Genomic DNA, 56,918 nt, shown 5'->3' with positions numbered 1-56,918 from the left:
TTGCGCCGCCAGCGCGTGCGCCAGCCCCAGCACCGCGGCCAGCGTCAGCGCCAGCGCCGAGAAGCGCAGGGTGTTGGCCAACGCCGCCAGCGTATCGCCCTCGCCCAGCACCGCCCACGCCTCGACCCCGGCCGACAGCGCACGCCCGGCCACGGCCAACAGCGGCGCCGCGGCGAACAGCGCCAGCAAGGCCAGCGCCCCCGCCAGCAGTGCCCGTTCCGGCAGGGTCGCCACCGGACGCGGCGGCAGCGGCTCGACCTTGACCGGCGTGGCCAGACGCCGCTCCAGCCAGGCGTAGCCGAACGCCACCGCGCCGCTCAGGCACAGCAGCAACAGCGCCAGCGCGCCGGCGTCGGCCAGGTTCAGCTCGTACGCCACCAGCGAGTAGATCTCCACCTCCACCGTGGCGTAACGCTGCCCGCCCAAGAGCAGCGCCAGCCCGAAACCGGAGAAGCAATACAGAAACACCAGGCACAACGCCGACGCCAGCCACGGCCGCGCCACCGGCCACTCCACGCGCCAGAACGCACGCCAAGCGGTGCAGCCGAGCGTGCGCGCCGCCGCCAGGCGCGAGGCCGGCACCGTGGCCAGCGCCTCGCTGGCGGCGCGGATCACCAGCGGCAGGTTGTAGAACAGGTTGCCGTACAGCAGCAGCCACGGTGTGTCCTGCAGGTTGAGGCCGGTGACGCCATGCGGGCCGAACAGCGCCAGCACGCCGAGCGCAGCCACCAGCGTCGGCATCACGAACGGCAGCAGCAACAGGCGCAGGATCAGCGCTCGCCCGGGAAAGGCGAAACGCGCCAGCACCCAGGCCAGCGGCAGGCCGATGGCGAGCGCCAGCACACAGGTGACGACGGCCTGCGTCAGCGACCAGAGCAGGCGCCAGAGCAGGTAGTCGTCCTGGAAAAGGTTGGCCGAAAAGCCGCTGCCGCCCTCGTACAGCAGCCGCGCCAACGGCGCCAGCGCCATCAGGGAGAGAAACGCCAGCGGCAGCAAGGCCAGGGCCTGGCGGGAAAACACGGCACGCATCGCGGCCCTCGACAAAGACCAACGGCAGACAGGCTGCCGTGTTGGAAACACCTAACGTAAGGCCCGGGAGCTTGTGAAGAAATCGTCCCACAGGGATTCTCTGCGGTCATCGCCCCCCCAGGCCGGTTCAACCCGAGGAAAATCGACTGACTCAGCCATGCAAGTGGTACGGCGAGCATCACAGGGTTGGGATAGGGGTACGCGGCAGAGTTATTCCAAGCTCTCAGTAGCCGGACTTCAACACCACGCGGGTCCAGCGGCTCACCCAGCCGGCGCTCTTGGCGGCGATGGCCCGGCTGTCCGGGGTATCGTGCGCCGTCGGCTGTTGCGCCAGCGCGAACACCGGGTTCAGCTTGACGCCGGGCAGCACCGGGTACATCCACATCTGCGTCGGCAGGTCGGCCTGCACCGCGCCGGAGCGCAGGAAGTCGACGAACTGCTGGGCCGCCTGCTTCTGCCCGCCGCCCTTGACCAGCGCCACGCCCTCCACCTGCTGGAACACGCCGCCCTTGAGCAGCAGGTTGCCGGTCGGCGCTTCGGCCAACTTCTCCTTGCTGTAGAACACCTCGGCCGCCGGGCTGGTGGCGTAGCTCACCACGATCGGGCGGCTGCCGCCGTTCTTGCTGAAATCGGTGTAATAGGCTTCGCTCCAGCCCTTGGCCACCTTGACGCCGTTGTCGCGCAGCTTGCCCCACCAGGCGAAGGCCGGCTCCTCGCCCAGGCCCTTGACGGTGGCGAGCAGGAAGGCCAGTCCTGGACTCGACGTCGCCGGGTTTTCCACCACCACCAGGTTCTTGTAGGCCGGGCGCGTCAGCTCGTCGAGCGAGGTGGGCAGCGCCAGCTTCTGCCCGGCGAACCAGGCCTTGTCGTAATTGAGCGTGACGTAGCCGTAGTCGACGCTCACCATCCCCGGCAGCGTCTGCTTCACGGCGGCGCCGGCCGGGCTCGCGGTCGGCTCCAGCACACCGGCCTGCTGCGCCTTGCCGAGCAGCGTGTTGTCGATGCCGTAGACTACGTCGGCGATCGGATTGGCGCGGGTCAGGATCAGCTTGTTGACCATCTCGCCGGCGTCGCCGGCCTTGATCACCACCACCTTGACGCCGGACTGCTGCTCGAACCCCGCCAGCAGTTCCTTGGACAGCGCGAACGAGCTGTGCGTCAGCACGCGCAGTTCGGCCGCCTGGGCGCCCAGCGCGCTCGTACACAACGCCAGCCACAGCACTTTCTTGAACATAGGAACACTCTCCTTGCCGATCGCGGGGCCTCCGCCTCCGTCTTGCCAGGGCAAAACGGGGCAAACACGGCCCCGGCCTCGGGCCGCCGCCACGGCCGGCGCCGATGCCTGACGGCACCGTCACGCTCCCTCCGCTGGCACGACCCAGATCAGGTTGCGGGGTCTCTCTCAGCCGCGACGAATCGCGGCACCCCCGGTGACGAAAAACGGCAGTATAGCGCCAAGCCGTGCGGCACGGCAGGCCGGGAAGACGGGCAGGCGACGGGCAAAAAAATGGCCTGAAGGACGAATCCTCCAGGCGAGGCTTACACACGTAAAAGAGGCTAACGAAACGAGAGACTGACTCGCGCGGCCCACGCACAACAAGACCGCAGGAGAACTCTTTGCAAACGCCATGCCAGCCCTGGAGCCGGCTTGTGCCGCTGCCGGATTTGCGCAATGCACCACAAGAAGACCGTGGCGCACCACAACATCACGGGGGTGGGCCACCCGGGCGCCGGTGGCCTGCGTTATGATTGCGCCATGGATAGCCTGCCCAACACCAAGAAGCCCGTCGTCGCGGCGGCCGAGAAACCGGCGCTGCCGGCGCCCGAGAGCGAAGCCTACCTCGCCAGCCAGGCCATGCCGCTGGGCGAGACCGTGCTGATGCTGTCGCGCGATGGCGTGGCGATCTACGGCATACTGCACCGCAGCCGCGCCATGACCGGCCAGTCCGACTACTTCCGGCTGCAGTTCCGCGGCTACGCCGCCGCCGCCGGCACCCAGTGGCAGCCGTTCGGCGGCGACGACGCGCAATTCCACACCGTCTACAACAGCGCCTGGGTGCGGGCCGACCACCCCAGCCGCACCGCCACCTTCGGCCCCAAGGGCGGCGTCATGGCGAGCGAGACCTTCCGTCACGCCGGGCTCGACACCTTCCTGCTGGCCCAGGTCATCGGCTGGATCAAGGGCATCTATCCCGATTACGCCGTCAGCCCCGGGCTGGTCACCCTGCCCGCCACCTGCAGCGAGGACGAGCGCCTGCAGCGCAACGCCTTCTTCGCGCGCCAGGGTTTCGAGTTCGAATGGCAGGACAGCAACCAGAAGAACGCCCTGTTCTTCAAGGACAAGGTCAACAAGCTGCTCGGGGTATGGGACAAGGAACACATCACCGAATACAGCGGCGAAGCCATGTTGCAAAACATGGCGCAGCTGGAAGAGACGCGCGCCCACCTGGAACAGCGCGTGAGCGCCCTGGAGTCGCGCCAGACGACGCTGCAGCAGGCGCTGCAGAAGGAGCGCAGCACCGCCCAGATCATGACCGGCGTCGTCATCCTGATCCTGATCATCGGCATGTGGGCGGTGCTGTAAGCGGGGATCGCCCGCGCCATGGCTGAACCCGTTTCATCCATGCCATGAGCAGCCATCGTTTGTCCGCCGGCGCCCGCTCTGGCCTAATACGGCCATTCGCCCTCCGGGCGCCAAGGAGCACGCCATGATTCACGGCAAAACCCTGCAACAGTGGTACCGCGACCATCCCCTGCTGGAAAAGCTGGTCGCGCTGGAGGAATGCAGCTGGTTCAACCCGGCCGTAACCTCGTTCGACGACGCCCTGCCCCACGTCGGCCTCGGCGTGGATGACGTGGCCGAGGCCAGCGCCCGGCTGCAGCGCTTCGCCGCCTACTTCCGCGCCGCCTTCCCGGAAACCCGCGACGCCGGCGGCATCCTGGAATCCCCGCTGCAGGCCATCCCCGTCATGCAGCAGGCGTTGTGCCAACGCTACGGCATCGACCCCGTCGGCACCCTGCTGATCAAGCTCGACAGCCACCTGCCGATCTCCGGTTCGATCAAGGCGCGCGGCGGCATCCACGAGGTGCTCAAGTACGCCGAGGACCTGGCCGTCGGCGCCGGCCTGCTGCACCTTGAAGACGACTACGCCCGGCTCGATAGCGACGCCTTCCGCGCCTTCTTCGGCCAGTACGCCATCGCCGTCGGCTCGACCGGCAATCTCGGGCTGTCGATCGGCCTGATCGGCGCCCGGCTCGGCTTTCGCACCACGGTGCACATGTCGGCCGACGCGCGCGAATGGAAAAAACGCCGCCTGCGCGAGCACGGCGTCACCGTGGTGGAATATCCCTCCGACTACAGCGCGGCGGTGGCCGAGGGGCGCCGCCGGGCGGCGGCCGACCCGCGCTGCCATTTCGTCGACGACGAGAACTCGCCGCAGCTGTTCCTCGGCTACGCGGTCGCCGCCGAGCGGCTGAAGCGCCAGTTCGACCAGGCCGGCATCGTCGTCGACGCCGAGCACCCGCTGTTCGTCTACCTGCCCTGCGGCGTCGGCGGCGGCCCGGGCGGCGTGGCGTTCGGCCTGAAGCTGGCGTTCCAGGACCACGTGCACTGCATCTTCGCCGAGCCGACCCACGCGCCGTGCATGCTGCTGGGCGTGCTCACCGGGCGGCACGACGAGGTCGCGGTGCAGGACTTCGGCATCGACAACGTCACCGCCGCCGACGGCCTGGCGGTGGGGCGTCCCTCCGGCTTCGTCGGGCGGGCGATGGAACGGATGCTGGACGGCTACTACACCGTCAGCGACGACGAGCTCTACCGCCTGCTCGCCCTGCTGCAACAACAGGAAGGCATCGCGCTGGAGCCGTCGGCGCTGGCCGGTATGCCGGGCCTGGCGCGCGTGCTGACGGAAAACCAGGGCTACCGCGAGCGCATGGGGCTCACCCCGCAGCGCCTGGCGGCGGCGCATCACCTGGTGTGGGCCACCGGCGGCAGCATGGTGCCGGCGGAAGAAATGGCCGACTACCTGCAGCGCGGCCGGGAAGCCTGATCCCGCACCTCGCACGGACAATACGCCCTTGACGCTCCCCGGACACCCCACCCGCCTCGACAGCGGCCAGCTCGCGGCTCTACATACCTTCGAGTGCGCCGCACGCCACCTGAGCTTCACCCTGGCGGCGGCCGAGCTATGCCTGACGCCCAGCGCCGTCAGTCACCGCATCCTCAAGCTGGAACAGCAACTCGGCTTTCGTCTGTTCCAGCGCCGGCCCCGGCAACTGCAGCTGAGCGACGAGGGGCGGCGCCTGTTCGCGCTGCTCAACGACTCGCTGCAGCGCGTCGGCCAGGAGATCGACGACATCCGCCGCCACGAGCTGTCCGGCACGCTGACGCTATTCGCCCGCCCGTCGCTCGCGCAGTGCTGGCTGGTGCCGCGGCTGGCGGACTTCGGCCAACGTTACCCCGCCATCCGACTCGACTTGCGCACCGGCAACGAGGAGGTGGATTTCCGCACCCAGCCGGTCGACCTGGCGCTGTACTACGGCACCTTGCCGCCAGCCGGGCAACGCGTGCTGCCGTTGATGGACGAAACCCTGACGCCGGTCTGCTCGCCCGACTACGCCCGCCGCCGGCAGCTGTTCGAGCGGCCGGAGCAGCTGGCGCACTGCACCCTGTTGCACGACGCCCGCGCTTGGCCGCAGGCCGGCCACGACGCCGAATGGCAGACCTGGGCGGCGCAGCATGGCATCCACGGCCTCGACGACGCACCGGCGATGATCTTCGACCGCTCCGACCTGGCCGTGACGGCGGCGCAGCATCACGCCGGCGTGGCCATGGGGCGGCGGCGCCTGGTCGAGCAGGCGCTGCGCCAAGGCAGCCTGGTCGCCCCCTTCCCCGCGCTCTCCAGCCGCGCCGCGCAGCATTACTACCTGGTCTTGCCCGAGCGCTCGCCGCCGTCGCCACGCCTCGGGGTGTTCATCCAGTGGCTGATGGCGCAGGCCGGCCATGCCCAGCCCACAGCGCCGCTCGGCTGATGCCGACCCAGCCTTGCGGCTGAAAAGCAGAAACCCCGAGGATCGCTCCTCGGGGTTTCGTCTGCTGGCGCCAGCGGCGCTCGCCGCCCGGCTTACTCCGGCAGGGCCACGGTGTTGTCGGTGCTGAACTGGTAGTCGCGGAACACGTGCTCGGCGCTGAGGATCTGGTAGGTCCCATCCTCGTTGCGGCGCGTGGTGTCCTTGAGGCGGTAGGTGTAGTGGCCGCAGGTCCAGCAATCGAAGTTGCGCATGTGGGTGCACAGGCAGGTCTTGTCCCACACCTTGACGCGGCGCGCATCCGGGTGCGCCGCCACCTCGCGGTTGTAGGCGTCGATGTAGGCGCAGCTGCCCTTGGCGTCGAGCAGGTAGCCGTAGGCCTCGCAGTTCGGACGGATGCCGTCGCCGATGGCCGGGCAGTGCTTGATCATGCGCATCGGGTAGCCGGTCGGGGAAATCTGGTTGACCTCGATGTCGTCCTCGTTGGCCTTGAAGTACTCCTGCTGCACTTTCTCCGGCAGGCCGCACTCGTGGGTCACGGTGAAGCGGGTCGCCACCTGCACCGCCGCGGCCCCCATTTCCAGGAAGCCCACGGCGTCGGAACCGGTGAAGATGCCGCCGGCCGGAATCAGCGGGATATCCAGCTGCTCGGCTTTCAGCCAGTCGCGGATTTCGGCGACGATGGTCGCCAGATCGTACTCGGCCCAGTCCATGCCGAAGCCCAGGTGGCCGCCGGCCAGCGGGCCTTCCACCACCACGTAGTCGGGCAGGCGGTTGAGACGGGCATTCTTCTTCAGGAACAGCTGCAAGGCGCGCAGCGGCGACACGATGATGCCGAGCTTGGCGTCGCGGAAGCGCGGGTGGTCCTCGATCAGCGCGAACGAGCCCAGGTGCAGGCCGGCCGCCAGCGTGATGCCGTCGATGCCGGCATCCAGCGCCGCCCGCATGCGCACGCGCAAGGTGTCCTTGGGCGCGTTCATCGTCAGCTTTTCCATGCAGTTGATGAAGATCAGGCCCTCGCCGCGCTTGGCGTCCATGGTGCTGCCGACGTGCATCTTGGTGGCTTCGGCCAACAGGCCGAGATCGAACTGCACCACCGACTTGTCGGTGTTGGCGACGTTGAACTTGTACTGCTGCAACTTGTTCTTAACGTACTTGGTGTTGAAGCGGCGATCGGCAACCGTCGGCACCATGGCGTCCGAGATATGGCCGATGCCGCCGAGGCGGGCCGCCTCGAGGGACAGAGCAGAGGTCGAGATATCCACCCCCATGCCACCGACCATGATGGGCACCAGTTCATGCTTGCCCAATCTCAGGCGAAAGTCATCCACGCGCTTCATTAGTTGCCTCTCCGTATTTCGTAACCCCACATTATCACCCAGGCGGGGCCCGAAAGCCAAAAAAGCCGCTACATCAAGCGTTCGAATCACCCAAAATGGCTAGAGACGAGGGGAAAAACGGCAGCGCCGCCCGCCCGGGCCAAGACCCGCGCCAGGAGCCATACGCGGCGGCAACACATGATGTTGGACGGTATAATACCAAGATCAATTGTCACCCACGTTGCGATTTCATGTCTTCACTGGATCCACACCACCGCCGGGCGATCACCCTGCTCTCCTGCGCCGCCTTTGCCAGCTCCGCCTCGGCGCGTCTTTGCGACCCGATGCTGCCGAACCTGGCCAAGGCCTTCCTTGCCACACCGGCCGACGCCGCCCAGGTGGTGTCGTCGTTCTCCGTGGCCTACGGCCTGATGCAGTTGTTCTTCGGCCCGCTGGGCGACCGCTTCGGCAAGTACCGCATGATCGCCTGGACCACGCTGGCCAGCCTCGTCGGCAGCCTGGGCGCGGCGCTGTCCTACTCGCTGGGCTGGCTGGTGCTGGCGCGCCTGCTCACCGGCGTCACCGCCGCCGGCATCATCCCGCTCTCCATGGCCTGGATCGGCGACACCGTGCCCTACGAGCAGCGCCAGGCCACGCTGGCGCGCTTTCTCGGCGGCCAGATCATGGGCGTGATCGGCGGCCAGTTCATCGGCGGCCTGTTCACCGACACCCTGGGCTGGCGCTGGGCCTTCGCCGCGCTGGCGCTGGTCTACCTCTTGGTGGGATGGCGCGTGCTGGCCGAGTCGCGCGCCAACCCGCTGGCGCGCCCCACCCCGGCGCCGGCCGGGCGCACGCTCGGCGTCCTCGCCCAGGGCCGCACCGTGATCGGCGTCGGCTGGGCGCGCGTCATCCTGCTCACGGTGTTTCTGGAAGGGATCGTGGTGTTCGGCGCGCTGGCCTTCGTGCCGTCCTACCTGCATCAGCGCTTCGGCCTGTCGCTGACCATGGCCGGGGCCCTGATGGCGTTTTTCGGGATCGGCGGCCTGTCCTACATCCTGTTCGCCCGGCATTTCGTGCGCCGCTTCGGCGAAGTGGGGCTGGCCGCCGGCGGCGGCGTGCTGATCGGCGGCGCCTGGCTGCTGCTGGCGCTGGGCGATGCCTGGGCCTGGGCCATTCCGGCCAGCTACCTGGTGGGGCTGGGCTACTACATGATGCACAACACGCTGCAGACCAACGCCACGCAGATGGCGCCGCAGGTGCGCGGCACCGCGGTGTCGCTGTTCGCCTCGGCCTTCTTCCTCGGCCAGTCGCTGGGGGTGGTGCTGGCCGCAGCCCTGCTGGCGCGCTCCGGCGCCACCATGGTGTTCATCGCCGCCGCCGCCATCACGCCGGTGCTAGGCACCGTCTTCGCCCGCCGCATCCGGCAGCAGCATCGCCGGCTGCAGACGGCTCAGGCCTCGTAACGCCGGCGGCCGGCCGGCACGTCGGTTCGGCCGTCAGCGCGCGGCCAGCGCCCGCTCGATGAAATTGCGCGGCACCCGCGGGCGCGGCACCCGGCCGTAGAACCAGCGCCGCACGTCCTCGTCCAGCGCGATGCCGTGCATGTAGTTGTACAACGCCTTGTTCAAGGCCTCGCCCATGGCGTCGTGATCGACCCCGGTCGGGTCGATGAAGCCGACGTCGTTCTTGGCGAAACTCACCGGCGGCAAAGGCTGCAGCGTCACGCCGTACTCTTCGGGATTTTGCCCGACCGGCGAATGCACCGTGCAGGCGAAGCGGTGGAAGAAACCGGACTGGATGCAGCCGTTGTCGAACAGCTGGCGCACGTATTCCAGCGCGTCCACCGTGTCCTGCACCGTCTGGGTCGGGAAGCCGTACATCAGGTAGGCGTGCACCAGGATGCCGGCCTCGGTGAAGCCCTGCGTCACCCGCGCCACCTGCTCCACCGACACGCCCTTCTTCATCAGCTTGAGCAGCCGGTCCGACGCCACTTCCAACCCACCCGAGATGGCGATGCAGCCGGATTCGGCCAACAGCTGGCACAGTTCCGGGGTGAAGGATTTCTCGAAGCGGATATTGCCCCACCACGAAATCGACACGTTGCGCCGCAGCAGTTCTTCGGCCAGCGCGCGCAGCATCTTGGGCGGCGCGGCCTCGTCGACGAAGTGGAAGCCGGTCTGACCGGTCTCGGCGATGATCGCCTCAATGCGGTCCACCAGCGTTGCGGCCGAGGCGGTTTCGTAGCGCGAGATGTAGTCCAGCGTGACGTCGCAGAAGCTGCACTTCTTCCAGTAGCAGCCGTGCGCCACCGTCAGCTTGTTCCAGCGCCCGTCGCTCCACAGCCGGTGCATCGGGTTGAGCATGTCCAAGAGCGACAGGTAGCGCTCGATCGGCAGGCCGTCCCAGGTCGGCGTGCCGACCTCCTCGAACGGGATGTCGGCTTCCATCAGGTTGACGTAACGTACCTGGCCCTCCTCCCGCACGAAGGTGCGCACCAGGCGCGAGGTGGAACGCTGGCCCTGCAGGTGCTCCAGCAGCGCCAGGATCGGCTTTTCGCCGTCGTCCAGCGTGACGAAGTCGAAGTAATCGAACACGCGCGGCTCTTTCAGCTCGCGCAGCTCGGTGTTGACGAAACCGCCGCCCAGCGCGGTCTTGATGTTCGGCCAACGTGCCTTGATGGTCTGCGCGATACGGAACGCCGCATACACCGAGCCCGGGAACGGCACCGACAGCAGCACCAGCTCGGGCTGGTGGCGCTCGATGGCGTCGAGCGTGAGCGCCTGCAAGGTGTCATCCACCAGCGAGGGCTTGGCGGCCAGCGCCTTGGCCAGCGGCTCGAAGGTCGGTTGGCTCATCGCCAGCGACTCCGCGTAGCGCACGAACTCGAAACGCGCGTCGACCGCCTCGCGCAGCACGTCGGAGATATCGTTCAGGTAGAGCGTGGCGAGATGGCGCGCGCGGTCCTGCTGCCCCAAGGCGCCGAAGGCCCAGGCCAGCGGATCGCCGCCGTAGGGATCGTCCGGATCGACGTACGCCTCCAGCGAGGCGAAGCGCGCCCCTTCCGGCAGGAAATGGCGGCTGCAGATGCGGTGGCTCACGGTGGAGTCGCGCCCCTGCAGGAAGGCCATGGTGGGCGTGATGGTGGCGAGATAGCGCTCGAACTGCTCGACGAAACCGTGCACCTGGGCACTGCGCTTCTTCGGCGGGATGGCGTCGATGCGTTCGCGGATCGCCTGCAGCCCTTCCGCGGAAAACAGCCGCAACACCAGCGCCAACGCCAGGTCCTCCTGCACCGCGGGCACCCCGCGCGAACGCAGGAAGCCGGTGATGTAGGCGGTGGACGGATACGGGGTATTGAGCTGCGTCATCGGCGGGATGAGCGACAGCACGCGCAGGGACGAACTGACCACGAAGAAACCTCAGGCGGATGGACCCGCCATTCTGCCAGAATCGGCCGACGCTGGCTGGGCGAGGCAGAGGGTGGCCGGGCCGTATAGAATGACAGCATCCCCATCCATTCGAGATCGAACCGACGTCATGACTCCCGAACCGCTGTTCCGCTTCCTGCACCTCGCCAGCGTCGCCCTATGGGTCGGCGGCATGTTCTTCGCCTACGTCTGCCTGCGCCCGAGCGCGGCCGAGCTGCTCGACCCGCCGCACCGGCTGCGGCTGTGGCAGCGCGTGTTAGCGCGCTTCTTCGTCTGGGTGTGGGGCGCTGTCATTTTGATCCCGGTGAGCGGGCTCGCCATGATCGCCCGCGTCGGTTTCGATGCCGCCCCGCTCAACTGGCACCTGATGCTGATGGTCGGGCTCGCCATGATCGCGATCTACCTCTACGTGTTCTTCGGCCCCTATGCCGAACTCAAACGCGCCGTGGTTGCGGAAGAATGGAAAGCCGGCGGCGACGCGCTGGGCCGCATCCGCAAGGCGGTGGGCATTAACCTCTGGCTGGGCTTCCTGACCATCGCCACCGCCACGCTGGGGCGCTGGCTGGCCTGATGCGCGGCCATTCAGCCGAACGGCCGCACGCCGATCAACCAGCCGTGCAGCAGGAATGCAAACAAGCCCCAGAGCACGAGCCCGGCGACCACGGCGGCGACATCACGCTCCAGCCTCCCGGGCAGATAGCGCGTTCCCGCCACGCGGTCGCGGCGGCGCGCCGAGACGAAGTCCACCACCGACCAGAGCAGGAAGGCCCCAAACAGCACCACGGCTGCCAACGTACCCTTGGCGAGCAAATGCGCCACCGCCCAAATCTGCACGCCCAGCACCATCGGATGGCCGAGCACGGCCTTGATATGATTGCCCGGCACTTTCGCCGCCGCGAACAACACGAAGGACACCGCGGTCAGCAGCGCGGCAAGATGGCGCGCCCAGAATGGCGGCGCCCACAATACCGCTGTCTGCTCGCGCGCCAGCCCATAGCCCCAGACGACCAACACCAGCCCCACCAGCGCCATTAAAGTGAACGCCCCTTTCCACACCAGAGGCCCCCAACGGGCGATCTGCGCTTCGCGCCAAGGCGCGGCGACGATACGCACCGAATGCCCGCCCAGAAAGATCAGCAAACCCAGCAGTAATACCGTCATGGTCCTCCCCCTGCGAATGCGTCGGCATGATTGATGGCCACGGCGGCGCAAGTGCGCCGTCGTCTCCTCAGTACAACGCCTTGGCGATGTCCGGCTGATCGATATTGCCCTTGGTCACGAACACCACCCCGGTATCGACGTTGCGCACCTCGATCGTCTGGCCCTGCGCTCTGCGGTAAGCCAGGGACACGCCCTGGTAGCCCATCTCGCGCGGGCGCTGCACGACCAGCCCGTAGAGATCGCCCAGGCGCACCGAGCTGGCGAGATACTGGTTGCTGTCGAAGCCGATATGCAGCACTTTCCCGGCCAGTCCCATCTTCTTCAGCTGGATCACCGCCCCCAGGGTGGTCGACTCGTTGGGGGTAAACACGCCGTCGATCTTGCCGCGCAGCGCCGTCAGCACTTTTTCCGCCTCGACCCGTGAATCCCCCACCGAGGTGCCGATGTAGGCACTGCGCACCACCTTCAGTCCGGCACGGGTGGCCGCCTCGATGAAGCCGCGGGCGCGCTCTTCCGTTGACACCACGTCGGCGCGCTCCCGCAACACCGCCACGCGTTTTCTCTTGCCCAACGCCCGCGCCATTTCCTCCCCGGCCAGCTGGCCGGCCCGGAGGTTATTGGTTGCCACCACCGCCGCGACGTCGGCCCCGCCGGTATCGCGGTCGATGTACACAGTGGGGATGCCCTGAGCCTTGAGCCGCTCGACCAGGCGCGCCCGCTCCGGCGCGTTGGGCGCCATCACCAGCGCCTGGCAATGCAGATCCCACATCATGTTGGCGATGGTTTCCTGGGCGTCGCGATCTTCTTCCTTGGACGGGCCGCGAAAGTAGATGTCGATGCCCAGCTCCTTCCCGGCCTGATTCGCCCCCTCGCCGACCGCCTGCCAGAAGGCATAACCGCCACCGGCGGACACCACCTCGATGCACTCCCGGGCCTGTGCGGACACGCTCGCTGCGGCCGACCCCAGCAGCGCGGCCAGAATGACTCGTCTCAACATGGTTGTGATGTCTCCTCGTTGGCAGCGCCAACCCCATGACGGCGATACCTTTTGCCGGCAGCCGGGCTGTCGCCGCCGCTCCCCGCTTTGACTGTAGCCGATGCCCACCCGCTCTGGTGGAACACCGGGACCTCCTGCCGACACACAGGGTGGCAAGGCGTCGTTGCAGCTACGCTTCTCGCGCCGGTCACGCATGAGCCACGGCATGCCCAAATCAAAGGCAAGAAGAGGCACGGCTGGCATACCGGCGGCCAGGCCTCGCCATAACGCTCCTGATGGCGTAAGTTAGTATCGGACTTACCCACCCTGTGCCGACTCTTTCGCCGGAATTCATTCTCGTGAAAATCCCTATCGAGGCTGCCCTCACGCTACTGCATGAGTCCACATATGGGACGCTGGCGACCAACTCGTCCCAATTGCCGGGCTATCCATACGCCACCGTCGTTCCCTACGTCCTGGATGAGAGCCACTGCCCGGTGCTCTACATCAGCGCCTTGGCCGAACACACCAAAAATCTGCTGACCGACCCGCGTGTGAGCCTGTCGGTGGTGCAGCCCGGGGCCACGGATGTGCAAGCCACAGCCCGCCTCACGTGGGTGGCCGATGCGGAAAAACACGAGGCGACACCCGCCTTCCTGGCCAGGTATTTCCGCTATGAGCCAGGCTCGGAACAGCTTCTCGACCTTGACTTCATGTTCTTCAGACTCAATCCCAAACGCATACGCTTCATCGGCGGGATCGGCCGCATGGGCTGGCTGGAAGAGCCGGAGTGGAAGGCGTTGACCCGACTGCCCGCTGCCGACGAGGCTCTGCTCGTAGATGAAGTATCGGCCGTGCTTCCAGGCCGCGCGCGCGTGCTGGGCATCGACCACTATGGCATCGACTACGAACTCGCAGGGCAGCGGCAACGGCAAGCGCTACCGGGAGAGACGTTGTGCCTTGAAACCGTCAAAGAAGCGGTACGCGCCCTAGCGGCCAAACTCGAATAAGGCGGAGAAAGCGGCTTCCCAAGCGGATGCCTCAGCCAGACGGGACCCGCTCCTGCTTCACGCCCCCTACGCACACCATCACCTTGCCGAAGAAAAAAGCCCCAGGCTCAGACAGCCCGGGGCTTTGTTTTACTGGTCCAACACCTCAAGCGGGCCCAAACCTCACCCGCATGCCCCGATATGGCCGCAGGCGGTGCAGAACTCGCAGCCGTCCTTCTTGATCAGCGCGTGGTGGCCGCATTCCGGGCAGGGTTTGCCGGCGACCGGGGCGACGGTTTCCATTTGCACGCTGTCGAACAGGTCGCCCTGCTCCGGCACCATCACGCCCATGTTCTCCACCGGCACGCCGTCTTCGGTGAGGAGACCGAGCATGGCGAAGCGGTGGATCAGCAGGCGCGCGACGTAGGCGACGGTGGAGGGCCAGCTTTGCGATTTGTCGCTGCCGGGCACGCGGGCGAAGAAGTCGCCTTGCGGTTCGGCGTAGTTGAGCAGCTTGCGCAGTTTCATGCCGATCCAGGCCGGATCGATCACGCGCATGTCGAGGCTCAGCATCTTGCACAGGCCATCCAGCTCGCGCGGGTAGCTGCCGGCGAGCCACATCGAGAACGGGCGGCGCTGGCCGTCGGGCAACACCAGCTCTTTCAGGAACAGCACGAAGTCGTCGCCGGTTTGCGGATTGCTGACGTCCACCGACCAGCTCATGGTGCCGTCGGTGCCGGTCTTGGGTTCTTTCTTGGCGAACAGCGCGTCCATAACCGGGGAGGTGTCGTCGGCGTGCATGTCGAGCGCGCCGAGCTGCTCGACGCGGTGGCGCACCACCTGGCCCAGCACGGCGGCGGCGGAGCTGGCATGCAGCGTGCGCTCGCCCAGTTCCAGCGTGTAGCGCCGGTCGCCCATGGTGTGCGCCAGGGCGTCGAGCTTGAGCGCGAGCCGGGCCTTGTCGCGGCAGCGCATGTCCATCGACAGCGTTTTGGCCAGGGCGCCGAGGCCGCGCGGCTGTTCGTTGCCGTTGACCCAGCATTCGAAGGGCTGGGTGTGGCCGTTTTCGACATGGCCGACGAACACAGCGAAGGCGCCGTCGTCGTGCTCGATCATGTAGGTCCACGACGGGTTGCCGCCCTTCAGGCGCGGGCGGTGCGGCCACTTCAGGCTGGCGAGCGCCGGGCTCGGGGTGCTGACCAGCGCGATGCGGCGGTCCGGATCACCTTCCTGGCTCGCCAGGAGGTCCTGCGGCGCGGCCTGGGCCGGCTCGACCGACAGCACCGAGCCCAGCACGCTGTTGGGGCGGTAGGTGGTGATGCCCTTGAGGCCGGCCTTCCAGGCTTCGAGGTAGAGGTGCTCGAACTCGTCGAAGGGGTAGTCGGCCGGGACGTTGACGGTCTTGGAGATGGCGGTGTCGATGTACGGCGCCACCGCAGCCACCATCTGCATGTGGTCGAGCGCGCTCATTTCCAGCGCCGAGACGAAGTACGGCGGCAGTTTCTCGACGTCGCCGCCGTTCAGGCGGTACAGGCGGTAGGCGTGGTCTTCGACGCGGTATTCCTGCTGCGAGCCGTCGGCCATACGCTTCTTGCGGGTGTAATACCACGAGAACGGCGGCTCGATGCCGTTGGAGGCGTTGTCGGCGAAGGCCAGCGAGATGGTGCCGGTGGGGGCGATGGAGAGCAGGTGCGAGTTGCGGATGCCGTGCTGGCGGATGCGCGCCTTGATCGCTTCGGGCAGGCGGCTGGCGCAGTGCGGTTCGGCCAGGTAGTTGTCGGCGTCGAACAGCGGGAACGCGCCCTTCTCGATGGCGAGGTCGACCGAGGCGTCGTAGGCGGCGTCGCGCATGGTCTCGGCGAACTTGGCCGCCATCTGCCGCCCCTGCGGGCTGTTGTAGGCGATCTGCAGCAGGATCAGCGCGTCGCCCAGGCCGGTGAAGCCGAGGCCGACACGACGCTTGGCCTGCGCCTCGCGTTGTTGCTCGGGCAGCGGCCAGACGGTGAGGTCGAGCACGTTGTCGAGCATGCGAATGGCGCTGCACACCACGGTCTCGAAGGCCTTGAAGTCGAAGCGGGCGCGGCGCGTGAAGGGGTGCTCGACGAAGGCGGCGAGGTTGATCGAGCCCAGGTCGCAGCAGCCGTAGTCGGGCAGCGGCTGTTCGCCGCAGGGGTTGGTCGACTCGATGACCTCGCAGTAGCTGAGGTTGTTGTCGCGGTTGATCTGGCTGAGGAACAGCACCCCCGGCTCGGCGTGGTCGTAGGTGGATTCCATGATCTGGCGCCACAGCTCGCGGGCACGCACGGTGCGGTACACCCACAGACCGTCGTCGCGGCGGAAGGCCTCGGGGAAGGCGTCGCTGGCCGGCTCGACGGCGTGTACCAGCTGCCACGGCCCGTCGGCCTCGACCGCCTGCATGAAGGCGTCGGAGACGCCAACCGAGATGTTGAAGTTCTTCAGGTCGCCCTGGTCCTTGGCGTGGATGAAGTCCTCGACGTCGGGGTGTTCGATGTTGAGCACGCCCATCTGCGCGCCGCGCCGCGAGCCGGCCGATTCCACCGTTTCGCAGCTGCGGTCGAACACGCGCATGTACGACACCGGGCCGGAAGCACGGCTGTGGGTGCCCTTGACGCGCGCGCCCTTGGGACGGATGCGGCTGAAGTTGTAGCCGACGCCGCCGCCGCGGCGCATGGTTTCGGCGGCCTGCAGCAGCGCCTCGTAGATGCCGACCTTGCCGCCCTCGCTCTCGCTGACGGCGTCGCCGACCGGCTGCACGAAGCAGTTGATCAGCGTCGCCTTGAGTTCGGTGCCGGCGGCAGAGTTGATGCGCCCGCCGGGGATGAAGCCGCGCTGCAGCGCGTCGAAGAACGCCGCCTCGTAACGCGCGGGTTCGGCCTCGATGCCGGACAGCGCGCGCGCCACGCGGCGGCGCACGTCGGCGACGCTCTGTTCGTCGCCCTTGGCGTATTTCTCCAGCAGCACTTCACGCGAGATGGCCTGTTCGCTCATGGCGGCCACGTTTTCCTGTTTCACTACTCCCCCTCCCTAACTGGCATTCGGTGCGGCAAAACCGGCATTTCACGCTATCCAGCGCGGCCGGGCGTTGATGTTGGTCAAGCTCCCTCGGTGGCTGGAGCGAGGACAAGAAATCGTTGCGAGTGCGCCATCCCGTCGGACGCGGGAACGGCGCTCCGCAGGATGGGTGACGTGCAGCGCAACCCATCCTGCGCCAACGACGCGGCGTACCGCCGATCGTTCGCCGGCGCTCAGCGGCTGCCGAGCGCGATGGCCAGGGCCACCCCGTCGCCGTCGGCCTTGACCCGCTTCGCCTCGCCCAGCGTCAGCCGTTCGGCCAACGTCGGGTCGGTCTTGAGCATGGCCTGACGCGCCGCCGTAACGCGGGCCTGGGCCAGCGCCTTGAGCTCGGTTTCGGAGACCGGCTCGGCGGCGATCAGCTGCTCGCGCAGCGTCTTGTAGCGCGCCACGTTGTCCGGCAGCGAAAGCAGCCGCTGCACCAGTTTAAGCCGGCCGATGCGCTGTGCGAAGACCGATTTCACCGCCGACTGCACCGCGGGGTCGTCGAGGTCGGGCAGCGGCAGCGGCTCGCCCGCTTCCAGCTTGTGGCCGGCCGCCTGCAGGATGGCGCGGTCGGTGCGCGCGCGCGCCAGTTCGCGCGTTTCCACCGCCGGGTCGTAGGTGCCCGCCAGCACCAGCGTCATGCGCGGGCGCTTCACCAGCACGGCGGCGAGCTTGTCGAGCTTTTCGCGCTCGGGCGGCGCCACGTTGGCTTCGCCGGCGACGAAGCGCACTTCGTCGAAGCCCTCGCCGCCCATCAGCGCCCCCAGCGCCCTGAACGGCGCGGTGACGATCTTGGTGATGACGTTGACGAAGGCCTTCCACACCACGCGGCCATAACTGAACTGCGGGTCGTCGAGGCTGCCGCTGATCGGCAGGTCGAGGTCGATGCGGCCGTCGCTGTCTTCCAGCAGGGCCACGGCCAGGCGCAGCGGCAGGCGCGTCACGCCGGGCTCCTGCACTTCTTCGCCGAGCTGGATCGAGTCGATCACGACGCGGTTCTCGGCCTTGAGCTGGCGCTTGTCGAGCAGGTAGCGCAGATCGACCGACAGCCGGCCGTCGTTGACCTTCCAGCCGGCGAAGTTCATCGAATACGGGTTGAGGCTGGTGAGCGGGATGTTGCGGAACGCCAGCGTGATGTCGGCGTCGTCGGTCACGGCCTGCGGCGCCAGCGCGCCGCGCACGCGCACGTCGCCGTACTGGTCGACGTCGCCGTCCAGCGTCACCGTGCCGCGTCGTCCCGGCTGGCTCGACAAGCCCTGGATCGAGCCGCGCAGGTTGTGGATGCGGGTGGCGAAGCTGGGCTTCATGCCGAGGTCGGCGAACTCGATGTCGCCGCCCTGCACGTGCACCGTGCGCACTTCCACCTGCGGCGCGCCCGTCGCGGCGGGTTTCTTCGCCTTGACCTCGACCCTGGCCGGCGCGGTCGGGGCCGCCGGCGTGGCGGTGGGGACCGGGGCGGGAGCCGCGGCGGCGGGCTTGCCGGCCAGCAGGTTGCTGACGTTGAGCTGGCGCTGCTGGTTGAGGATCAGCCGCGCCACCGGGTCGCTCAGGCGCACCTCGCGCAGCTGCACCTTGAGCGGCGTGCCGCTGCTGGCGCTGAGGCCGTTGAGCGCCAGTTGACGCCAGGCCAGCAGCGGCTGGCGGTTGTTGGGCTCGAGCAGCGAGAACCGGTTCAGCGCCCCCTGCCCGCCCACCTTCCAGCCCTTGCTGCCGGCGTCGACATCGAGGTTGGCCGAAAGGGTACCGCCGGCCAGTTTCAGCACGGTGCCGCTCAGCGCGTACGGGGCGAACGGCGCCAGCGGCACGGCGCTGGCGGTGATCTTGCCGCCCAGCGCGGCGCCATCCGGCGAAAGCGTCAGCTTGGCCGCCAGCCGCCCGGACTCCAGCCGGCTGTCCACGTCCAGCGCCAGCGCGCCCGAATCCTGCGGCGCGGCGTTGACGGAGAGCTCGCTCAGCGTGGCGCGCAGTGGGCGCGGCAGGGTCTGGTCGAGCCAGTTGAGGCGGCCGTTTTCCAGCGTCACCGTCGGGTAGTGCAGCTGCCAGGCAGGGGCGTCGCCCTCGGCTGCCACCGGTTTGACCACAGGGTTGGCCGAAGACTTGGCGAACACTTGCTGCAGGTTGATCTCGCCCTGGCGGTTGCGCTCGACGTCGGCCACCGGGCCGCCCAGCGTCAGCGCCCCCAGGTGCACCTCGTGCTTGGCCAGCCGCAGCTCGCTGTCGGCCAGCGCCGCCGTGGCGAGCCGGATGACGGGCGCGCTGCCGGCGGCGCCGACACCGATCTCGGCCAGCTGCGTACCGAGCTTGCTCAGCACCACGCCGTCCTTGGGCCCGACGGCCAGCTGTGTGCTGAGCAGCGGCATGGCGGCCTGCACCTCGAGCGGCTGGACGAATCCGGCATCGCCGAAACGGTAGCGCCAGTTCTCGGCGCGGATCTCGCCGACCTTGACCTGCCATGGTGACGGTTTGGCCGGCGCCGTTTCGGGCTTGGCGGGCGGCAGTGCGGCGAGCCAGTCGAGCTGCCCGGCACCGTTGCGCTGGGCGGAGAGTTCGCCGTCGGCCAGGCGCAGCCGGGTGATGTCGACGCTGGAGCGAGCCAGGTCGAAGCGGCCGCCTTCCAGCGCCAGCTGCTTCAGTGCCAGCGCGCTGCCGCCGCCGGGGGCGGCGAGACGCAGTTGGTTGAGCGTGGCGTTGAACGGCGCCACCTTGAGCTGCGGCGTCTTGCCGCTGAGGTCGAACTGGTAGCGCGCGCTGGCGGCCAGCTCGCCTTGTGGCGGGGCGGTCTGGAAGAACGGCTGCACGTAGGGCCAGAGGCTGGCAAGCGTCAGCTTGTCGAGCCGGGCCTCGCCGGACGACTGCAGCGGCTGCAGCCCCACGTTACCCTTCCAGGCCAACTTCGCGCCGTCGCCAAGCTCGGCGGTCAAGGTGTAACTGCCACCGTCCACCGGCAGCGTGCTCAGTTCCTTCAGCGTCAGGTTGACCGGTTTGAGATCGAAGGCACGCGTCTCGCCGCCGAAGTGATCGACCATGCGTACTTCGCCGCCATTAAGCTGCAACAGGTCCAACACCAGCTTGGGCAGCTCGCCCTTGCTCTCGGTGGCGGGCTTGGCCGGACCGCTCACCGCCTTGACGAAGCGCGCCCAGTTCCATTCGCCCTGGGCATTGCGCTCGACGAACCACTGCGGCTTGTCGAGCTGGAACAGCGCGGCGCGCCAGCGGCCGATGAACAGCGCGGTCGGCTCGGCATCCAGCACCAGACGCCGGGCGGCAAACAGCGGCGCACCGTTGCCCTCGGCCAGGCGCACGTCGCCCAGCTCCACCTTCATCGACCACGGTTCGATCTTCATCGTGCCGATGCTGAGCTTCTGGCCCTTGCCCTGCGCCCAGTCGGCGGCGGCGTGGCGCGCCACGTCGGGCACCACCCAGGCCAGCGCTCCCCAGCTCGCCGCCACCAGTGCCAGCGCGCCACCGCCGACCCAGTACGGCCAGCGGCGACGCCTCATCACGCCCTTGTCCTGCTCACTTTCGCTCACGGCATAACCCCTTGTTGTTTTCATTGTCATTATGACAGCCTGCCCGATCGATTTCAGCGCCTACCCGCCCGCCAAGCAGGCAATAAAGCGCTCGGGATGGGGGTGCCGGCGCGATGCGCCCGCCTGGTCGGGAGGGCGCCGCGGCATCGATATGACGGGACTGGCCCGCGTCGCGATTGTTCCCTTCCCGTCGCGGTCATGTGCCCGGCGAGGCCGCAGGCGCCCCCTGGGGATGGCGCCCCCCTGCCCGGCCGGATGAAAACGCGTCATGACCGGATCGCCGGCGGACACGGGGCAAAGTGTGGAAGCGAAGGCGGAGCGGGCACCTCAAAGCCGCACGCCACGGCCGCGGCAGCAGCGTCAGCCGGTGGGCGCGTCGTTACCGGCGTGGCTGCGTGCAGGGTTGGCCGAAGCCTCGTCCGGGCCGGGCGGCCCGCGGTGGATCAGCCACGGCCGGCACGCCTCGGCCGTCAGCGGCGGCGAATAGTAGTAGCCCTGGATCTGGTCGCAGCCGGCCTCGACCAGGAACCCCAGCTGCTCGCGATTCTCCACCCCCTCGGCGATGACGGCGATGCGCAGCGAACGCGCCATGCTGATGATGGCGCGCGTCATCGAGGCGTTTTCCGGGTTGACGTTGACGTCGTCGATGAAGCTCTTGTCGATCTTGAGCTGGTCGAAGGGATAGCGGCGCAGGTAGCTCAAGGCCGAGTAGCCGGTGCCGAAATCGTCGATCGACCACTTCAGGTGCAGCGCCTTGAGCTCGGACATCACCTGCTGTGCGGTATCGACGTTCTTCATCAGCAGGCTCTCGGTGACCTCGAGCTTGATGGCGTCAGGGGGCAGGCGGCGGCTCGCCATCTCGGCCGCGATATAGGGCACGATGCCGGCTTCCTGCAGGCTCAGGGCGGAGATGTTGATCGCCACCTCGCCGGGGTCCAGCCCCTCGGCGCGCCATGCCTCGACCTGGCGGAACACCGCGCGGATCACGTAGCGGTCGATCTCGCGGATCAGCCCGGTTTCCTCGGCGATGGGGATGAACTCGAGCGGGGAGATCAGCCGCTCCCCCGGCGCCAGCGCAACAGCGCCTCGAAGCCGCACAGCCGGCCGCTCTGCAGGTCCAGCTGCGGCTGGTAGTACATCGTCAACTCGTCCTGCGCGATGGCCCGGCGCAAGGCGCCCTCCAGTTCCACCCGCCGCTGCACCCGGTCGTTCATGTGCAGCGCGAAGCAACGCACCTGGCTCTTGCCAAGCGCCTTGGCCTGGTACATGGCGGTGTCGGCGTTGCTCAGGAGTTCGTCGACGCTGCTGCCGTCGTCCGGGTAGAAGCAGCAGCCGATGCTGGCGGAGAGGAACAGCTCGGTGCCGCTGAGCTCGACCGGCTGGTTCAGCTGGTCGGTGACGTTTTTGAGTGCGAGATCCAGCTGCTCGGCGGTCTTCACCCCGGGCAGCAGCAGCACGAAGTCGTCCCCGCCCAGCCGCGACACCGTCGCCAGCGCCGGCACGCTGCTCTCGATGCGCCGCGCCACCTCGATCAGCAGCGCGTCGCCCAGGGTATGCCCCAGGCTGTCGTTGACGTACTTGAAGTTGTCCAGGTCGAGCAGCGCCACGGCGAAACGCTCGTCCTTGCTCCTGGCCACGGCGATGCCCTGGCCCAGCCGGTCCTGCAGCAGGTTGCGGTTGGGCAGGCCGGTCAGGGTGTCGAAGTTGGCCTGGCGTTCCAGCTCCTCCTGATAGCGCTTGGCCTCGGTCACATCGTTGAGCACGCCGATGTAATGGCTGACCTCGCCCTGGCTGTCCCGCACCGGCGCCACCCGCAGCTCGTTCCAGAACATCGAGCCGTCCTTGCGGTAGTTGCGCAGCAGCGCCTTGCCTTCGTGCCGGTTCTCCAGCGCGCGGCGGATCGCCGTCAGCTCCGGCTGGGCGGTGTCACGGCCCTGCAGGAAGCGGCAGTTGCGGCCGATCACCGCCGCACGGGCGTAGCCGGTGATGCGCTCGAAGGCCGGGTTGACGTAGATGATGGGGTTGTCCGGACGGCGATTGTCGGTGATCAGCACCGCGTTGACGCTGGCCTCGATGGCGCGCTGGCGAACGCGCAGTTCCAGGTCGATCACCTGCTGCGCCGTGATGTCCTGCTCGACCAGAATGCCGCCCCGGACCTGATTGTCGTCGTCGGTCAACGGCACCTCGGCGTCGAGCACGGTGCGCGCCGCACCGTCGAACGACAATATCTGGCGCACCAGGTTGTGCACGGTGCCGTCGTGGCGGATGGTGCGCAGCAGCTCGCCGTCGTCGGCGGCAATCTGCTGGCCCTGCGGGCCATACCAGCGTCGTTGCGGCTCGCTACCCGGGTTGGCCCCCCAGATGCGCTCCCCCTCGGAATTGTGCAGCAGGATTCCCCCTTCTCGTCGGTTACCCAGACCCCGACCGGCAGCGTCTCCAGCACCTTGTGCAGCAGCGCCTCGCTCTGGCGCAAGGCCGCCTCGGCACGCGCGCGCTCGCCCATTTCGCTACGCAGGGCACGGGTGCGCTCGGCTACCAACGACTCCAGGCTCTCGAACATCCGGGCCCGGGCCAGCGCCACGGCCAGCTGCCGGCCGATCATGGTGAAGGCGTCCAGCGCCGGCTCGTCCCACGGCACGCGGCCGGCCCGCAGCACGTTGAGCACCCCGATCACCTCGTCCCCCAGCAGCAGCGGACTGCAGGCGTGCCAGTGCCCTTCCCCGGCGTCGCACAGGGCCGGGCATTGCGCGATGTTGAACGCCTGCCGCAACTCCTCCTGGCGGCCGGCGTAAAGGCAGGGACAGCCGTCCGCGATGGCGCGGCGCAAGGCGGGCTCGTCCAGCCGGCCATTCCACCCCGCCAGTTGCATCGGTTCGGCGAGGGCCTGCGTATCGGCCAGCAGCAACCAGGCGGCGGCGCCGTCCGGGAAGGCCAGCACCTCCTCCAGCGCCCGCCCGATCACGTCATGCTCGGTCTGCGCCGCGGACATGGCGGCCGAAAAGCGGAACAGGCCGTCCAGGAGGGCGTGCGAGCGCGACAGTTCGGCATGCTTGGCCTTCAGGTCCTGGTTGAGCTGGATGCTTTGCTCGTAGGTCGAGATCAGCAGGTCGAGGATTTGCTGACGCGCCGAGGTGATGAAGTGGCGCTCGCCCTCCAGCATCACCTCCATGCCGACGGCCGCGCGCTCGGGCTGGCGCAAGGCCTGGTTGGCCAGGAAGTAATGGATGCGCGACAGCAGGTATTTTTCGTCGTAGGGCTTGAGGATGAAGTTGTCGGCGCCACAGCTCAGGCCGCGCATGACGTCGCGCGGGTCCGACAAGGTGGTGACCAGGATGATCGGGATCATGGCCGTGGCCGGGTCCGCCTTGAGCTGGCTGCACAGCTCGTAGCCGTCCATCCCCGGCATCATGATGTCGCTGATCATGATGGTGGGGGGCTGTCCGGCGACCTCGCGCAAGGCCTGGTAGCCGTCGCGCGCCACCCGCACCCGGCAGCCGTGCCCTTCGAGCAGGGCCTGCAACTGGAGCGCCTGGGTCGCGCTGTCTTCGACGATCAGAATGTCGGTTCCCTGCAACATGGACTGCCTCTCGATCAGCAATGGTTCAGGCATGCCGCATCAGGCCGTTGAGCGTCAATGCCATGGTTTCCGGCGACTGCACGCGGCACGCCGCCGACAGTTCGATCGCGGCGGCGGGCATGCCGCTCACCACCGCGCTATCGGGCTGCTGCACCAGGGTGAGCGCCCCCTTGGCCTTGAGGCGGGCCAGCGCCGCCGCGCCGTCGCACCCCATGCCGGACAGCAGGATGGCGAGCACCTCCCCCTGCAGTTCGTCGGCCAGTCCGTCGAACAGATGGGAGATCGACGGGCAGGCCGTCTCCTGCGGCTCGCAACGTGCCAGCCTGAAGCGCAAATCGCGGCTCACCGCCAGATGGTGCGCCTCCGGCGACAGGTACAGATGACCGGGCTGCAGCGGCTCACCCGGCCGCGCGATGTGGACCGGCAGCGTCGACTGCAGGCTGAGCCAGTCGCGCAGGCTGTCGAGAAAGCCGCCGGCGATGTGCTGCACCAGCAGGATCGGCCACGGACAGGGCGGATCCAGGCCGCCCAGCAGCACCTTCAGCGCGGCGGGGCCGCCGGCCGAAGCGCCGATGGCGACGAGCCGGATCGGCTTGTCCCAGCGCGCCGGGTCGGCCCCGGTCGGCCCCGACCGGGGCGGCGGCGAGCGTACCGTGAGCGTCTGCACCCGCTGCAGCGTCTGGATCAGTTGCACAGCGTGCGGGTAGAACTGCGGGTGCAGCGGCCCGCGCGGCTTTTCCACCACGGCCAGCGCCCCGGCGGCGAGTGCCCGGATGACCGTCGCGGCCTCCTTGGTGTTGGCGCTGGCGGTGACGATGACCACCGGCACCGCATAGAGCTCGAGCAGCCGCCGGGTGGTGTCGAAGCCGTCCATTCCGGGCATGTGGACATCCATGGTGACCAGGTCCGGTTGCACCCGGGTGACGAGTTCCAGCGCCTGCAGGCCGGAGCCGGCCTCGACCACGTCGTAGCCTTCGCTCTCGAGCAGGGTGCGCAGCAACTGACGCGCCACGCTGGAATCGTCGATGACCATTACGCGCATGGGACTCTCCCCAACAGGCTCTTAGCGCCCCGCTCAGAGCAGGCGCTTCACCGCCTCGAGCAGCGTGTCCTGCTCCAGCCCGCTTTTCACCAGGTAGGCGTTGGCACCGACATCCAGCCCGTGCGCCCGGTCTTCGGCCGACTGCAAGGCGGTGACCAGCACCACGGGCAGCTCGGTCAGGGCGCGGTCGGCGCGGATCTTGCTGGTCAGGGCGAAACCGTCCAGCCGCGGCATCTCGATATCCGACACCAGCAGGTCGAACTGCGCCTGCTTGAGGGCGTTCCAGGCATCCAGCCCGTCGTTGGCGGTCTGCACCTCGTAGCCGGCACTCTCCAGCAACGCCTTCAGCAGGCCGCGCGAGGTGAACGAATCTTCCGCCACCAGGATGCGCGGCCGCGCCACGCGACGCTCGGGCGGCGTGACGGCGAAGGCCGTGCCGGCGCAAGACAGCGCGCTGCGCTGCAAATCCTGCGGGTGCAGCACCGGCACCAGCGTGCCATCGCCCAACACCGTGGCGCCGAGCAGGTTGCGCACCCGCTTGAGCTGCGCCCCCAGCGACTTCAGCGTGATTTCCTGGTCCCCCAGCAACTCGTCGACCTGCAGCAGGTAGCGCATCCCCTCCGCGCCCAGCAGCAGCAGCGACACCTCTGCCCCGCCCTCGCCGGCCGGCTCCAGCCCCAGTACTTCGGCCAGCGACCACAGCGGCAGCACCTGCCCGTCGAGACTGAGCGTGACCTTGTTCTCCACGCGCCGCAGTGCCGCACGCGGCATCCGCAGGGTGCGCTCCACCGCCTGCACCGGCATGCCGAACAGGCGCTCTCCAACCCGCACCAGCACGGCGCGGAACGACGAGCGGCTGAGTGGCAGGCGCAGGCAGAACTCGCAGCCGCGGCCGGGCTCGGAGTGCACGCTGATGCGCCCGCCCAGCTTTTCCACCGCCTCGCGCACGATGGCGAGCCCCAGCCCGCGCCCGGACAGATCGGTCAGCAGCCGGCTGGTCGATAGCCCGGACTCGAAGATGTAGGACAGGGCCTGCGCCTCGTCCAGTTGCCGGGCCTCGTCGGCCGCGAGCAGGCCCAGCTCCACCGCCTTGGCCTTCACCCGCGCGGCGTCGATACCGCCGCCATCGTCCTGCAGCCGCAGCACGAAGCGGCTGCCCGGCTCCTGCCGGATGTCCAGCGTCAGGGTGCCGCTCTCCGCCTTGCCGGCCGACAGGCGCGCCGCCGGCACTTCGATGCCGTGGTCGATGGCGTTGCGCAGCAGGTGCTGCAGCGGCGTGCGCAGCTCATCCAGAATGCGCTTGTCCACCTGCAAGGCGGTGTCCGGCAGCACCAGCCGCACCCGCTTGCCGGTCTGGCGCGCCAAGTCGTCGACCAGCGGTGGCAAGCCGTCCAGCAGGGTCTGGCAAGGCAGCTGCAACACCTCCTGCAGGCCCTGGGTGAAACCGTCGCTCAGGCTGGCGAGGCCGGCCGCCAGATGCGTGCCGGCACGCGCCTGCTGGTTGCTGTTGAAGTGCAGGCGGTCGAGCTGGTCCTGATTCCAATCCAGGTAGTCGAGCAAGCCCTGCAGCGTGTCCGTCGCGGGCGCCACGCCGTCGGCCAGGTTCTCCCGCAGCAGCCGCAGCAGCGACGCGAGCGAGGTGCGGCGCTGCTTCAGCGCCTGGAAATCCTGCTGCGCCGCACGCAGCTGCTGGCGCAGGGCCTGCGCCTCGAGTTTGCTCTGGGTCAGCTCCTCGCCGTGGTACAGCAAGGCGTCGAGCAAATGCACTGGCACCCGCACGCTGTCGCTGACGCTCCGCGGCGCTTCGGCCGGCGGCGCCACGGTCATCTGCGGCAGGGGCGAGCGCGGCGGCGGAGGCTCCCCGGCGGCCACCGCCTCCAGGGCCCGGCACAGCTCGCCGTACTGCGCTTCGGCCAACGTTTCACCGGCGTGGGCGCGCTGCAACAGGCGCAGCACATCGCGCGAGACGTCGCTCAGCAGCGGCTGAAACGCCAGCTGCCCGCGCTGCAACGCCGACAGCAGCGTCTCCCAGGCATGGCTCAGGCGCTCCAGCTCGGTCAGCCCGACCGCCCGCGCCGCCCCTTTCAGGCTGTGCACTTCGCGAAACACCGTCTCGAGCGATTCCTGCTGCGGCGGCGCCTGCTGCCAGCGCTGCAGTTCGTGCTCCAGCACGCCCAGACGCTCCGCCGCCTCCTCGCGGAAGCTGCTCAGCAGGCGCTGGCGCAGGGCTTCACGATCGATGGCCATGGCGCATCACAACTTGAACAGGCTGGCCTGCTGCTGCAGCCGAAGCCCCAGTTGATGCAGGTTGCGCGCCGCCTGGTCCACCTGGCGGGTACCCGCCACGTTGTCCTGGCTCGCCTGACGGATGTTGCCGATGGCGCTGGCCACCTGGTCCATGCCGATCAGCTGCTGTTGGCTGGTGGCGGAGATCTGCAACGCCACGTCGTTCGAGGTATCGATACTGTCGGTCAGGATATGGATCGCCTCGCCGCTGAACTGCGAACGCGCGAATCCGGCCTCGACCGCCTTGCCGCTTTGTTCCGCCGCCAGCACCGCCTTGGTCATCGCCCGCTGCACGTCGCCGAGAATGGCCCGCACCTGCGCCGTGGCCTGCTTGGACTGTTCGGCCAGCACCTTGACCTCCTGTGCCACCACCGAGAATCCCTTGCCGACGTCCCCCGCCTTGACCGCCTCGATCGAGGCGTTCACCCCCAGCAGGTTCGATTGCTCCGCCAGGTCGTTGACCGTGGCGACGATCTCGCCGATGGTCTGGCTCTGCTCGCCCAGGCGCATGATGCTCTCGGCCACCGCGCTGACCTGGCGGCGAATCTGCGCCATGCTGTCCAGGCTCTCTTGCACCGCCTCGCTCCCCTGCTGCGCCACCTCGCGGGTATGCGCCGCCGCCTCGGTCACCTGGCGCGCCCGGCTGTTGGCCATCACGGCGGTCTGTTTCACTTCCTCCACCGTGGTGGCGATCTCGGTCACCGCCGTGGCGGTTTCCTGAGCCCCCACCGCCACCTGGCTCGCCACGCTGAGAATGTCCTCGCTCGCCGCCGCCAGCACCGCGATGCCCTCGTGCATTTCCTGCACCAGGGTGCGCAGATTGGCCACCATGCGGGCGAAGGATTGGCCGAGCAGGTCGTGCTCGGAGCACGGCCGCACCTCCCCCCAGTTCACCCGCCGCCAGCCGTTCGGCCTGGTTTGCCAACTGTTGCAGGTAGCCGGCCATGCGGGCAAAAGACTGGCCCAGTTGCCCCACCTCGTCGTGGCGCGCGGTGAAGTCGATCTGCCCGGGCAGCTCCCCGACGCTGATCTGCTCGGCGTAGCGGGTCAATTGCTGCAACGGCCGGGCAATGCTGCGCGTCAGCAGCCACGCCAGCAGCGCCGTCAACAATAGCAGCCCGCCCCCCACCGACAGGAACAGCTGCTGCTGACGCACCACCAGCGCGCGGCTCCTGTCGTCGAGCCGCTGCTGTTCGCGCGCGATCACCATGTCGAGGCGCCGCGCCAGTTGGCGGAACGTATCCACCCGCTCGTTCTGCGCCCCGACGACCAGCCGGCGCGCCTCCTCCAGCCGGCCGTCCTTCATGCGCGACATGAGCTGCTGGTCAAAACTCTCCACGTAGGTCAGCCATTGTTGATGGATTTCCGCGATCAGCGGAGTCAGATCCGGAGAGGCGGCGGCACGGAGCTGCAAGCGCGCCAGCGTGGCCCGGTCCTCCTCGGTGCGACTCCGGAAATCGCGCTCGAGGCCGTCCAGTTCGCGGTCGCCGCGTATCAGTGCCTCCATCGTCTCCGCGCGCATGGTATTGACGTTGATCCGCAGGTCCTTGACGTCGGCGATGTCGCGGTCGAGCTGTGCGATCGCCTGGCCCTGTTCATGGCTCTGTCGGATGCTGTCCTGCGCCAGATACAGCAGGCCGACAAAACTCCCCGTCACCACGGCGAAGGCCAGCAGCAACTTGGTACCGGTACGCAGGTTCACTAGCAGCATGGCCTCTCCTTAGGTGTTGAACTCCACCTGCAGTTGTTCGTTGCCCAACAGCTTGGCGCCATCCAGGATCACCCATTGCTGCGGGGTGATGCCGAGCAGGCAGGACGGCAGGATGCCGCTCAGGCCGACCAGCTCGGGCTGCAAGGTCTGGGGCAAGACCCACTGCATGCCGAGGATGGCGTCGGCCAGCACCCCGAACTCCATGTCATCGTGCTGCAGCAGCACCAGGTGGTTGCGCTCCGACAAGCCGCGCCGGGGAATCTCGAACAGCACGCGCAGGTCGAGTACCGACACGATGCGCCCGCGCAAGTTGACAATGCCGAGCACGAACGGCGGTGTTCCCGGCAACGGCGTGAACTGACGCAACGGGACGACTTCCGCCACGAAGTGCGGCACGATGCCGTAGCACTCGTCCCCCAGCGAAAAGCCCAGCACCTCGAACGGCGCTTGCGCCGCCGCCACGGCTTCCGGCTCGGCCCAGTAGGCGGTACGCTCGCGCAGCTGCTGCTCGAGCGCCGCCGGATCGCCCTCGCCATCGCCCGCCAGCAGGCTTTCCAGGCGGGCCAGCCGCGCGAACACCGCCGCCCACAGAGCGGCGTCACCGGCCGACGATGCCGCGTTATCGTCACTCATGACCTGTTCTCCATCGGCTGCAGGCCCAACGCCAGGCATTGCAGCCGCAGCTGTTTGACACTCAGCCCGTCGCCCTCGGCCACCAGGGCATCGTCGGCGTGCCCCGCCAGCAGCGCCAGGCAACACTGCCGCGCCCGTTCGGCACGCTCCCCTCCCCCTGCCGCAGATGGATCTGCAGTTCGAGAAAGGGGGCCAGCACGAAGCCCGGCTCGAGGTAGCGCACCCTCTGCAGGCCCGCTAGCGCCTCGTCCTGCCGGCCCTGCTGGTAGCGCAGCAGGCTCAGCAGCCAGTACGGGCGCGGATCCAGCCGGTCGAGCGCGCGGGCATGCGCCAGCCACTGCTCGGCCTGCTCGGGCTGGCCGCCGTTGATGCAGGCGTGGACCAGTTCGAGGCACGTTTCCATGCGCTCGTGAGCCGACAGGCCGTCGCCGGCGAAACGGCGCTGCAGCAGCAAGGCCGCCTCCGCGTAGCGTCCGGCCGCCATCGCCCGCTCTGGCTCCGTCCCCGGCGTCCTCTCCTCTGCCGGAGCCGCCAGCGGCGACAACGGCGCCGGATGGTCGCGGTGACGCACGCCAGGCGGCATCCGGGCCGACGCCCGCCCTGAGAGCGCCGCCGTCGCGACGGGCTGCCGCAGGGCGTAGCCATCTCCCAGCCATGTGCCCACCCGGCCGGCGTCCAACGCGATCCCCGCTTCCACCGCCGACAACAGCAGCACCCCGTCCGGGGCCAGACACGCCAGCAGCCGCTCCAGCACCAGGCCCGCCTGTTCCGGCGCGAAGTACATCAGCACGTTGCGGCACAAGATCACATCCAGTTCGGCCAAGCCACGCCGGGCATCGGGGTAGTCCGGGCGGGACAGGTTCAGGTTGAAGAAACGGATGCGGTCACGCCAGGGCGGCGCAACCCGCCACTGCCCGTCGTCCTCCACGAAATGCCGCGCACGCCGTGCAGGGCAGGCCTGCCGGAAGGCGTAGCCGCCGTACACGCCGCGCCGCGCCCGGGCGAGAAAGTCCGGGTTGACATCGCTCGCCAGCAGCTCGAGTCGCCAGTCGTCGCGCTCGTCGCCCAGCAGCTCGTCCACCATGAACAGCAGGCCATAGGCCTCTTCGCCGGTACAACAGGCCGCACTCCACATCCTCAACTGCGGCTGCCGCCCACGACGGGACTCGACCAGCGGCTGCAACACGGTGTCGCGCAACGCGGTGAAGCTGGCCGGATCGCGCAGGAAATAGGTTTCCCCCACGGTGAGATAGCGCGCCAGCTGCTGCACCTGCGCCGAACTCCAGCGGTGCGCCGCCAACTCGGCCAGCCACTGCGCTGCCCGCCCGCCACCCAGCTCGTGCGCGGCCTGGGCGAGCTGGTGCGCCAGTTCGCCATGACGCGCGGGCGGATACGCCAGCCCGAGTTCCACGCGGATGCGCAGGGCCAGCCGCTCCAGCAAGGGCCCCGTCGGCAACGGCGGAGCCTCATTCCGCCGCGTCGCGTGCGTCATGATCGGCCAGGGCCCGCTCAAGGGCTCGCTCTTCGTCGGAGGAAAGAAAGGCGTCCAGGTCGTACAACAGATACAGGCCGTCGCTGGAGCGCAGCACGCCGGAAACGTTGCCCTGCACCTTGGCCAGCTTGGCGGCCGGCGTCCAGTCGGCGGCACCGGCACGCCGGACCGGCATCACGCTCTCGACCGGCAGCAGCAGGTCGCGCCGCTCGGTGCAGGCCCAGATCCAGGGCGACCAGCGGCGCAGCGGCGGTGCCGCCCAGCCCAGCCGGGCGCACAGATCGACCACCGTCACCAGCTGGCCGCGCAGCGCCACCACGCCGGCCACCACCGCCGGCGCGCCGGGCAACGGAATCGCCTTCAGCGTGGGCAACACGCGCCGCACCTGGGCCAGCGGCAAGGCAAAGCGTTCTGCCTGCAAAGTGAACGGCAACAGCTGGATGTCCACACTATCCCCTCGTCGATCACGGCCCGCCGGGCCGCACGGCGGCGCGCAAACAGGCCCTTCCTGAGAGTAAGCGTAGTCCAGCATTAATCGATTCGCTTATGCCATTCGTATTTATAGGCCGCCTCCGTATTTTCATGGCACGGCATTCCGGTCCGCCGGCCCGCCACGGCGCCCTCCGCGCGCCTTGACGGGAGAGAAACCCGCCGGACGCCGTCGCCGGTGGTATCCTCGGCAGCGTTTCCACTTTTCCCCGCACTCCATGCCGCACCGCCCTGCCGCCCGCCACTGGGACATCTTCTGCACCGTCATCGACAACTACGGCGATATCGGCGTCACCTGGCGGCTGGCGCGCCAGCTGCAGCGCGAGTTCGGCCAACGTGTCCGGCTCTGGGTCGACGACCTGGCGAGCTTCGCGCGGCTCTGTCCCGGACTCGATCCGGAATGCGACGTACAAGAGCGGCAAGGCATCACCCTGCAACGTTGGCCGAAGACATTTCCGGACGGCATCGCCGCCGCCGATGTGGTGATCGAAGCCTTCGGCTGCCAGTTGCCCGATGCCTACCTGGCCGCCATGGCGGCACGCCCGGTCAAGCCGGCCTGGCTCAACCTGGAATACCTCAGCGCCGAGGACTGGGTGGAGGGCTGCCACGGCCTGCCCTCGCCGCATCCGCGCCTGCCGCTGACCAAGCATTTCTTCTTCCCCGGCTTCACCGAACGCACCGGCGGCCTGATCTGCGAGGCCGACCTGCTCGTCGAGCGCGCACGCTGGCAGGCGGATGCGGCGGTACAGGCAGCCTACTGGAAGGGTCTCGGCGTACCGCCGCAGGCAGAAGGCGAACTGCGCGTCAGCCTGTTCAGCTACGCCACCCCGGCCGCCGGCGAGCTACTGCGGGCGTGGGCCGCCGGAAACCAGCCGGTGCGCGTGCTGGTGCCGGAAGGCAAGGTGCTGGGCGACGTGGCGGCGGTGTTCGGTGACGAGACCTTGCAGGCCGGCGACATGCGGCAGAAGGGCCGCCTCGCCGTACACGTACTGCCGTTCACCGACCAGCCCGGCTACGACCGGCTGCTGTGGTCATGCGACGTCAACATCGTACGCGGCGAAGACAGCTTCGTGCGCGCGCAGTGGGCGGCGCGCCCCTTCCTCTGGCACATCTATCAACAGCAAGAAGACGCGCACCTGGTCAAGCTTGATGCGTTTTTGTCACACTACGGCGCCACCCTGTCCGCCCCCGCCCGCCACGCCCTCGTCGCCGCCTTCCACGCCTGGAACCGCGGTCAGGGGATGGCCACAGCGTGGGCCGCGCTAGCACCGCAGCTGGCCGAACTGCGACGCCACGCCCAGGGTTGGCCGAAGCAGGCGCTGGGATCGGCCGACTTGGCAAGCCGGCTGGTGCAAATGGTTGAAAACACGCTACAATAGCTGGTTTTTACGGAAATCCGTTTCCGATTCCGACTCAAGATTTGGGACTTTGAAGCAATGAAAACCGCACAGGAACTCCGCGCAGGCAACGTATTCATGGTCGGCTCCGAGCCGATGGTCGTGCAGAAGGCCGAATTCAGCAAATCCGGCCGTAACGCCTCCGTCGTCAAGATGAAGATGAAGAACCTGCTGACCGGCGCCGGCTCCGAAACCGTTTACCGCGCCGACGACAAGTTCGACGTGATCGTTCTGGACCGCAAGGACTGCACCTACTCCTACTTCGCCGACCCGATGTACGTGTTCATGGACACCGAGTACAACCAGTACGAAGTGGAAGCCGACAACCTCGGCGACACCATCAACTACATCGTCGACGGCATGGAAGACGTGTGCCAGGTCACCTTCTACGACGGCAAGGCCATCTCGGTCGAACTGCCGACCAGCGTGGTGCGCGAAGTGGAATACACCGAGCCGGCCGTACGCGGCGATACCTCGGGCAAGGTGCTGAAACCCGCCCGTCTGGTCGGTACCACCTTCGAAGTTCAGGTTCCGGCTTTCGTCAACACCGGCGAGAAAATCGAAATCGATACCCGCACCAACGAATTCAAGAAGCGCGTGTAATCGCGACGCTCCTCGTCAAAAAAGCGGCCTGATGGCCGCTTTTTTGTTGTCTTGCCAACGAGGTTGCCCTCCTGGTGGCGCCTCGCCGGGCACCATTACAGCGCGATCGACTGCAGCGACTCGAGCTTGAAGTTGTCGACCAGGTGGGGCAACTCCAGGTAGCTGCTCGACTGCATCTCGGTGAGACGGCTCGCGGTGCGGAAGAACTCGCTGGCCTGCATCCCCTCGGTGTAGATATCGTCGATCTCCACCGCGCAGCTGGCCACCAGTTTGACGCGGTGGTCGTAGAACACGTCCACCAGCCAGGTCAGCCGGCGCGCCGGCGAAGCGTCGTTGGCCGACAGCCTGGGGATGCCCGAAACGAACACTGTATGATATCCGGCGGCGATATCGAGGTAGTCGGTCTGCGAACGCGGGCCGCCGCACAGCGTTGCGAAATCGAACCAGATCACCCCCGGCGCGTGGCGCTTGACCATCAGCTTGCGCCCCTGTATCTCGATCTGGCGCGGCGACTCCGACGCCCCGGCGGTGAGACGGTCGAACATCGCCTCCATGCGCGCGTCGCTGTCCGCGCCGGACGGCACCATGAACAGCGGCTCGCGCGTCAGCTCGCGCAGCCGGTAGTCGTTGCCGCCGTCGAGGTTGAACACCGCCAGGTGCTGCTTCAAGAGTTCGATCGCCGGCAGGAAGTTGTTGCGCTGCAAACCGTTGGGATAGAGCTGGTCGGGGGGATAGTTCGAGGTCAACACCATGATCACGCCATGGCGGAACAGCTCGCTCAACAGGCGCGACAGGATCATGGCGTCGGCGATGTCGCTGACATGGAACTCGTCGAAGCACAGCAGCCGCGTCGCCTGGGCGATGCGTGCCGCCACCGTCACCAGCGGGTCGGTCTCCTTGCTCAACGAGCGCAGCTGGTTGTGCACCTCGGCCATGAAATGATGAAAGTGCACGCGGCGCTTGCGCCGGTACGGCACGCAGGTGAAGAAGGCATCCATCAGGAAGCTCTTGCCGCGCCCCACCCCGCCCCAGAAGTACAGACCCTGCGGCACCTCGGGGCTTCTCAGGCTGCGCCCGAGGAAACGGTTGCGCTTGGTCTTGAAGTCGACCAGCTGTTGCCACAGCGTGTCGAGCATGCCCACCGCAGTCTCCTGCACCGGATCGTGGATGAAGCCATCCTTCTGCGAAGCAGCCCGGTACCAGGCCAGCGGGCTCATCGAGCCGTCTTTGTCGGGAGAAAAAGCGTGTTGTGCCATGCGGACGGTGTCAGAAAATCGAAAACAGGCTCAAAGCGGGTGGAAGGAATCGTGGCGAACGCCCCGAGACCGGTTAGCGCGGCGAACGCCACGACAGCGGAATCGGCGCGCACCGCCGCTTATTCGCACGCGCTCAGGGGAACAGGCCGGTGGACAGGTAGCGGTCGCCGCGGTCGCAGACGATGGAGACGATCACCGCGTTTTCCAGCTGCTGCGACAGTTGCAGCGCCACCGCCAGCGCCCCGCCGGACGACGGCCCCGCCATGATGCCCTCGATGCGGGCCAGGTCGCGCGCGGTCTGCTCGGCCAGCTGCTGCGACACCAGCCGGAGCTCATCGATGCGCGAGTAATCGCAAATCTTGGGCAGGTACTCGTCTTCCCACTTGCGGATGCCGGTGATCTGGCTGCCCGGTTCCGGCTGCACGCCGACGATCTGGATCGCCGGGTTCTTTTCCTTCAGGAAACGGCTGGTGCCCATGATGGTGCCGGTGGTCCCCATGCTGGAAACGAAGTGCGTCACGGTGCCGGCGGTATCGGCCCAAATCTCCGGGCCGGTGCCCTCGTAATGCGCCAGCGGATTGTCCGGGTTGGCGAACTGGTCGAGGATGATGCCCCCGCCCGCCGCTTCCATGCGCCGAGCCTCGTCGATCGAGCCCGGCATCGACAGCGCCGCCGGCGTCAGCACCACCTCGGCACCGTAGGCACGCATGGTCTGCACGCGTTCGGCGCTGGAATTGTCCGGCATCACCAGGATCATGCGGTAACCCATCATCGCCGCCGCCATCGCCAGCGCGATGCCGGTGTTGCCGCTGGTGGGCTCGATCAGCGTATCACCCGGCTTGATGTCGCCACGCGCCTCGGCGCGGCGGATCATCGACAGGGCGGGACGGTCCTTGACCGAGCCGGCCGGATTGTTGCCCTCCAGCTTGACCAGCACGATGTTGCTGGTATTGCCGGGCAGACGCTTGAGCTGGACCAGCGGGGTGTGGCCGACGAAATCTTCCAGATGCTTGAACGTGGGCAGGGTCATGCGGATTCTCCGTATAAGCCGATCATTATACCGGTTGCGCGCCAAAAAAATCCACGGCCTCGACAGGGCTTTGCCACAGGTGCCGGCTACCGCACGATTTAATTCAATATTTCTGTAATGTTCAAAATGTACGATGGCGCTATCCGGGAATCACGGCAAGGGATGTCCCCTTCGACGCACTAATATTCCCGCCTTTTTCCATAAGCGAGTCCGCCATGAAACAACGTGTTTTTGCTTCGAAACTGGTAATGGCCTTGCTGGCCGCCACCTTGCTGCCGGCCCAGTTTGCACTGGCCGACGAGGCGGCCGATGCCGCGCTGGCCGCCAAGGTCAAGACCGCCATCGACGCCAACCCCACGCTCAAGGCGTTCAACCTGAAGGTCAGTGGCAAAAACAACGACGTCACCATCGAAGGCAATGTCGATGAAGGCCTGCAGATGGCCGAAGTCGGCGCCATCGCCGAGAAGGTCGACGGCGTGAAGTTCGTCTTCAACAATATCATGCCGAAGAACTGATCTAGCTCTCCAGGCACTTCGGCCCCAAGACAAACAGCCCGCGATGCGGGCTGTTTGTCATTCCAACGCTGACCAAAGCGATGCAGCGCTTGGAGAAGAAATCGTCCCACAGGGATTCCCTGCGGTCATCACCGCGGCCCCGGCCGGCTCGAGAAGCACTGCCGTACAAGTGGTACGGCGAGCATCACAGAACCGGGATGGGGATGTGGCGCTCGTGCCGCGGATTTAGAACTGCTAACAAGCACCAGCGCAGCGGTCTTGGCTAGGCGCGCGGCCGCAGACAGTACAAGTAGTACGACAAGTGCTTGCTGGGCGAATCTCCGCGTGCAAATCTTCAATTTGCCCAGTGATAGATTCGCACGCGAGCGCAACAACGCCAAGAGGGGATTTGTTCGCAGTTCTGCTCAGCGAGTCATCAGCCAGTCGACGTACCTATCCACCCCCTGCTCCACCGACAGCATCGGCTCGTCGTAACCGGCCTCCCGCAGCTTGCCGATATCCGCCTGGGTGAAGCTCTGGTACTTGCCCTTGAGCGCGTCCGGGAACGGCGTGTACTCGAGGATGCCCTGCTCCACCAGCTCGGCATGGCTCAAGGCCGGCTTGCCCTCGTGGCGGCGGCAGGCGTTGACGGTGGCCACGGCCACGTCGTTGAACTGGCTGCGCCCGGCCGGAGCCGAGGTTGAAGATGCCGGACAGTTCCGGATTGTCAAGGAAGAACAGGTTGACCTTGACCACGTCCTCCACCGACACGAAGTCGCGGCTCTGGCAGCCGTCGCCCCAGCCGTCCCAGCCGCCGAACAGCTTGACCTTGCCGGTTTCGCGGTACTGGTTGAAGTTGTGGAACGCCACCGAGGCCATACGCCCCTTGTGCTGCTCGCGCGGGCCGTAGACGTTGAAGTAGCGGAAACCGGCCACCTGTGCGGTCAGGCCTTCCTTCATGCGCTGGCGCAGCACCTGGTCGAACAGGAACTTGGAGTAGCCGTAGACGTTGAGCGGCCCCTCGAACTCGCGCTCCTCCTTGAAAGTGTTGCCGCCGCCGTACACCGCCGCGCTGGAGGCGTACAGGAACTGGATTTCCTCGCTCTGACAGTAGTCGAGCAGCGCCAGCGTGTACTGATAGTTGTTGTCCATCATGTACTTGCCGTCGTGGTTCATGGTGTCGGAGCAGGCGCCCTCGTGCACGATGGCCATCAGCTCGCCGTCGTACTCGCCGTCCAGCAGCAGGTCGAGGAATTCGTGCTTGTCGAGGTAGTGGCTGATCTCGCAGTCGACCAGATTGCGGAACTTGTCGCCGGAGCTCAGGTTGTCGACGGCAATGATGTCGGTGATGCCGCGGCCGTTGAGCGCCTTGACGATGTTGGAGCCGATGAAGCCGGCTGCGCCGGTAACGACGATGGTCATGGTGTAGTCCTTTTCAGACGGATTCTTCAGAAGGAGGAACCGGGTTCCTCGAGGAACGCCGCTTCTTCCGCGGTGCTTTCCCGACCCAGCGCGGCATTGCGATGGGGAAAGCGCCCGAAACGTTCGATTACCGCTCTGTGGCGACGGGCGTAATCGATCACATTGTCCTGGCCGGGGTAGCCGGCCAGCGCGGCAAACAGCCGCACCGCCTCGTCCTGGTCGGCAAGCGCCTCGCTATGCTCGAACGGTAGGTAGACGAACCAGCGCGCCACCGGCGGCAGTTGGGTGTCGAGCCCGGCCGCTACTGCCTGCCGCGCCACCTCGCGCGCCCGCGCGTCGCAGCCGAAGGCACGCGCCGTGCCTCGAAACAGGTTGCGCGGAAACTGGTCGGCGACGATCAGCCAGGCCAGCGTAGCGCGGGCATCGCCGAGATCGGGCGGCAAGGCCCCCGCCTCCAGCGCCTCGACCAGCGTCAGGAAGCGCTGCCGGATCGTGTCGTCGAATGCGGCATCCTTGCGGAACCAGGCGCCGCGTTCGCGCGCCACGCTTTCCTCCTCGACGCCGCCGAACCAGAATGACAGCACCTCGTCGTGCCACAGCATGGCGTGTCCCCTTTGCCAGCCGATTACAACGCGAACAGTTCCGGCTGGGTGCACACCGCGGTGCCCAACTTGCCGACCACGATGCCGGCGGCGGCGTTGGCCAGCGACATCGCCAGCGGCAGCGGCAGCCCGGCTGCCAGCGCCAGGCCCAGCGTGCCGATCACGGTATCGCCGGCGCCCGATACGTCGTACACCTCGCGCGCCAGGGTCGGCTGGTGCAACGCGCCGTCGGCACGGAATAGCGTCATGCCCTCCTCGCTGCGCGTCACCAGCAGGGCGTCGAGGCTCAGTTCGGCACGCAGCGCCTCGGCCTTGGCGACAAGCTGTTCCTCGCTCTGCCAGCTGCCGGCCACCTGCCTGAATTCGCTGCGGTTGGGGGTGAGCAGCGTGGCCCCGGCATACTTGCTGTAGTCGTCACCCTTGGGGTCGATCAGCACCGGCTTGCCAGCCGCGCGCGCCAGCTCGATCATGCGCGAGACGTGGGTCAGCCCGCCCTTGCCGTAATCGGACAGGATCACCACGTCGTGGTCGGCAACGATGGCGGCGTACTCGTCCAGCTTGTCGGCGAGGATCTCATGGCTCGGCGCATCTTCGAAGTCGAGCCGGATCAGCTGCTGCTGACGTGCCACCACGCGCAACTTGATGGTGGTGGAGATGCCGGCGTCGCGCTTGAACGAGGTGGCGATGCCGTCGGCATCCATCAGCCGTTCCAGCGCGCTGGCGGCCTCGTCGTCCCCGACCACCGACAGGATGGTGGCCTTGCCGCCGAGGCCGGCGATATTGCGCGCCACGTTGGCGGCACCGCCGGCACGCTCTTCCATGCGGCCGATCTTGGCCACCGGCACCGGCGCCTCCGGCGAGATGCGGGAAACATCACCGAACCAGTAGCGGTCCAGCATCACGTCCCCCACCACCAGCACGCGCGCGCGCCCCATGGCTTCGGCCAGGCTGGCCGGCTGCAAGGCCAGTGCCTGCAACAGTCCCGTCGTCATGGTCTTACCTCCCGATCGCCAGGTAATCGAAGCCCTGCTCGCGCAGCCAGGCCGGATCGTACATATTGCGCCCGTCGATGATCACCGGCACCTTGAGCGCGGCGCGGATCGCCTCGAAGTCCGGGGCGCGGAACATCTTCCACTCGGTGACGATCAGCAGGGCGTCGGCCCCGTCGAGCGGGCTCATCATGTCCTCGGCGAAGCGCAGGTGTGGATTGTCGCCCATCACGCGGCGCGCTTCCTCGGCGGCGACCGGGTCGTACGCCACCACCTCGGCGCCACGGCGCGTCAGCTCGGCCACGATCACCCGGGAGGGCGCCTCGCGCATGTCGTCGGTATTGGGCTTGAACGCCAGCCCCCACAGCGCGAAGCGGCGCCCGGACAGGTCCTCACCGAAACGTGCCACCGCCTTGTCCACCAGTGCGCAGCTTCTGCGCGTCGTTGGCGGCTTCCACCGCGTCCAGCACGCGCAGGGTATGGCCGTGGGCCTTGCCGCTGCTGATCAGCGCCTTGACGTCCTTGGGGAAGCACGAACCGCCGTAACCGGCGCCGGGGTACAGGAAGTGGTAGCCGATGCGCGGATCGGAGCCAATGCCGCGGCGTACCAGCTCGATGTCGGCACCCAGCGTCTCGGCCAGGTTGGCCAGTTCGTTCATGAACGAGATGCGCGTCGCCAGCATGGCGTTGGCAGCGTACTTGGTCAGCTCGGCGCTACGCACGTCCATGAACAGGATGCGCTCGTGGTTGCGCTGGAACGGCGCGTACAGGCGGCGCATCATCTCGACGGCGCGCTCGTCCTCGGCGCCGACCACGATGCGGTCGGGCTTCATGAAGTCCTCGATCGCCGCACCTTCCTTGAGGAATTCCGGGTTGGAGACCACGCTGTAGTCGAGCTGGGCGTCGCGCTCGGCCAGCACCTCGGCGATCGCCGCCCTGACCTTGTCGGCGGTGCCGACCGGCACCGTGGACTTGTCGACGATGACCTTGTAGCCGTCCATGTAGCGGCCGATGTTGCGCGCGGCGGCCAGCACGTACTGCAGGTCGGCCGAACCGTCCTCGTCCGGCGGGGTGCCGACGGCGATGAACTGGATGTCGCCGAAGGCGACCGACTCGGCCACGTCGGTGGTGAAATGCAGGCGGCCGGCGGCGACGTTACGACGCACCATGTCGTCCAGGCCCGGTTCGTAGATCGGGATGCCGCCGGCTTGCAGCAGTGCGATCTTGGCCGGGTCGACGTCGAGGCAACACACCTCGTTGCCGACTTCGGCGAGGCAGGTGCCGGTGACCAGGCCGACGTAGCCCGATCCGATTACGGTGATTTTCATGCTTGGGTCGTCCGGAAGTGAGCGATATCCTGGTTGATCTTGCATAGCACCTCCAGCGGCTCGGCGGCTTTGGTGATCGGGCGGCCGATCACCAGGTAGTCGGCGCCGGCGGCAAGCGCGGCGGTCGGCGTCATCACGCGGCGTTGATCGTCGGCGGCGCTGTCTGGCAGGCGGATGCCCGGGGTGACCAGCTTGAATTCGTTCCCCAACTCAGCCTTGAGCAGCGAGGCCTCCTGCGCCGAACACACCACGCCGTCGAGACCGCTGTCGCGCGTCAGGCGAGCGAGGCGCAGCACCTGCTCCTGCGGCGGTACGGTAATGCCGATTTCGGCCAGGTCGGCGGCCTCCATGCTGGTGAGCACGGTGACGGCAATCAAGAGCGGGCGCTGACTGTACTGTTCCAGCGCCTCGCGCGCCGCCGTCATCATGCGGCGCCCACCGGAAGCGTGCACGTTGACCATCCACACCCCAGCCTCGGCCGCCGCCTTGCAGGCGTGCGCCACGGTGTTGGGAATGTCGTGGAACTTGAGATCGAGGAAGACCTGGAAGCCGCGTGCGGCCAGGCTTTCCACCAGCGCGCGGCCGGACGCGGTAAACAGCTCCTTGCCCACCTTGACGCGACATTCGGCGGGGTCGAGGCGAGCGGCAAAAGCGAGCGCGCTGTTGGCGTCGGCGAAATCCAGCGCGACGACGACCGGAGACACAGACGCTCCGGACAGGTTGGCCGAAACCAAAGGATTCATGCAGACTCCTGAAACGATTTAAAGCCCGCTACAGTCGGCGAGCACGCCAGGACAGCGAGAGAGCCGACAGCACGCAGGAGCCACATGTACCACGTCGTACAGGAAGACTCCACACACCGTCGGTGCTCGGGTTGCCAAGGCGTAGCCGCCTGATGAAATGGGCGCTTAGTGAATCTCCGAGCGGTTGGGGGTGAAGCTCTCCCATTCGCCACAGGCCGGGCAGTGCCAGAAGAAGGCGCGCGAACGGAAGTTGCAGCATTTGCAGCGATGCACGGTGAGCCGCTGCGCATGTTTGGAGACCAGGGTACGAATGACCTCGGCGTCGGCACGGCCTTCCGGCGTCAGCCCGTCCATCTGCGACTCGATCAGCCGGTACACCCCATTCAGGCTGGGCCGGGCATGCACCGCCTCGCGCGCCGCTTCTAGGGCACGCGCCTCCCCCTCGTAGGTGGCGACCTTCTGGTACAACAGATCGGTCAGCTCCAATTGCGGGAAGGTTTTCTGATAGCCGCGCAGCAGTGCAATCCCCTCGCTCGGCTTGCCAAGTTTTTCATACGCGTCGAACAGCCGCTCGGCGGCCATCGACAGGTATTCGAAATTCTGTTTCTCGATGCCCTGCCAGGCGGCGATGGCCTCTTCCAGACGGCCTTCGGCGAACTCGATGTCTCCCAAGATCAGGCTGGCGCGCACGCACTTGCGATTGGCTGCCAGCGCCTCGGTGACGTGACGACGCGCCTCGGGATAATTGGACTTGTACAACTCGCCCTGGGCCAGTTCACAGTGGTACTGGGCCACCTCGTGTTGGTAGGAGTGGGCGTCGCTGCGCAACTCCTTGGCCGTGGCGATGGCCTTCTCCCAATCGCGGTCCTGCTGGTAGATGTCGAGCAGCTGCCGCCGCGCCGAGCGCCCCATGTTGCCACTGAGCAGCTTGAGCAAAATCTCTTCGGCCCGGTCGACCAGGCCGGCCTTGCGGAAGTCCTGTGCCAGTTCGAAACGCACGGCGTCGCGTTGCTCGGACGGCAAGTCGGTCGACTCCAGCATCCGCTGGTGCAAGCGGATGGCACGGTCATTCTCGCCACGCTTGCGGTAGAGCTTGCCCAAGGTCAGCGGCAGTTCCTGCACCGCCGGTTGCTGCCGGGCCACTTCGGCCAGAGCCTTGACCGCTGCCCCACTGTCTTCTTCCACCAGGGCATCGAGACCGCGGAAGAAACCCGCCGGGACTTCCTTTGCCTGCTTCAGCACCGAACGCATGTCGACGCGCGCCGCCAGCCAGCCCAGGGCAAAAAACGCGGGGAACAGCAGCAACCACCACAGATCGAGCTCCAAGGCCATCCTTTCTCTTCAACGACAAAAATACGGCTGCCGCCCGAAGGGGCGGCAGCTTGCAACGGTCATCTTCAATCGGCCAAGGCGTCGCTGGGGTCGTGCACCACGCGCGGCGAAGGCGGTCGATTGCGCAATTCCTTTTTCAGCAGCGACAGCTGCCGGCGCAAGCGCAGGTAGTAGGACAGGGTCGCCAACAGGCCGACCGCCGCTCCGGCAATGAAAAACACCAGCAGAAACACGATCAGCGGCGCGCTCCAGACCTGTCCAAAGAACAGCTTGAAATCGACCTGATGGCTGTTCTGCACCGTCACGGCGATCAGCAGCACCAAGAGGACAAGTTCGATGATACGCAGCACATAGCGCATGGTTTTTCTCGGGGTAAGGAGTAAGCCGGAGTGCAAGTTTAAACGATTGGCTGACACAACCCAAGCCGCGCGGGAGGCGGCAACGAAAAAGCGCCGCGATGAGCGGCGCTTTGCTTGGGCTGGTAAGACAGCAAGGGCAGGCCTTTCAGACCTGCTCCTGGGCAAGCAGCGCGAGATCAACCCGTTCGCGCAGTTCCTTGCCCGCCTTGAAATGCGGCACAAACTTCTCAGGAACCGAGACGCTGCTGCCCGACTTCGGGTTGCGCCCGACCCGCGGCGGCCGGTAGTTCAGATCGAAACTACCGAAGCCGCGGATTTCGATGCGCTGCCCGGTGGCCAGGCTGCCGGCCATCGCATCCAGGATGGTCTTGACGGCCAGCTCAGCATCCTTGTAGACCAACTGAGAATTGCGCTCGGCAAGATGTTCCGCCAGCCTGGCAATCAGCTCAGATTTGGTCATGATGCCATTACTCAGCGTTGTTGCCCGAAGACAGCTTGGCTTTCAGCAGCGCGCCCAGGCTGGTGGTACCAGCGCTGACGTTGGCATCGCTGGCAGCCAGGGAGCGCAGGGCAGCGCCTTCTTCCTGGGCATCCTTGGCCTTGATGGACAGGCTGATGTTGCGGCTCTTGCGATCGACAGCGATGATCACGGCCTCAACTTCGTCACCTTCCTTCAGGTGGGTGCGGATGTCTTCCACGCGGTCGCGGGACACTTCCGAAGCGCGCAGGTAGCCTTCGACGTCACCGTCCAGCTGAATCACGGCGCCCTTGGCGTCCAGCGACTTCACGGTACCCTTGACCAGGGCGCCCTTGTCGTTCATGGCAACGTAGTTGTTGAACGGATCGCCTTCGAGCTGCTTGATGCCCAGGGAGATACGCTCTTTTTCCACGTCGATGGACAGAACAACGGCTTCAACCTCGTCGCCCTTCTTGAACTTGCGCACGGCGTCTTCGCCGGTTTCGCTCCAGGAAAGGTCGGACAGGTGAACCAGGCCGTCGATGCCGCCCGGCAGGCCCACGAACACGCCGAAGTCGGTGATCGACTTGATGGCGCCGACCAGCTTGTCGCCCTTCTTGTAGGTCGCAGCGAAATCGTCCCACGGGTTGGCCAGGCACTGCTTCATGCCGAGGCTGATACGGCGGCGGTCTTCGTCGATCTCGAGGATCATGACTTCGACTTCGTCGCCAACCTGAACCACCTTGGACGGGTGTACGTTCTTGTTGGTCCAGTCCATTTCGGACACGTGCACCAGACCTTCGATACCTTGTTCGATTTCAACGAACGCACCGTAGTCGGTCAGGTTGGTCACCTTGCCGAACAGGCGGGTACCGGACGGGTAGCGACGGGACAGACCAACCCACGGGTCGTCGCCCAGCTGCTTGAGGCCCAGCGAAACGCGGTTCTTTTCCTGGTCGAACTTAAGCACCTTGGCTTCGACTTCGTCGCCCACGGCGAGGACTTCGGACGGGTGCTTGACGCGGCGCCATGCCAGGTCGGTGATGTGCAGCAGACCGTCGATGCCACCCAGGTCAACGAACGCACCGTAGTCGGTGATGTTCTTGACGATACCTTTAACCACAGCGCCTTCGCACAGGGTTTCCAGCAGAGCTTTGCGCTCTTCGCCCAGGGTTTCTTCCAGCACGGCGCGGCGGGATACCACCACGTTGTTGCGCTTGCGGTCCAGCTTGATGACCTTGAACTCGACCTGCTTGCCTTCGTACGGGGTGGTGTCTTTCACCGGACGTACGTCAACCAAGGAGCCCGGCAGGAAGGCGCGGATGCCGTTGACCATAACGGTCAGACCACCCTTGACCTTGCCGCTGATCAGGCCGGACATGATGGTGCCAGCTTCCAGAGCTTCTTCCAGCTCGATCCAGGCGGCCAGGCGCTTGGCTTTTTCGCGCGACAGCTTGGTTTCGCCGAAGCCGTTTTCCAGCGCGTCGATGGCCACGGTCACGAAGTCGCCAATAGCCACTTCGATAACGCCGCTATCGGCCTTGAATTCTTCAACCGGAATCAGCGACTCGGACTTGAGGCCGGCGTTCACGGTTACAAAGTTGGAATCAAGGCCAACAACTTCGGCCGTGATCACTTCGCCTACGCGCATGTCGTGAAGGGTGAGGCTTTCTTCGAACAGCTGGGCGAAGTTTTCCATAGCGAGGGTAGTCATTAAGATTACTCACACGTGCATGCCTTGCGGCACGCGGGTTAGTGGTTGAGATACCGTCTTGCAATGCAGCAAAGACGGGTGCTAAAAAAATTAGAGGCCGGAGGCCTGTTGCTCCCTGAACCACTGAACGACTGCCTCGACCGCTTGGTCGATGGTCAGTTCGGTGGTATCAAGCAGTTTGGCATCCGGCTCCTGGCGCAGGGGGGCGACCGTTCTGGCGGCATCGCGCGCATCACGATCGACTATGTCCTGCTTAATCTTTGGAAGGTTAGCAGATTCCCCCTTGCCGATCAACTGCTTATAGCGCCGGCTGGCTCGCTCGTCGGCACTGGCGGTGAGGAAAACCTTGAGCGTCGCGGTGGGAAACACCACCGAACCCATGTCGCGCCCGTCGGTGACCAGGCCGGGTGCTTGACGGAAGGCGCGCTGGCGCTCGAGCAGCGCTTCGCGCACCGCCGGCAGCGCACCGACACGCGAGGCACCCATGCCGATTTCTTCGCCGCGGATGGCGTCGCCGGCGTCTTCGCCGTCGAGCCAAACCGTGCCGTCGGCAAAGGCGACCGGCAGTTGGCGCGCCGCCTCGGCCAGCGTGGCCTCGTCCTCCATGGGGATGCCGCGACGGATGGCAAGCAAGGCCACCAAGCGGTAGAGCGAGCCGGAATCGAGATAGTGGAATCCGAGCTGGTCGGCCACCAAAGCGGCCACGGTGCCCTTGCCGGAGGCGGAGGGTCCATCGATGGTGATGACGGGTACGGTCATGTCGAGAAAAACCTGAGCAATAAGGTTGGCCGAAGCGAACCGGAAAAAAGGGATCATTCTAGCTCAGCCGACACGGCCCCGGGGCTCGGGAATAGCGCGGCGAGCCACGCGCCGTCCGGGCAAGAGCGGGCAGGAAGAAGAACCGGCCGGGCACGCGCCGTGTCAGTGAGGTCTTCCGCGCCGTCCCGGTGAGCGCTTCCTGGCGGACAGGCCCGGTTTGCCTAGACGGCGGCCACACGGGTACAGTGGAGTGCCGAAGGCGGTACGATCCGATGTCGTGCCGCGATGACCCAGACCGAACCGTTCAAGAATCCGATCCCATGGAACAGCTGCTTCTTTCGCCCTCCCCCGCCTGTCGGGCACCATCCGCCTGCCCGGCTCCAAGAGCATCTCGAACCGCACCCTGCTGCTGGCCGCGCTGGCCCAGGGCAAGACGCTGGTGCGCGAGTTGCTCGACTCCGACGATATCCGCCACATGCTGGGCGCGCTGCGCCTGCTGGGCGTGACCATCGAGCAGGTCGGCGACAGCCGCGACTTCGTGGTGCACGGCGTGGGCGGGGCGTTTCCAGTGAAACAGGCCGAACTGTTCCTCGGCAACGCCGGCACCGCCTTCCGCCCGCTGACCGCGGCGCTGGCGCTGATGCAGGGCGAGTACCAGCTGTCCGGCGTGGCGCGCATGCACGAGCGGCCGATCGGCGATCTGGTCGACGCGCTGCGCGTGGCCGGCGCGGACATCCGTTACCTCGGCAACGCGGGCTTCCCGCCACTGGCGATCGCCCCGGCGGCGATCGACGCCGGCCGGGTGATCCCGGTCAAGGGCAACGTGTCGAGCCAGTTCCTCACCGCGCTGTTGATGGCGCTGCCGCTGACCGGCGAAGCGGTGACTATCGAGGTGGTCGGCGAGCTGATTTCCAAACCCTACATCGAGATCACGCTTAACCTGATGGCACGCTTCGGCGTCAAGGTCGAGCGCCAGGGCTGGCAGCGCTTCACCATCGCCGCCGGCCAGAGCTACCTCTCGCCGGGTGAGATCCACGTCGAGGGCGACGCCTCCAGCGCCTCCTACTTCCTTGCCGCCGGCGCCATCGCCGGCGGGCCGGTGCGGGTGGAAGGCGTCGGTCGCGACAGCATCCAGGGCGACGTCAAGTTTGCCGACACCCTGCGCGAGATGGGCGCGACCATCAGCATGGGCGACAACTGGATCGAGGCCAGCGCCCCGGCCGGCGGCCTCAAGGCGCTCGACGTCGACCTCAACCACATCCCCGACGCCGCGATGACCATCGCCGTGGCGGCGCTGGCGGCCGACGGCACCACCACCATCCGCAACGTGGAGAGCTGGCGCGTCAAGGAAACCGACCGCCTGTCCGCCATGGCCACCGAGCTGCGCAAGGTCGGCGCCGCGGTGGAGGAAGGCCGCGACTACATCCGCATCACCCCGCCGGCGGCGCTGACGCCCAACGCCGAGATCGACACCTACGACGACCACCGCATGGCGATGTGCTTCTCGCTGGTAGCGCTGATGGGCACCCCGGTGGTGATCAACGACCCCAAGTGCGTCGCCAAGACCTTCCCCGACTATTTCGACGTACTGGCCTCGCTGACGCGCTGAGCGCCTGCTTATCGGCACAGGAAAGCGCCCGCCATCGGGCGCTTTTTTCATACAAAAACACCTTATATTGTTATAGACAGGCAAATCGATGACAATATATTGATCCAAATCCACTACTTCAACGCCATGACCGACTTCTTCGCCCTGCGCCGCGAGTTCATGCAGCGCTTCGACCTGACCCCGCCCGCCCAGCCGACGCCGCAGCCGGCCGACCTGACCTTATGGGAAACCATGCTACGCGAGGAACTGGCCGAATTCTGGCAGGCGCTCGCCGAGTACAAGGCGCTGGCCGGCGCGGACGAGGCCGAGCGCGTGCGACGCATGGCGGAGCTCGCCGCCGAAGGAGTGGACGTGATGAACGTGTTGACCGGGCTGTTGCTGTCGCAGGGCCTGCCGGTGGCCGAGATGGCGCGGGAAATCCACGCCGCCAACCTGCGCAAATGCGTCGACGGCCAGGTGCGGCGGCGTGCCGACGGCAAGATATTGAAGCCGGACGGCTGGCAGCCGGCCGACAAGGAAGGGGTGATCCGCGCCGCCCTGCCGCAGGAGCGCTAGCGCCGCCTTGCCAGCAGCCGGTCGAGCTGGGCGGCGAAGGCCCGGCGCTCACGTTGGCCGAAGGGAGCCGGGCCGCCGGTGGCGACGCCGCTGTCGCGCAGCTCGGTCATGAAGTTGCGCAGCGCCAGCGCCTCGCGGATGCTGGCGTCGCTGTACAGCTCGCCGCGCGGGTTGAGCGCCAGCGCCCCCCGCTCCACCACCTGGGCAGCGAGCGGAATGTCGGCGGTGATCACGATATCCCCCACCTCGACCTGCTGCGCGATGTAGTTGTCGGCGACGTCGAACCCGGCCGGCACCTGTACCGTGCGGATATGCGCAGACGGTGGCGTGGCGAGCAAGCGGTTGGCCACCAGCACCAGCGCCGTGGCGGTACGCTCCGCGGCGCGGTACAGGATGTCCTTCACCACCACCGGACAGGCATCGGCATCCACCCAGATCGTCATCGTTCTTGCCCTTTCTTGCATAGCCTATCCCTGGCGCATGAAGCGCTGATTCCACGCCACGCGTGCCGCGCGCGCGGTGTCGAACACCTCGGCCAGACCGGTACCGTCGCCTGCCGCCAACAGGGCATGCAACCGGTCGAGCGCCTCACGGTAATCGTCGAGCTCGGCCAGCAGCGCCGCGCGGTTGGCCAGGCTGATGTCACGCCACATTTCCGGGTGGCTGCCGGCAATGCGGGTGAAGTCGCGAAAGCCGGTGGCGGCGAAGTCGAAGCAGCGCGCGGCGTCGTCCTTGCCGGCGATCATGTCGACGTAGGCAAAGGCCAAGAGATGCGGTAGATGGCTGACGGCGGCGAACACCGCGTCGTGCTCGGCGGCGCTCATCACGTGCACCTTGGCTCCGCAGGCCTGCCACAGGCGGCTCACCAGCTCGCTGGCGTCGGCGCCGGTTTCGGCCAGCGGCGCCAGCACCACCTTGCGGTTTTCGTACAGGCCGTACTGGGCGGCGACGGCGCCGGACAGATCGGAGCCGGCGATCGGGTGGGCCGGCACGCAGCGCGCCAATTGCTGCGGCAGATGCTGGCGGAACAGTGCGACCACGTCGCTCTTGGTGCTGCCGGCGTCGGTGACGATGGTGTGCGCCGGCAAGGTGTCGGCCATGGCCGCCAACAGTGCGCCCATCTGCCCGACCGGCGTGGCGAGCAGCACCATGTCCGCCTGCGTCACCGCGTCGGCGATGTCCTGGCTGATCTCGTCCACCACGCCCAGTTGCAGGGCGCGCTGCAGATTCTCCAGCGTGCGGCCGACGCCGATCACGCGCTCCACCAGGCCGGCGCGCTTGAGCGCCAGCGCAAACGAGCCGCCGATCAGACCGACTCCGACCACCACCAAGGTCTTGATGCCTTGCTGCACCGTTTTTCCCCTTCAACCCGGCAAGACCGCTCCGGCAGGCCGGCGCGGCGTGTGAACTATGGTAAAGGGGCTATCATAAGCGATTTTGCCGGGCGGCTGCCGAGCAAAGGTCGATTCAACATCCCGGGGAGAACACCATGACGCATTCGCTGTACCTGTACTACCAGGTCGCCGTGCCCGACGCCAGGCTATACCAGACGGTGCAGGCGCTGCAGCAGGAGCTGTGCGCGCGCTGCGGGGTGAGCGCGCGGCCGCTGCGCCGGCGCGACGACCCCACTACCTGGATGGAGGTTTACGAAGGAATCGCCGACGACGCGGTATTTGCCGCCACGTTGGCCGAAGCCGAGCAACGCCATAGCATCGCGGCCTTGAGCGGCCCCCGCCACGCCGAATGGTTCCAGCCACTGGACGAAGCCGGCCCGGCGCCCTGAGCGGCGCCGCGTGAAACCGTGCAGCGCCAAGCCGTTGGCGAAAGATCGGAGGGGCGGAATACCGCGAAGTGCATCGTTGCAGGAGCCCGGTGCGCTCCGCGCCACGACCGTGTGTGCTTTTCAGGCCGCCGCCGCGAGCTGTGCCATGAGCGCCCGCAAGGCTTGCGGAATCGGCCAGGTCCGCTCCCCCAGCCGCACCACCGGCCAGATCCCGATCAGGCTGTTGCACAGGAACACCGCCTCGGCGGCGTCGAGATCGGCCAGCGTCAGGCGTGCCTCACGCACCGCCAGGCCGAGCGCCGGGGCGTTGTCCAGCACCCAGGCGCGCAGCGCACCGGCCACGCCGCTGCGGTCGAGCAAGGGCGTGGCGAGTTCGCCACCGCGCAGCAGGAACAGATTGCTCATGGTGCCCTCGACCAGATAACCCTCGCTGTCCAGCAGCAGCCCCTCGTGGATCGCGGGGTCGCTCCATTCCGAGCGCGCCAGCACGTTCTCCAGCCGGTTGAGGTGCTTGATGCCGGCCAGGCATGGCTGCTGGCCGAGGCGCAACTCGCACCGCCGTACCGTCACCCCCTGCTCCGCCAGTTCGGCCGGGTAGCCAGCCCAGGCGTTGGCCGAGACGAGGCGCGTCGGCACCGCGTCGGCCGGCATGGCGTAACCGCGCCGCCCGACGCCGCGCGTCAGCACGATCTTGGCCACCGCGCGCTCCAGACCGGCCGCGGCCAGCGCCAGTTCGGCCAGGACCAGACGCTCGTCCGGCAGCGGCAGGGCCAGCCCAGCGCAGTCTTCGGCCAACCTTTGCCATTGCCAGCGCCACAGCCGGGGCCGGCCGGCCAACAGCTCCAGCGTGCGGTACACGCCGTCGCCGTAGGCCGTGCCGCGATCGAGCGCCGAGACCTGCTCGCCCGGCACGCCGTCGATCAGCATCGCCATCAGCCCTGCTCCACGCCCAGCGCGCGCAGCAGGCCGCGCGCCTTGTGCCGCGTCTCCTGCAGCTCGCGCTCGGGGTCGGAGTCGGCCACGATGCCGCCGCCGGCGCGGAAGCGCAGCTGCTGCCCTTCCTGCATGAAGGTGCGGATAAGGATGTTCAGGTCCATGCTGCCGTCGCGGTTGAGGTAGCCCAGGCTGCCGGTGTAGGCGCGGCGCGCACCGGCTTCCAGCTCGCGGATGATCTGCATGGTGCGCACCTTGGGGCAGCCGGTGATGGTACCGCCGGGGAACAGCGCGCGCAGCACCTCGGCCGGCGTCACCTCGGGGCGCAGCCGGCCGCGCACGTTGGATTCGATGTGGTGCACGTAGGCGTAGCTGGCCACCGCCATCAGCTCGTTCACCTCCACCGTGCCGGGCTGGCTGATGCGGCCGAGGTCGTTGCGCTCGAGGTCGATCAGCATGACGTGCTCGGCGCGCTCCTTGGTGCTGGAGATCAGGCGCTGTTTCAGCGCGGCGTCCTCCGCCGGGTCGGGCGAGCGCGGATGGGTGCCGGCGATCGGCCGTGTCTCGGCCCAGCCGTCCCGGACCCGCACCAGCCGCTCCGGCGACGAGCTGACGATCTGCGCCGCGCCGAAATCGGCCAGCGCCGAGAACGGCGCCGGGTTGGCCTCGGCGCAGCGCGGCGAACAGGTCGGCGGCGCGCACCGCGTCGGCCAGCGTGGCGCGCCAGCCGCGCGAGATGTTGACCTGGAACACGTCGCCTTCGACGATGTAGCGCTTGAGCCGCACCACGGCGTCGGTGTACCAGCTCGGGTCGTCCTCCGTCAGGCTTTGCAGCGCCACCGGGCGCGGCGTGAACGGCGCCACGGCCCCCACCCTGGTGCGCAGTTCCGCCAGCGCCTCAGCGCTTTCCGCCACCAGCCAGCCCTGGCCGGCCGCGCGGTCGAGCAGCACCGCCGCCGGTACGCGCGCGAGCGCCGCCTGCGGGAAGCTGTCCGGCACCCCGGCCGGCACGCTGGGCTCGAACTCCGACAGCAGGTCGTAGCCGAGAAACACGAACCAGCCGCCGACGAAGGGCAAGCGGTGCGGGTTGTCCACCGGCTGCGGCGTGATGGCGCGCACCGCGTCGAGAAACGCGCCGCCCTCGCCGTCGTAAAACAGCCGGGTCTCGCCCGGCAGGGCGAACAGCATGTCCCAGCCCTGCTCGCCAGAAGACATCAGCAGGTAGGGGAAACGGGCCCGGTCGGCGGCGTGCAGCGCCAGCAGATCGGGGGAAACATCGAGTCGTTCGGTAAACATGACCGGTCCTGGGCCCGCGTCGGGACGACGTTGGCCGAAAAAGAAAAACCGCTGCGAGTGTAACGCAGCGGTTTCGGCTGTCAATGACGCTTCAGGACGCTCAGACGCGCTTGAAGACCAGCGTGCCGTTGGTACCGCCGAAGCCGAAGGAGTTGGAGATCGCCACGTTGATCGGCATCTCGCGCGCGGTGTTAGCGACGTAGTCCAGATCGCAACCGCCCTCGACATCCTGTTCGAACAGGTTGATGGTCGGCGGCGACACCTGGTTGTACAGCGCCAGCACCGAGTACAGCGCCTCGACGCCACCTGCGCCACCCAGCAGGTGACCGGTCATCGACTTGGTCGAGTTCACCACCAGCTTCTTGGCGTGATCGCCGAAAGCCAGCTTCAGTGCGGTAGTCTCGTTGGCATCCCCCAGCGGAGTGGAGGTACCGTGCGCATTGACGTAGTCCACCTCGTCCGGGTTGACACCGGCATCGCGCAGCGCGTTCTTCACGCCACGGGCCGGGCCTTCGCTGTTCGGCGCGGTGATGTGGTGCGCGTCCGAACTCATGCCGAAGCCGATCAGCTCGGCATAAATGCGGGCGCCACGCTTCTTGGCGTGTTCGTACTCTTCCAGCACCAGCACACCGGCGCCCTCGCCCATCACGAAACCGTCACGGCCCTTGTCCCACGGACGGGAGGCGGTAGCGGGATCGTCGTTGCGCGTCGACAGTGCCTTCATCGCGGCAAAACCGCCGATGCCCAGACGCGAGATCGCGCCTTCGGCACCACCTGCCACCATCACGTCGACGTCGCCGTACTGGATCAGACGCGCGGCGTCACCGATGCAGTGCGCGCCGGTGGTGCAGGCGGAAACGATGCCGTAGGTCGGCCCCTGGTAGCCCTTGAAGATCGACACGTGGCCGGCGATCAGGTTGACCAGCGAACCCGGGATGAAGAACGGACCGATCTTGCGCGGACCGCCTTCCATCAGGGCCACGCCGGTTTCCTCGATCAGCGGCAGGCCGCCGATGCCGGAACCGATGTTGACGCCGACGCGGGTCTTGTCGAGATCGGGAACGTCCTCGAGCCCGGCATCGGCGATGGCCTGGAAGGCCGCGGCGATGCCGTAATGGATGAACACGTCCATGCGGCGTGCATCCTTCGGCGCGATGTAGTCGCCGATGTTGAAATCTTTCACCTCACCGGCGATCTGGCACGCCAGGTCGCTGGCGTCGAAACGGGTGATGGTGCCGATGCCGGACTTGCCGGCCAGCAGGTTGGCCCAGCCGGAGGCAACATCGTTGCCAATCGGGGACACATGGCCAAGGCCGGTTACTACTACTCTACGTTTGGTCACGGGGCTTTCTCCGCAAAGGCAGGGAGGGCGTTCTCCCGATTGTTTCGAAACGGCCGCACCCAGATCAGACAAAACCGGGGCGCACATGACACCCGTTTCGAAGTCGCCAACAAAAAGGACCTCTGCTGCGAGCGCATGGCGCTATCGGGCAGAGGTCCCTGGGTACAGCGAAAAAAATTACTTGTTCAGATGAGCGTTGACGAAGTCAATCGCTTGCTGAACGGTGGTGATCTTCTCGGCTTCTTCATCCGGAATTTCGCATTCGAACTCTTCTTCCAGAGCCATCACCAGTTCAACGGTATCCAGGGAGTCAGCGCCCAGATCGTCGACGAAGGAAGATTCGATTTTCACTTCGGCTTCGTTCACACCCAGTTGTTCGGCAACGATCTTCTTGACGCGCTGTTCAATGTTTTCCATTTGTATTAACCCTTTACCTTTCTGATTCGGGATAACAAAACCCGAGTATTCTACAAAAAAAATTTAGAGTAGCCTACCTAAATGCTTTAACCGCCCGCGAACAGGCGGATTAGGGCATCAGCATGCCACCATTCACATGCAATGTCTGGCCGGTGATGTAGGCCGCGCGATCCGATGCCAAAAAGCCCACGGCATCGGCGATGTCCTTGGCGTCGCCGAGGCGGCCCAGGGCGATCTGCTGCACCAGCATCTCGCGCTGCGCTTCCGGCAGTGCGCGGGTCATGTCGGTGTCGATGAAGCCCGGCGCCACGCAGTTGACGGTGATGTTGCGGCTGCCCACTTCACGCGCCATCGACTTGGTGAAGCCCATGATGCCGGCCTTGGCGGCCGCGTAGTTGGTCTGGCCGGCGTTGCCCATCGCGCCCACCACCGAAGCGATGTTGACGATGCGGCCCCAGCGCGCCTTCATCATGCCACGCAGCACGGCCTTGGAGGCCTTGAACACCGAGCGCAGGTTGGTGTCCATGATGGCGTCCCAGTCCTCGTCCTTCATGCGCATCAAGAGACCGTCGCGGGTGATGCCGGCGTTGTTGACCAGGATGGCGATGTCGCCGTATTCCTTGGCGATGGTGTCGATCAGCGCCTCGATGGCCCCCTCTTCACCGACGTTGAGCACCATGCCCACGCCGCCTTGCGCCGCCAGGCGCTCGCCGATGGCGGCGGCCCCTGCCTCGGAGGTGGCGGTGCCGATGACTTTGGCTCCCTCGGCGGCCAGTGCTTCGGCAATCGCCGCACCGATGCCGCGGGACGCGCCGGTCACCAGCGCCACTTTACCCTGCAGACTCATCAACTTTCTCCTCGAAATGCCCCACCGCCGGAATGACACGGCGACGGAGAAGTGTCTCTTTTTTACCGCAGATCGCGTTATTTCAGCTCTTCACAAGCCGCTTGCAGCGCCGCGGCATCGGTCAGCGCCAAGCCCTTGACGTTGCCGTCGATGCGCTTGGCAAGCCCGGCCAGCACCTTGCCCGGGCCACATTCGGCCAGTTGCAGCACGCCGTCGGCAGCCAGTTTCTGCACCGTTTCGGTCCAGCGCACCGGGCTGTAGAGCTGGCGCACCAACGCGTCGCGAATCTGTGCCGGATCGCTGTAGCTCGCCACGTCGGCGTTGTGCAGCACCGGAATCGACGGTGCCTTGATCTCCACCTCGGCCAGGGCCGCGGCGAGACGCTCGGCGGCCGGCTTCATCAGCGCGCAGTGCGACGGCACCGATACCGGCAGCGGCAGCGCGCGCTTGGCGCCCTTGGCCTTGCACAGCTCCATGGCGCGCTCCACGGCGGCCTTGGCCCCGGCGATCACCACCTGGCCCGGCGAGTTGAAGTTGACCGCTTCCACCACCTCGCCCTGCGCGGCTTCGGCGCAGGCGGCGCGGATGTCGTCGTCGGACAGGTTGAGAATGGCCGCCATCGCACCCTCGCCCGCCGGTACGGCTTCCTGCATTGCCTGGGCGCGCAAGCGCACCAGCTTGACGGCATCGGCGAAGCCGAGCGCCCCGGCGGCGACCAGCGCGCTGTATTCGCCCAGGCTGTGGCCGGCCACGGCGACCGGCAGCGCACCGCCGACGGCCTGCCAAGCGCGCCAGGTGGCGACGCCGGCGGCCAGCATCAGCGGCTGGGTGTTGACGGTGGCGTTGATGGCGTCGGCCGATTCGGCCTTGAGCATGGCCCACAGATCGTCACCGAGCACAGCGGAAGCTTCGTCGAAAGTCTGCTTCACGACCGGCAGGTCGGCGAAACCGTCCATCATGTTGAGGCTTTGCGAGCCTTGCCCCGGGAAAACGAAGGCAAACGACATGGTGAATCTCCCAAGAAAACGTCAGGAACGATGAACGCCAAGGGGCGCCGTCCCGACGCCGATCGCGTCAATTCCGGGACGGCGCACGCCTTGGCGTGCTTGTGTCATCAGAAGGTGAGCAGTACCGCGCCCCAGGCGAAACCGCCGCCGATGCCTTCCAGCATCACGGTCTGGCCACGCTTGATGCGGCCGTCGCGCACCGCGGCGTCGAGCGCCAGCGGGATCGAGGCGGCCGAGGTGTTGCCTTGCTCGGGCAGCGTCACCACCACGCGCTCCATCGGCAGGCCGAGATGCTTGGCGGTGGATTCGATGATGCGCAGGTTGGCCTGATGCGGCACCAGCCAGTCGACCTGGTCCTTGCTCATGCCGACCTCGCCCAGCGTCTTCTCGGCGATGTCCGACAGCGCCTTGACGGCAAACTTGAAGACCGCCGGCCCGTCCATGTGCAGGTAGGGCATGCCCTGGATCTTGCCATCGGCGATCTGCGCCGGGGTGTTCAGGATGTCCTTGTAGCGGCCGTCGGCGGCCAGCTTGGCGTGCAGGATGCCGGGTTGGTCCGACTCGCCCAGCACCACAGCGCCGGCGCCGTCGCCGAACAGGACGCAGGTGCGGCGGTCTTGCCAGTCGAGGATGCGCGACATCACCTCGGCCCCGACCACCAGCGCCTTCTTGGCCATGCCGGACTTGATGTAGTTGTTGGCCGTGATCAGCGCATACATGAAGCCGGCGCACACCGCCTGCACGTCGAATGCGGCGCAACCGTGCACACCCAGCTTTTCCTGCAGCAGGCAGGCGGTGCTGGGGAAGACCATGTCGGGGGTGGTGGTCGCCACCACGATGAGGTCGATTTCGTCGGCGGCGACGCCCGCGTCGGCA

General features: G+C 67.0%; 50 protein-coding genes, 3 pseudogenes and 1 riboswitch (2 of these 54 running past the window's edge). Of the genes and pseudogenes, 14 read left to right on the top strand and 39 right to left on the bottom strand.

All coding sequences use genetic code 11. The annotated features are described in order from the left end of the window. Positions 1–1,029, bottom strand: partial view of an ABC transporter permease gene (locus ABKF58_RS09925; protein WP_482584286.1) — the 5' portion only. 516 nt of this gene lie to the left of the window's left edge; the window shows 1,029 of its 1,545 coding nt (coding positions 1–1,029); it begins with the start codon at positions 1,027–1,029; the stop codon falls past the left edge of the window. A gap of 223 nt (positions 1,030–1,252) precedes the next feature. Further along, positions 1,253–2,263, bottom strand: a complete 1,011-nt coding sequence (locus tag ABKF58_RS09920) for a thiamine ABC transporter substrate-binding protein (RefSeq protein WP_482584285.1) — start codon at positions 2,261–2,263, stop codon at positions 1,253–1,255. Between the two features lie 108 nt (positions 2,264–2,371). Continuing rightward, positions 2,372–2,468: riboswitch (TPP riboswitch) on the bottom strand. Between the two features lie 233 nt (positions 2,469–2,701). On the opposite strand from ABKF58_RS09920, the gene ABKF58_RS09915 reads away from it, so the two are divergent. The 3 genes from ABKF58_RS09915 (at position 2,702) to dsdC (ending at position 6,060) form a co-directional block, all read left to right on the top strand. Beyond that, the gene (locus ABKF58_RS09915; protein ID WP_482584284.1) at positions 2,702–3,613 is read left to right on the top strand and encodes a hypothetical protein; all 912 of its coding nucleotides are present in this window, start codon (positions 2,702–2,704) and stop codon (positions 3,611–3,613) included. A gap of 124 nt (positions 3,614–3,737) precedes the next feature. Continuing rightward, complete coding sequence (gene dsdA, locus ABKF58_RS09910; RefSeq protein ID WP_482584283.1) at positions 3,738–5,078, top strand: D-serine ammonia-lyase; 1,341 nt, start codon at positions 3,738–3,740, stop codon at positions 5,076–5,078. A 28-nt stretch (positions 5,079–5,106) separates the two neighbouring features. Beyond that, a complete protein-coding gene (gene dsdC, locus ABKF58_RS09905; protein WP_482584282.1) occupies positions 5,107–6,060 on the top strand; it encodes a DNA-binding transcriptional regulator DsdC in 954 nt (317 codons plus the stop codon). 92 nt (positions 6,061–6,152) lie between these two features. Here the strand turns inward: dsdC and ABKF58_RS09900 are convergent, their stop codons facing one another. After that, the gene (locus ABKF58_RS09900) at positions 6,153–7,397 is read right to left on the bottom strand and encodes a nitronate monooxygenase (RefSeq protein WP_482584281.1); all 1,245 of its coding nucleotides are present in this window, start codon (positions 7,395–7,397) and stop codon (positions 6,153–6,155) included. Between the two features lie 230 nt (positions 7,398–7,627). On the opposite strand from ABKF58_RS09900, the gene ABKF58_RS09895 reads away from it, so the two are divergent. After that, complete coding sequence (locus ABKF58_RS09895) at positions 7,628–8,839, top strand: MFS transporter (RefSeq protein ID WP_482584280.1); 1,212 nt, start codon at positions 7,628–7,630, stop codon at positions 8,837–8,839. 33 nt (positions 8,840–8,872) lie between these two features. On the opposite strand, the gene ABKF58_RS09890 is transcribed toward ABKF58_RS09895, so the two are convergent. Continuing rightward, positions 8,873–10,786, bottom strand: coding sequence for a B12-binding domain-containing radical SAM protein (locus ABKF58_RS09890; protein ID WP_482584279.1), 1,914 nt, complete (start codon positions 10,784–10,786; stop codon positions 8,873–8,875). A 127-nt stretch (positions 10,787–10,913) separates the two neighbouring features. On the opposite strand from ABKF58_RS09890, the gene ABKF58_RS09885 reads away from it, so the two are divergent. Continuing rightward, entirely contained in the window at positions 10,914–11,375 is a 462-nt protein-coding gene (locus ABKF58_RS09885; RefSeq protein WP_482584278.1) for a CopD family protein, read from the top strand. Positions 11,376–11,386: 11 nt separating this feature from the next. Here ABKF58_RS09885 and ABKF58_RS09880 read toward each other — a convergent pair whose 3' ends face one another. Together ABKF58_RS09880 and ABKF58_RS09875 are read right to left on the bottom strand one after the other, a co-directional pair. Continuing rightward, complete coding sequence (locus tag ABKF58_RS09880) at positions 11,387–11,965, bottom strand: NnrU family protein (RefSeq protein WP_482584277.1); 579 nt, start codon at positions 11,963–11,965, stop codon at positions 11,387–11,389. A 67-nt stretch (positions 11,966–12,032) separates the two neighbouring features. After that, on the bottom strand, positions 12,033–12,962 hold the full coding sequence (locus tag ABKF58_RS09875; RefSeq protein ID WP_482584276.1) for an ABC transporter substrate-binding protein: 930 nt from the start codon (positions 12,960–12,962) through the stop codon (positions 12,033–12,035). 338 nt (positions 12,963–13,300) lie between these two features. Here ABKF58_RS09875 and ABKF58_RS09870 point away from each other — a divergent pair, with 338 nt between their 5' ends. Next, entirely contained in the window at positions 13,301–13,951 is a 651-nt protein-coding gene (locus ABKF58_RS09870; RefSeq protein ID WP_482584275.1) for a HugZ family pyridoxamine 5'-phosphate oxidase, read from the top strand. Between the two features lie 162 nt (positions 13,952–14,113). Here ABKF58_RS09870 and ABKF58_RS09865 read toward each other — a convergent pair whose 3' ends face one another. The 8 genes and pseudogenes from ABKF58_RS09865 to ABKF58_RS09830 all read right to left on the bottom strand — a co-directional run. After that, a complete protein-coding gene (locus ABKF58_RS09865; RefSeq protein ID WP_482584274.1) occupies positions 14,114–16,963 on the bottom strand; it encodes an adenosylcobalamin-dependent ribonucleoside-diphosphate reductase in 2,850 nt (949 codons plus the stop codon). Between the two features lie 233 nt (positions 16,964–17,196). Beyond that, entirely contained in the window at positions 17,197–20,538 is a 3,342-nt protein-coding gene (locus ABKF58_RS09860) for a DUF748 domain-containing protein (RefSeq protein ID WP_482584273.1), read from the bottom strand. Positions 20,539–20,898: 360 nt separating this feature from the next. Then, positions 20,899–22,592: pseudogene (locus tag ABKF58_RS09855) on the bottom strand (putative bifunctional diguanylate cyclase/phosphodiesterase). Between the two features lie 119 nt (positions 22,593–22,711). Continuing rightward, positions 22,712–24,115 (bottom strand): response regulator, encoded by a 1,404-nt coding sequence (locus ABKF58_RS09850; protein ID WP_482584272.1) that lies wholly within the window; start codon positions 24,113–24,115, stop codon positions 22,712–22,714. 25 nt (positions 24,116–24,140) lie between these two features. Beyond that, positions 24,141–25,157 carry a chemotaxis protein CheB gene (locus ABKF58_RS09845; RefSeq protein ID WP_482584271.1) on the bottom strand — a complete coding sequence of 339 codons (1,017 nt, stop codon included), beginning with the start codon at positions 25,155–25,157 and terminating at the stop codon, positions 24,141–24,143. A 33-nt stretch (positions 25,158–25,190) separates the two neighbouring features. Next, the gene (locus ABKF58_RS09840) at positions 25,191–27,404 is read right to left on the bottom strand and encodes a hybrid sensor histidine kinase/response regulator (RefSeq protein ID WP_482584270.1); all 2,214 of its coding nucleotides are present in this window, start codon (positions 27,402–27,404) and stop codon (positions 25,191–25,193) included. A 6-nt stretch (positions 27,405–27,410) separates the two neighbouring features. Further along, on the bottom strand, positions 27,411–28,337 hold the full coding sequence (locus ABKF58_RS09835; RefSeq protein WP_482584269.1) for a methyl-accepting chemotaxis protein: 927 nt from the start codon (positions 28,335–28,337) through the stop codon (positions 27,411–27,413). Between the two features lie 91 nt (positions 28,338–28,428). Then, a pseudogene (locus tag ABKF58_RS09830) lies at positions 28,429–28,653 on the bottom strand (methyl-accepting chemotaxis protein); the annotation flags it as partial. 18 nt (positions 28,654–28,671) lie between these two features. Between ABKF58_RS09830 and ABKF58_RS09825 the strand changes: the two are divergent. After that, entirely contained in the window at positions 28,672–29,148 is a 477-nt protein-coding gene (locus ABKF58_RS09825; RefSeq protein ID WP_482584268.1) for a hypothetical protein, read from the top strand. A 15-nt stretch (positions 29,149–29,163) separates the two neighbouring features. Here ABKF58_RS09825 and ABKF58_RS09820 read toward each other — a convergent pair whose 3' ends face one another. The 3 genes from ABKF58_RS09820 to ABKF58_RS09810 all read right to left on the bottom strand — a co-directional run bounded on the left by ABKF58_RS09820 (position 29,164) and on the right by ABKF58_RS09810 (position 31,727). Then, entirely contained in the window at positions 29,164–29,787 is a 624-nt protein-coding gene (locus ABKF58_RS09820) for a chemotaxis protein CheW (protein ID WP_482584267.1), read from the bottom strand. A gap of 61 nt (positions 29,788–29,848) precedes the next feature. Then, complete coding sequence (locus ABKF58_RS09815) at positions 29,849–31,243, bottom strand: CheR family methyltransferase (RefSeq protein ID WP_482584266.1); 1,395 nt, start codon at positions 31,241–31,243, stop codon at positions 29,849–29,851. 10 nt (positions 31,244–31,253) lie between these two features. Next, the gene (locus ABKF58_RS09810; RefSeq protein WP_482584265.1) at positions 31,254–31,727 is read right to left on the bottom strand and encodes a chemotaxis protein CheW; all 474 of its coding nucleotides are present in this window, start codon (positions 31,725–31,727) and stop codon (positions 31,254–31,256) included. 259 nt (positions 31,728–31,986) lie between these two features. Here ABKF58_RS09810 and earP point away from each other — a divergent pair, with 259 nt between their 5' ends. After that, positions 31,987–33,147, top strand: coding sequence for an elongation factor P maturation arginine rhamnosyltransferase EarP (earP, locus tag ABKF58_RS09805; RefSeq protein WP_482584264.1), 1,161 nt, complete (start codon positions 31,987–31,989; stop codon positions 33,145–33,147). Between the two features lie 57 nt (positions 33,148–33,204). Beyond that, a complete protein-coding gene (gene efp, locus ABKF58_RS09800) occupies positions 33,205–33,768 on the top strand; it encodes an elongation factor P (protein ID WP_008955025.1) in 564 nt (187 codons plus the stop codon). Positions 33,769–33,863: 95 nt separating this feature from the next. On the opposite strand, the gene zapE is transcribed toward efp, so the two are convergent. Together zapE and cysM are read right to left on the bottom strand one after the other, a co-directional pair. Beyond that, on the bottom strand, positions 33,864–34,985 hold the full coding sequence (gene zapE / locus ABKF58_RS09795) for a cell division protein ZapE (RefSeq protein WP_482584263.1): 1,122 nt from the start codon (positions 34,983–34,985) through the stop codon (positions 33,864–33,866). Between the two features lie 172 nt (positions 34,986–35,157). After that, the gene (gene cysM, locus ABKF58_RS09790) at positions 35,158–36,054 is read right to left on the bottom strand and encodes a cysteine synthase CysM (RefSeq protein WP_014088132.1); all 897 of its coding nucleotides are present in this window, start codon (positions 36,052–36,054) and stop codon (positions 35,158–35,160) included. A gap of 215 nt (positions 36,055–36,269) precedes the next feature. Between cysM and ABKF58_RS09785 the strand changes: the two genes are divergently transcribed. Then, positions 36,270–36,569 (top strand): BON domain-containing protein, encoded by a 300-nt coding sequence (locus ABKF58_RS09785; RefSeq protein ID WP_008955022.1) that lies wholly within the window; start codon positions 36,270–36,272, stop codon positions 36,567–36,569. 404 nt (positions 36,570–36,973) lie between these two features. Here the strand turns inward: ABKF58_RS09785 and rfaD are convergent. From rfaD to cmk, 11 genes and pseudogenes are all read right to left on the bottom strand, one after another. After that, positions 36,974–37,970 (bottom strand): annotated as a pseudogene (gene rfaD, locus ABKF58_RS09780) (ADP-glyceromanno-heptose 6-epimerase). Positions 37,971–37,996: 26 nt separating this feature from the next. Continuing rightward, entirely contained in the window at positions 37,997–38,572 is a 576-nt protein-coding gene (locus ABKF58_RS09775) for a DUF924 family protein (protein WP_482584262.1), read from the bottom strand. Positions 38,573–38,595: 23 nt separating this feature from the next. Then, positions 38,596–39,564 carry a D-glycero-beta-D-manno-heptose-7-phosphate kinase gene (gene rfaE1 / locus ABKF58_RS09770; protein WP_482584261.1) on the bottom strand — a complete coding sequence of 323 codons (969 nt, stop codon included), beginning with the start codon at positions 39,562–39,564 and terminating at the stop codon, positions 38,596–38,598. A gap of 4 nt (positions 39,565–39,568) precedes the next feature. Continuing rightward, complete coding sequence (locus ABKF58_RS09765) at positions 39,569–39,970, bottom strand: UDP binding domain-containing protein (protein WP_482584260.1); 402 nt, start codon at positions 39,968–39,970, stop codon at positions 39,569–39,571. Further along, positions 39,954–40,889 (bottom strand): UDP-glucose dehydrogenase family protein, encoded by a 936-nt coding sequence (locus ABKF58_RS09760; protein WP_482584259.1) that lies wholly within the window; start codon positions 40,887–40,889, stop codon positions 39,954–39,956. Before ABKF58_RS09760 ends, ABKF58_RS09765 begins: the two co-directional genes overlap by 17 nt. After that, positions 40,886–41,632, bottom strand: coding sequence for an orotidine-5'-phosphate decarboxylase (gene pyrF, locus ABKF58_RS09755; protein WP_482584258.1), 747 nt, complete (start codon positions 41,630–41,632; stop codon positions 40,886–40,888). Before pyrF ends, ABKF58_RS09760 begins: the two co-directional genes overlap by 4 nt. A gap of 165 nt (positions 41,633–41,797) precedes the next feature. Further along, entirely contained in the window at positions 41,798–42,958 is a 1,161-nt protein-coding gene (gene lapB / locus ABKF58_RS09750; RefSeq protein WP_173387107.1) for a lipopolysaccharide assembly protein LapB, read from the bottom strand. Positions 42,959–43,029: 71 nt separating this feature from the next. Next, positions 43,030–43,323, bottom strand: a complete 294-nt coding sequence (locus tag ABKF58_RS09745; RefSeq protein WP_008955015.1) for a lipopolysaccharide assembly protein LapA domain-containing protein — start codon at positions 43,321–43,323, stop codon at positions 43,030–43,032. Between the two features lie 145 nt (positions 43,324–43,468). Continuing rightward, the gene (locus ABKF58_RS09740) at positions 43,469–43,783 is read right to left on the bottom strand and encodes an integration host factor subunit beta (RefSeq protein ID WP_008955014.1); all 315 of its coding nucleotides are present in this window, start codon (positions 43,781–43,783) and stop codon (positions 43,469–43,471) included. A gap of 7 nt (positions 43,784–43,790) precedes the next feature. Next, positions 43,791–45,494, bottom strand: a complete 1,704-nt coding sequence (gene rpsA, locus ABKF58_RS09735; RefSeq protein ID WP_008955013.1) for a 30S ribosomal protein S1 — start codon at positions 45,492–45,494, stop codon at positions 43,791–43,793. Between the two features lie 90 nt (positions 45,495–45,584). After that, entirely contained in the window at positions 45,585–46,253 is a 669-nt protein-coding gene (gene cmk, locus ABKF58_RS09730; protein WP_482584356.1) for a (d)CMP kinase, read from the bottom strand. 310 nt (positions 46,254–46,563) lie between these two features. Between cmk and aroA the strand changes: the two genes are divergently transcribed. Both aroA and ABKF58_RS09720 read left to right on the top strand, forming a co-directional pair. Continuing rightward, positions 46,564–47,862: a 3-phosphoshikimate 1-carboxyvinyltransferase gene (gene aroA / locus ABKF58_RS09725; protein ID WP_482584355.1), complete on the top strand. Its 1,299-nt coding sequence runs from the start codon at positions 46,564–46,566 to the stop codon at positions 47,860–47,862. 99 nt (positions 47,863–47,961) lie between these two features. Beyond that, a complete protein-coding gene (locus ABKF58_RS09720; protein ID WP_482584257.1) occupies positions 47,962–48,417 on the top strand; it encodes a pyrophosphohydrolase domain-containing protein in 456 nt (151 codons plus the stop codon). Here ABKF58_RS09720 and ABKF58_RS09715 read toward each other — a convergent pair. Both ABKF58_RS09715 and ABKF58_RS09710 read right to left on the bottom strand, forming a co-directional pair. Beyond that, the gene (locus tag ABKF58_RS09715; protein ID WP_482584256.1) at positions 48,414–48,860 is read right to left on the bottom strand and encodes a YaiI/YqxD family protein; all 447 of its coding nucleotides are present in this window, start codon (positions 48,858–48,860) and stop codon (positions 48,414–48,416) included. The two genes, ABKF58_RS09720 and ABKF58_RS09715, sit on opposite strands and share 4 nt — an antisense overlap. A 24-nt stretch (positions 48,861–48,884) precedes the next feature. Next, complete coding sequence (locus tag ABKF58_RS09710; protein WP_482584255.1) at positions 48,885–49,769, bottom strand: prephenate dehydrogenase; 885 nt, start codon at positions 49,767–49,769, stop codon at positions 48,885–48,887. Positions 49,770–49,906: 137 nt separating this feature from the next. On the opposite strand from ABKF58_RS09710, the gene ABKF58_RS09705 reads away from it, so the two are divergent. Beyond that, positions 49,907–50,200 (top strand): DUF4936 family protein, encoded by a 294-nt coding sequence (locus ABKF58_RS09705; RefSeq protein WP_482584254.1) that lies wholly within the window; start codon positions 49,907–49,909, stop codon positions 50,198–50,200. Between the two features lie 120 nt (positions 50,201–50,320). On the opposite strand, the gene pabC is transcribed toward ABKF58_RS09705, so the two are convergent. Next, entirely contained in the window at positions 50,321–51,133 is an 813-nt protein-coding gene (gene pabC, locus ABKF58_RS09700; protein WP_482584253.1) for an aminodeoxychorismate lyase, read from the bottom strand. After that, positions 51,133–51,774: a chorismate-binding protein gene (locus tag ABKF58_RS09695; RefSeq protein WP_482584353.1), complete on the bottom strand. Its 642-nt coding sequence runs from the start codon at positions 51,772–51,774 to the stop codon at positions 51,133–51,135. The genes pabC and ABKF58_RS09695 overlap by 1 nt, the downstream gene beginning before the upstream one ends. Between ABKF58_RS09695 and ABKF58_RS09690 the strand changes: the two genes are divergently transcribed. Then, complete coding sequence (locus tag ABKF58_RS09690) at positions 51,677–52,492, top strand: hypothetical protein (protein WP_482584252.1); 816 nt, start codon at positions 51,677–51,679, stop codon at positions 52,490–52,492. The genes ABKF58_RS09695 and ABKF58_RS09690 overlap by 98 nt on opposite strands. Positions 52,493–52,529: 37 nt before the next feature. On the opposite strand, the gene fabF is transcribed toward ABKF58_RS09690, so the two are convergent. The 5 genes from fabF to ABKF58_RS09665 all read right to left on the bottom strand — a co-directional run. Further along, positions 52,530–53,771 carry a beta-ketoacyl-ACP synthase II gene (gene fabF, locus ABKF58_RS09685; protein WP_008955004.1) on the bottom strand — a complete coding sequence of 414 codons (1,242 nt, stop codon included), beginning with the start codon at positions 53,769–53,771 and terminating at the stop codon, positions 52,530–52,532. Positions 53,772–53,948: 177 nt separating this feature from the next. Then, the gene (gene acpP, locus ABKF58_RS09680; protein ID WP_008955003.1) at positions 53,949–54,188 is read right to left on the bottom strand and encodes an acyl carrier protein; all 240 of its coding nucleotides are present in this window, start codon (positions 54,186–54,188) and stop codon (positions 53,949–53,951) included. Positions 54,189–54,297: 109 nt separating this feature from the next. Continuing rightward, entirely contained in the window at positions 54,298–55,035 is a 738-nt protein-coding gene (fabG, locus tag ABKF58_RS09675; RefSeq protein ID WP_008955002.1) for a 3-oxoacyl-ACP reductase FabG, read from the bottom strand. A gap of 77 nt (positions 55,036–55,112) precedes the next feature. After that, entirely contained in the window at positions 55,113–56,042 is a 930-nt protein-coding gene (gene fabD, locus ABKF58_RS09670) for an ACP S-malonyltransferase (RefSeq protein ID WP_482584251.1), read from the bottom strand. A 107-nt stretch (positions 56,043–56,149) separates the two neighbouring features. After that, positions 56,150–56,918, bottom strand: partial view of a beta-ketoacyl-ACP synthase III gene (locus tag ABKF58_RS09665; protein WP_482584250.1) — the 3' portion only. Its footprint extends 191 nt past the window's final position; only the last 769 of its 960 coding nucleotides appear in the window; its start codon lies off the right edge, out of view — the gene reads right to left on this strand; it ends in the stop codon at positions 56,150–56,152.

It is taken from the genome of Pseudogulbenkiania sp. AW2-16, assembly GCF_056824575.1.
This window is presented reverse-complemented; position numbering and strand designations above follow the sequence as displayed.

What these genes read in the sequence shown, in the direction of transcription:
- cysM (WP_014088132.1), bottom strand. Translation starts at nt 36,054, where the DNA reads ATGACCCTGCCCACGTTCAAGCATCTGGAAGATTTCGTCGGCCACACC.
- ABKF58_RS09920 (WP_482584285.1), bottom strand. Translation starts at nt 2,263, where the DNA reads ATGTTCAAGAAAGTGCTGTGGCTGGCGTTGTGTACGAGCGCGCTGGGC.
- earP (WP_482584264.1), top strand. Translation starts at nt 31,987, where the DNA reads ATGCCGCACCGCCCTGCCGCCCGCCACTGGGACATCTTCTGCACCGTC.
- pyrF (WP_482584258.1), bottom strand. Translation starts at nt 41,632, where the DNA reads ATGAATCCTTTGGTTTCGGCCAACCTGTCCGGAGCGTCTGTGTCTCCG.
- ABKF58_RS09820 (WP_482584267.1), bottom strand. Translation starts at nt 29,787, where the DNA reads ATGAGTGACGATAACGCGGCATCGTCGGCCGGTGACGCCGCTCTGTGG.
- ABKF58_RS09705 (WP_482584254.1), top strand. Translation starts at nt 49,907, where the DNA reads ATGACGCATTCGCTGTACCTGTACTACCAGGTCGCCGTGCCCGACGCC.
- efp (WP_008955025.1), top strand. Translation starts at nt 33,205, where the DNA reads ATGAAAACCGCACAGGAACTCCGCGCAGGCAACGTATTCATGGTCGGC.
- ABKF58_RS09840 (WP_482584270.1), bottom strand. Translation starts at nt 27,404, where the DNA reads ATGGCCATCGATCGTGAAGCCCTGCGCCAGCGCCTGCTGAGCAGCTTC.
- zapE (WP_482584263.1), bottom strand. Translation starts at nt 34,985, where the DNA reads ATGAGCCCGCTGGCCTGGTACCGGGCTGCTTCGCAGAAGGATGGCTTC.
- fabD (WP_482584251.1), bottom strand. Translation starts at nt 56,042, where the DNA reads ATGTCGTTTGCCTTCGTTTTCCCGGGGCAAGGCTCGCAAAGCCTCAAC.
- rpsA (WP_008955013.1), bottom strand. Translation starts at nt 45,494, where the DNA reads ATGACTACCCTCGCTATGGAAAACTTCGCCCAGCTGTTCGAAGAAAGC.
- acpP (WP_008955003.1), bottom strand. Translation starts at nt 54,188, where the DNA reads ATGGAAAACATTGAACAGCGCGTCAAGAAGATCGTTGCCGAACAACTG.
- ABKF58_RS09785 (WP_008955022.1), top strand. Translation starts at nt 36,270, where the DNA reads ATGAAACAACGTGTTTTTGCTTCGAAACTGGTAATGGCCTTGCTGGCC.
- pabC (WP_482584253.1), bottom strand. Translation starts at nt 51,133, where the DNA reads ATGGCGATGCTGATCGACGGCGTGCCGGGCGAGCAGGTCTCGGCGCTC.
- ABKF58_RS09900 (WP_482584281.1), bottom strand. Translation starts at nt 7,397, where the DNA reads ATGAAGCGCGTGGATGACTTTCGCCTGAGATTGGGCAAGCATGAACTG.
- rfaE1 (WP_482584261.1), bottom strand. Translation starts at nt 39,564, where the DNA reads ATGACGACGGGACTGTTGCAGGCACTGGCCTTGCAGCCGGCCAGCCTG.
- ABKF58_RS09915 (WP_482584284.1), top strand. Translation starts at nt 2,702, where the DNA reads ATGCACCACAAGAAGACCGTGGCGCACCACAACATCACGGGGGTGGGC.
- ABKF58_RS09850 (WP_482584272.1), bottom strand. Translation starts at nt 24,115, where the DNA reads ATGTTGCAGGGAACCGACATTCTGATCGTCGAAGACAGCGCGACCCAG.
- ABKF58_RS09745 (WP_008955015.1), bottom strand. Translation starts at nt 43,323, where the DNA reads ATGCGCTATGTGCTGCGTATCATCGAACTTGTCCTCTTGGTGCTGCTG.
- ABKF58_RS09875 (WP_482584276.1), bottom strand. Translation starts at nt 12,962, where the DNA reads ATGTTGAGACGAGTCATTCTGGCCGCGCTGCTGGGGTCGGCCGCAGCG.
- ABKF58_RS09775 (WP_482584262.1), bottom strand. Translation starts at nt 38,572, where the DNA reads ATGCTGTGGCACGACGAGGTGCTGTCATTCTGGTTCGGCGGCGTCGAG.
- ABKF58_RS09740 (WP_008955014.1), bottom strand. Translation starts at nt 43,783, where the DNA reads ATGACCAAATCTGAGCTGATTGCCAGGCTGGCGGAACATCTTGCCGAG.
- cmk (WP_482584356.1), bottom strand. Translation starts at nt 46,253, where the DNA reads ATGACCGTACCCGTCATCACCATCGATGGACCCTCCGCCTCCGGCAAG.
- ABKF58_RS09895 (WP_482584280.1), top strand. Translation starts at nt 7,628, where the DNA reads ATGTCTTCACTGGATCCACACCACCGCCGGGCGATCACCCTGCTCTCC.
- ABKF58_RS09880 (WP_482584277.1), bottom strand. Translation starts at nt 11,965, where the DNA reads ATGACGGTATTACTGCTGGGTTTGCTGATCTTTCTGGGCGGGCATTCG.
- fabG (WP_008955002.1), bottom strand. Translation starts at nt 55,035, where the DNA reads ATGAGTCTGCAGGGTAAAGTGGCGCTGGTGACCGGCGCGTCCCGCGGC.
- ABKF58_RS09715 (WP_482584256.1), bottom strand. Translation starts at nt 48,860, where the DNA reads ATGACGATCTGGGTGGATGCCGATGCCTGTCCGGTGGTGGTGAAGGAC.
- ABKF58_RS09760 (WP_482584259.1), bottom strand. Translation starts at nt 40,889, where the DNA reads ATGAAAATCACCGTAATCGGATCGGGCTACGTCGGCCTGGTCACCGGC.
- ABKF58_RS09885 (WP_482584278.1), top strand. Translation starts at nt 10,914, where the DNA reads ATGACTCCCGAACCGCTGTTCCGCTTCCTGCACCTCGCCAGCGTCGCC.
- ABKF58_RS09845 (WP_482584271.1), bottom strand. Translation starts at nt 25,157, where the DNA reads ATGCGCGTAATGGTCATCGACGATTCCAGCGTGGCGCGTCAGTTGCTG.
- dsdA (WP_482584283.1), top strand. Translation starts at nt 3,738, where the DNA reads ATGATTCACGGCAAAACCCTGCAACAGTGGTACCGCGACCATCCCCTG.